The 57,289-nt window shown below is 63.4% G+C and carries 52 protein-coding genes and 2 tRNA genes (2 of these 54 only partly in view); 29 read left to right on the top strand and 25 right to left on the bottom strand.

Annotation, left to right across the window (positions count from 1 at the left end):
• On the top strand, positions 1-124 hold the final stretch of the coding sequence (locus MA07_RS16695; RefSeq protein WP_036353300.1) for an Nramp family divalent metal transporter. It extends 1,223 nt beyond the left edge of the window; the window shows 124 of its 1,347 coding nt (coding positions 1,224-1,347); the start codon falls outside the window, past its left edge; the stop codon is at positions 122-124.
• Positions 125-139: 15 nt separating this feature from the next.
• Here MA07_RS16695 and MA07_RS16690 read toward each other — a convergent pair whose 3' ends face one another.
• The 6 genes from MA07_RS16690 to MA07_RS16665 form a co-directional block, all read right to left on the bottom strand.
• Positions 140-859, bottom strand: coding sequence for a DUF2459 domain-containing protein (locus tag MA07_RS16690; protein ID WP_036353297.1), 720 nt, complete (start codon positions 857-859; stop codon positions 140-142).
• Entirely contained in the window at positions 856-3,567 is a 2,712-nt protein-coding gene (locus tag MA07_RS16685; RefSeq protein WP_036353294.1) for a valine--tRNA ligase, read from the bottom strand. The genes MA07_RS16690 and MA07_RS16685 overlap by 4 nt, the downstream gene beginning before the upstream one ends.
• A gap of 91 nt (positions 3,568-3,658) precedes the next feature.
• Positions 3,659-4,207, bottom strand: coding sequence for a DUF2497 domain-containing protein (locus MA07_RS16680; protein WP_036353291.1), 549 nt, complete (start codon positions 4,205-4,207; stop codon positions 3,659-3,661).
• Positions 4,208-4,363: 156 nt separating this feature from the next.
• Positions 4,364-5,728, bottom strand: coding sequence for a TolC family outer membrane protein (locus tag MA07_RS16675; protein ID WP_052003260.1), 1,365 nt, complete (start codon positions 5,726-5,728; stop codon positions 4,364-4,366).
• 239 nt (positions 5,729-5,967) lie between these two features.
• A complete protein-coding gene (locus tag MA07_RS16670; RefSeq protein ID WP_036353288.1) occupies positions 5,968-6,630 on the bottom strand; it encodes a protein-L-isoaspartate O-methyltransferase in 663 nt (220 codons plus the stop codon).
• A gap of 22 nt (positions 6,631-6,652) precedes the next feature.
• Positions 6,653-6,726, bottom strand: a tRNA-Cys gene (locus MA07_RS16665).
• A gap of 210 nt (positions 6,727-6,936) precedes the next feature.
• Between MA07_RS16665 and MA07_RS16660 the strand changes: the two genes are divergently transcribed.
• The 4 genes from MA07_RS16660 to sseA all read left to right on the top strand — a co-directional run bounded on the left by MA07_RS16660 (position 6,937) and on the right by sseA (position 10,267).
• Positions 6,937-7,011: transfer RNA gene (locus tag MA07_RS16660), tRNA-Asn, on the top strand.
• Positions 7,012-7,092: 81 nt separating this feature from the next.
• Positions 7,093-8,598, top strand: coding sequence for a deoxyribodipyrimidine photo-lyase (locus MA07_RS16655; RefSeq protein WP_052003240.1), 1,506 nt, complete (start codon positions 7,093-7,095; stop codon positions 8,596-8,598).
• Positions 8,599-8,656: 58 nt separating this feature from the next.
• Complete coding sequence (locus tag MA07_RS16650; protein ID WP_036353285.1) at positions 8,657-9,379, top strand: alanyl-tRNA editing protein; 723 nt, start codon at positions 8,657-8,659, stop codon at positions 9,377-9,379.
• A 30-nt stretch (positions 9,380-9,409) separates the two neighbouring features.
• Positions 9,410-10,267: a 3-mercaptopyruvate sulfurtransferase gene (gene sseA, locus MA07_RS16645; RefSeq protein ID WP_036353282.1), complete on the top strand. Its 858-nt coding sequence runs from the start codon at positions 9,410-9,412 to the stop codon at positions 10,265-10,267.
• 187 nt (positions 10,268-10,454) lie between these two features.
• On the opposite strand, the gene MA07_RS16640 is transcribed toward sseA, so the two are convergent.
• The 4 genes from MA07_RS16640 to MA07_RS16625 form a co-directional block, all read right to left on the bottom strand.
• Positions 10,455-11,231 carry an amino acid ABC transporter ATP-binding protein gene (locus MA07_RS16640; protein ID WP_152568895.1) on the bottom strand — a complete coding sequence of 259 codons (777 nt, stop codon included), beginning with the start codon at positions 11,229-11,231 and terminating at the stop codon, positions 10,455-10,457.
• Positions 11,232-11,249: 18 nt separating this feature from the next.
• Complete coding sequence (locus tag MA07_RS16635) at positions 11,250-12,569, bottom strand: amino acid ABC transporter permease (protein ID WP_036353277.1); 1,320 nt, start codon at positions 12,567-12,569, stop codon at positions 11,250-11,252.
• 8 nt (positions 12,570-12,577) lie between these two features.
• The gene (locus MA07_RS16630; RefSeq protein ID WP_036353273.1) at positions 12,578-13,789 is read right to left on the bottom strand and encodes an amino acid ABC transporter permease; all 1,212 of its coding nucleotides are present in this window, start codon (positions 13,787-13,789) and stop codon (positions 12,578-12,580) included.
• Between the two features lie 127 nt (positions 13,790-13,916).
• Positions 13,917-14,936: an amino acid ABC transporter substrate-binding protein gene (locus tag MA07_RS16625; RefSeq protein WP_036353270.1), complete on the bottom strand. Its 1,020-nt coding sequence runs from the start codon at positions 14,934-14,936 to the stop codon at positions 13,917-13,919.
• 228 nt (positions 14,937-15,164) lie between these two features.
• On the opposite strand from MA07_RS16625, the gene metC reads away from it, so the two are divergent.
• Complete coding sequence (metC, locus tag MA07_RS16620; protein ID WP_036353266.1) at positions 15,165-16,349, top strand: cystathionine beta-lyase; 1,185 nt, start codon at positions 15,165-15,167, stop codon at positions 16,347-16,349.
• Between the two features lie 44 nt (positions 16,350-16,393).
• Here metC and MA07_RS16615 read toward each other — a convergent pair whose 3' ends face one another.
• The 3 genes from MA07_RS16615 to MA07_RS16605 are packed head-to-tail and all read right to left on the bottom strand — an operon-like array spanning position 16,394 to position 19,240.
• A complete protein-coding gene (locus MA07_RS16615; protein WP_036353263.1) occupies positions 16,394-16,735 on the bottom strand; it encodes a lipid-A-disaccharide synthase N-terminal domain-containing protein in 342 nt (113 codons plus the stop codon).
• A gap of 13 nt (positions 16,736-16,748) precedes the next feature.
• On the bottom strand, positions 16,749-17,483 hold the full coding sequence (locus MA07_RS16610) for a glycosyltransferase family 2 protein (protein WP_036353633.1): 735 nt from the start codon (positions 17,481-17,483) through the stop codon (positions 16,749-16,751).
• Positions 17,484-17,530: 47 nt separating this feature from the next.
• Positions 17,531-19,240: a glycosyltransferase family 39 protein gene (locus tag MA07_RS16605; protein WP_036353260.1), complete on the bottom strand. Its 1,710-nt coding sequence runs from the start codon at positions 19,238-19,240 to the stop codon at positions 17,531-17,533.
• 192 nt (positions 19,241-19,432) lie between these two features.
• Here MA07_RS16605 and MA07_RS16600 point away from each other — a divergent pair, with 192 nt between their 5' ends.
• Both MA07_RS16600 and MA07_RS16595 read left to right on the top strand, forming a co-directional pair.
• Positions 19,433-19,726, top strand: coding sequence for a hypothetical protein (locus MA07_RS16600; protein WP_036353257.1), 294 nt, complete (start codon positions 19,433-19,435; stop codon positions 19,724-19,726).
• A gap of 16 nt (positions 19,727-19,742) precedes the next feature.
• Positions 19,743-20,912, top strand: a complete 1,170-nt coding sequence (locus MA07_RS16595; RefSeq protein WP_244445271.1) for an RtcB family protein — start codon at positions 19,743-19,745, stop codon at positions 20,910-20,912.
• 157 nt (positions 20,913-21,069) lie between these two features.
• Here MA07_RS16595 and MA07_RS16590 read toward each other — a convergent pair whose 3' ends face one another.
• Entirely contained in the window at positions 21,070-21,501 is a 432-nt protein-coding gene (locus MA07_RS16590; protein ID WP_036353255.1) for a hypothetical protein, read from the bottom strand.
• A 217-nt stretch (positions 21,502-21,718) separates the two neighbouring features.
• Entirely contained in the window at positions 21,719-22,435 is a 717-nt protein-coding gene (locus MA07_RS16585) for a sigma-70 family RNA polymerase sigma factor (protein ID WP_081929008.1), read from the bottom strand.
• A 179-nt stretch (positions 22,436-22,614) separates the two neighbouring features.
• Between MA07_RS16585 and xylB the strand changes: the two genes are divergently transcribed.
• The 8 genes from xylB (at position 22,615) to MA07_RS16545 (ending at position 32,644) form a co-directional block, all read left to right on the top strand.
• A complete protein-coding gene (xylB, locus tag MA07_RS16580) occupies positions 22,615-24,084 on the top strand; it encodes a xylulokinase (protein ID WP_036353251.1) in 1,470 nt (489 codons plus the stop codon).
• Between the two features lie 264 nt (positions 24,085-24,348).
• Complete coding sequence (locus MA07_RS16575; protein ID WP_036353248.1) at positions 24,349-25,878, top strand: sugar ABC transporter ATP-binding protein; 1,530 nt, start codon at positions 24,349-24,351, stop codon at positions 25,876-25,878.
• Complete coding sequence (locus tag MA07_RS16570; protein ID WP_036353243.1) at positions 25,875-26,906, top strand: ribose ABC transporter permease; 1,032 nt, start codon at positions 25,875-25,877, stop codon at positions 26,904-26,906. Before MA07_RS16575 ends, MA07_RS16570 begins: the two co-directional genes overlap by 4 nt.
• A gap of 100 nt (positions 26,907-27,006) precedes the next feature.
• Positions 27,007-27,942: an ABC transporter substrate-binding protein gene (locus MA07_RS16565; protein ID WP_036353240.1), complete on the top strand. Its 936-nt coding sequence runs from the start codon at positions 27,007-27,009 to the stop codon at positions 27,940-27,942.
• 79 nt (positions 27,943-28,021) lie between these two features.
• Positions 28,022-28,717: an L-ribulose-5-phosphate 4-epimerase gene (locus MA07_RS16560; protein ID WP_036353236.1), complete on the top strand. Its 696-nt coding sequence runs from the start codon at positions 28,022-28,024 to the stop codon at positions 28,715-28,717.
• A gap of 45 nt (positions 28,718-28,762) precedes the next feature.
• Positions 28,763-30,373 carry a ribulokinase gene (locus MA07_RS16555; protein WP_036353233.1) on the top strand — a complete coding sequence of 537 codons (1,611 nt, stop codon included), beginning with the start codon at positions 28,763-28,765 and terminating at the stop codon, positions 30,371-30,373.
• Positions 30,374-30,413: 40 nt separating this feature from the next.
• Positions 30,414-31,364, top strand: coding sequence for a carbohydrate kinase (locus MA07_RS16550; protein ID WP_036353230.1), 951 nt, complete (start codon positions 30,414-30,416; stop codon positions 31,362-31,364).
• A 17-nt stretch (positions 31,365-31,381) separates the two neighbouring features.
• The gene (locus tag MA07_RS16545; RefSeq protein WP_036353227.1) at positions 31,382-32,644 is read left to right on the top strand and encodes an AGE family epimerase/isomerase; all 1,263 of its coding nucleotides are present in this window, start codon (positions 31,382-31,384) and stop codon (positions 32,642-32,644) included.
• On the opposite strand, the gene MA07_RS16540 is transcribed toward MA07_RS16545, so the two are convergent.
• Complete coding sequence (locus tag MA07_RS16540; protein ID WP_036353225.1) at positions 32,626-33,561, bottom strand: ribokinase; 936 nt, start codon at positions 33,559-33,561, stop codon at positions 32,626-32,628. The two genes, MA07_RS16545 and MA07_RS16540, sit on opposite strands and share 19 nt — an antisense overlap.
• A 522-nt stretch (positions 33,562-34,083) precedes the next feature.
• On the opposite strand from MA07_RS16540, the gene MA07_RS16535 reads away from it, so the two are divergent.
• A complete protein-coding gene (locus MA07_RS16535) occupies positions 34,084-34,707 on the top strand; it encodes a PhoH family protein (protein WP_052003257.1) in 624 nt (207 codons plus the stop codon).
• 49 nt (positions 34,708-34,756) lie between these two features.
• On the opposite strand, the gene MA07_RS31215 is transcribed toward MA07_RS16535, so the two are convergent.
• On the bottom strand, positions 34,757-35,344 hold the full coding sequence (locus MA07_RS31215; RefSeq protein WP_081929007.1) for a cold-shock protein: 588 nt from the start codon (positions 35,342-35,344) through the stop codon (positions 34,757-34,759).
• An 841-nt stretch (positions 35,345-36,185) separates the two neighbouring features.
• Between MA07_RS31215 and MA07_RS16525 the strand changes: the two genes are divergently transcribed.
• A complete protein-coding gene (locus tag MA07_RS16525) occupies positions 36,186-36,569 on the top strand; it encodes a response regulator (RefSeq protein ID WP_036353215.1) in 384 nt (127 codons plus the stop codon).
• Between the two features lie 93 nt (positions 36,570-36,662).
• Here the strand turns inward: MA07_RS16525 and MA07_RS16520 are convergent, their stop codons facing one another.
• A complete protein-coding gene (locus MA07_RS16520; protein ID WP_036353211.1) occupies positions 36,663-38,039 on the bottom strand; it encodes a cytochrome P450 in 1,377 nt (458 codons plus the stop codon).
• Positions 38,040-38,247: 208 nt separating this feature from the next.
• Between MA07_RS16520 and MA07_RS16515 the strand changes: the two genes are divergently transcribed.
• Positions 38,248-38,670 carry an SET domain-containing protein gene (locus MA07_RS16515; protein ID WP_052003239.1) on the top strand — a complete coding sequence of 141 codons (423 nt, stop codon included), beginning with the start codon at positions 38,248-38,250 and terminating at the stop codon, positions 38,668-38,670.
• 12 nt (positions 38,671-38,682) lie between these two features.
• Here the strand turns inward: MA07_RS16515 and MA07_RS16510 are convergent, their stop codons facing one another.
• The 6 genes from MA07_RS16510 to uxaC are packed head-to-tail and all read right to left on the bottom strand — an operon-like array spanning position 38,683 to position 45,673.
• A complete protein-coding gene (locus MA07_RS16510) occupies positions 38,683-40,161 on the bottom strand; it encodes a mannitol dehydrogenase family protein (protein WP_036353208.1) in 1,479 nt (492 codons plus the stop codon).
• A gap of 7 nt (positions 40,162-40,168) precedes the next feature.
• Positions 40,169-41,011, bottom strand: coding sequence for an ABC transporter permease subunit (locus MA07_RS16505; protein WP_036353204.1), 843 nt, complete (start codon positions 41,009-41,011; stop codon positions 40,169-40,171).
• A gap of 4 nt (positions 41,012-41,015) precedes the next feature.
• The gene (locus MA07_RS16500; RefSeq protein ID WP_052003238.1) at positions 41,016-41,927 is read right to left on the bottom strand and encodes an ABC transporter permease; all 912 of its coding nucleotides are present in this window, start codon (positions 41,925-41,927) and stop codon (positions 41,016-41,018) included.
• Positions 41,927-43,012 carry an ABC transporter ATP-binding protein gene (locus MA07_RS16495; protein ID WP_036353201.1) on the bottom strand — a complete coding sequence of 362 codons (1,086 nt, stop codon included), beginning with the start codon at positions 43,010-43,012 and terminating at the stop codon, positions 41,927-41,929. Before MA07_RS16495 ends, MA07_RS16500 begins: the two co-directional genes overlap by 1 nt.
• 20 nt (positions 43,013-43,032) lie before the next feature.
• The gene (locus MA07_RS16490) at positions 43,033-44,220 is read right to left on the bottom strand and encodes an extracellular solute-binding protein (RefSeq protein WP_036353198.1); all 1,188 of its coding nucleotides are present in this window, start codon (positions 44,218-44,220) and stop codon (positions 43,033-43,035) included.
• Positions 44,221-44,269: 49 nt separating this feature from the next.
• Entirely contained in the window at positions 44,270-45,673 is a 1,404-nt protein-coding gene (gene uxaC, locus MA07_RS16485; RefSeq protein ID WP_036353196.1) for a glucuronate isomerase, read from the bottom strand.
• A gap of 123 nt (positions 45,674-45,796) precedes the next feature.
• On the opposite strand from uxaC, the gene MA07_RS16480 reads away from it, so the two are divergent.
• Both MA07_RS16480 and uxuA read left to right on the top strand, forming a co-directional pair.
• Positions 45,797-46,525 (top strand): GntR family transcriptional regulator, encoded by a 729-nt coding sequence (locus MA07_RS16480; protein WP_036353194.1) that lies wholly within the window; start codon positions 45,797-45,799, stop codon positions 46,523-46,525.
• A gap of 44 nt (positions 46,526-46,569) precedes the next feature.
• Positions 46,570-47,766, top strand: coding sequence for a mannonate dehydratase (gene uxuA, locus MA07_RS16475; RefSeq protein WP_036353191.1), 1,197 nt, complete (start codon positions 46,570-46,572; stop codon positions 47,764-47,766).
• A gap of 15 nt (positions 47,767-47,781) precedes the next feature.
• On the opposite strand, the gene MA07_RS16470 is transcribed toward uxuA, so the two are convergent.
• Positions 47,782-48,930 carry an amidohydrolase gene (locus tag MA07_RS16470; protein ID WP_036353188.1) on the bottom strand — a complete coding sequence of 383 codons (1,149 nt, stop codon included), beginning with the start codon at positions 48,928-48,930 and terminating at the stop codon, positions 47,782-47,784.
• A 209-nt stretch (positions 48,931-49,139) separates the two neighbouring features.
• Here MA07_RS16470 and MA07_RS16465 point away from each other — a divergent pair, with 209 nt between their 5' ends.
• The 8 genes from MA07_RS16465 to MA07_RS16430 form a co-directional block, all read left to right on the top strand.
• The gene (locus MA07_RS16465) at positions 49,140-50,027 is read left to right on the top strand and encodes an SDR family oxidoreductase (protein WP_036353612.1); all 888 of its coding nucleotides are present in this window, start codon (positions 49,140-49,142) and stop codon (positions 50,025-50,027) included.
• A gap of 213 nt (positions 50,028-50,240) precedes the next feature.
• Positions 50,241-51,017, top strand: coding sequence for an FCD domain-containing protein (locus MA07_RS16460; protein WP_036353185.1), 777 nt, complete (start codon positions 50,241-50,243; stop codon positions 51,015-51,017).
• Positions 51,007-52,068: an ABC transporter ATP-binding protein gene (locus MA07_RS16455; RefSeq protein ID WP_081929006.1), complete on the top strand. Its 1,062-nt coding sequence runs from the start codon at positions 51,007-51,009 to the stop codon at positions 52,066-52,068. The genes MA07_RS16460 and MA07_RS16455 overlap by 11 nt, the downstream gene beginning before the upstream one ends.
• The gene (locus tag MA07_RS16450; protein ID WP_052003237.1) at positions 52,065-53,168 is read left to right on the top strand and encodes a dipeptide ABC transporter ATP-binding protein; all 1,104 of its coding nucleotides are present in this window, start codon (positions 52,065-52,067) and stop codon (positions 53,166-53,168) included. The genes MA07_RS16455 and MA07_RS16450 overlap by 4 nt, the downstream gene beginning before the upstream one ends.
• A gap of 39 nt (positions 53,169-53,207) precedes the next feature.
• Positions 53,208-54,707 (top strand): ABC transporter substrate-binding protein, encoded by a 1,500-nt coding sequence (locus MA07_RS16445; RefSeq protein WP_036353182.1) that lies wholly within the window; start codon positions 53,208-53,210, stop codon positions 54,705-54,707.
• 73 nt (positions 54,708-54,780) lie between these two features.
• Positions 54,781-55,728: an ABC transporter permease gene (locus MA07_RS16440; RefSeq protein ID WP_036353179.1), complete on the top strand. Its 948-nt coding sequence runs from the start codon at positions 54,781-54,783 to the stop codon at positions 55,726-55,728.
• Positions 55,725-56,600, top strand: coding sequence for an ABC transporter permease (locus MA07_RS16435; protein WP_036353176.1), 876 nt, complete (start codon positions 55,725-55,727; stop codon positions 56,598-56,600). The genes MA07_RS16440 and MA07_RS16435 overlap by 4 nt, the downstream gene beginning before the upstream one ends.
• A gap of 26 nt (positions 56,601-56,626) precedes the next feature.
• Positions 56,627-57,289, top strand: the 5' end (the start) of a protein-coding gene (locus tag MA07_RS16430) for a gamma-glutamyltransferase family protein (RefSeq protein ID WP_036353173.1). Its footprint extends 1,131 nt past the window's final position; 663 of the gene's 1,794 nt are visible here — the first part of the coding sequence; its start codon is at positions 56,627-56,629; the stop codon falls past the right edge of the window.

Below are 57,289 nucleotides of genomic sequence, written 5' to 3'. Positions count from 1 at the left end.
CGCCTCGAAGGCCAAGATGGGCGCCCTCGTGACCCCACGATGGCTCACAGCCCTTGCCGGCTTCATCGCGGTGGTGATCGTGGTGCTGAACGTGAAGCTGCTTGTGGATTTCGTGTTGGGGTGAGCCAGGCTGAGAGGCCTATTGCGTCCGTGCCAGTTTCAGACCAGAGCGCCATGTCAGATCCGCAAGCAGTCCTGCGGGAAGAATCGAGAGCGCAGGCGTTGTCGGAACACCGGCAGCATCCAACAGGTCGGCGACCCAATGGTTGCACACATGAAACAGGTTGAAATGACCTGACGCTTTGTAGAACAGGCTTGGTCCATAGAGACCGGGACCCAGTTCCTGAGGCCGCCGATCACCGTCCGTCGCGAAGGACTCTTCGATCTTCTGCGCGAGACGAGAGAAACCCTCCGGGGAGAGCCTGATTCTTACGACATCGGCTGCGGCAAAAATCCGTTCCGGTTCTTCGTCCAAGCCGACAACATGCAGAACGCTTCCTTGGCCCTGCCCCGTGAGGGCGAGCCAAGCGAGACGCCAATTGAAGTCATGGGGCGTGGGTGTGGCCCGATAGAATTCGGCATCGCCCCACCCGAACTCGACCCAATCGTAATGCTGGAAACGTGAGGCAATTGAAATCAGAGCCGGCAGCCCCTTGGCACTTCCCAGATTGGCTACCTGTCTGCGGGGAAGCGCCAATCCAGAGTGATAGCCGTTGCTGACGAACACCACCTCAAGACCATCTCGTCCGGCAGGAAACAGCTTGGGATCACCATGCCGGGCAGTCAGGACGATGAAGCCGACCAAAACGAAAAGAAGGGCGATGACGCCCTTCAGTCCTGTTCTCCATGCAAACCTCAACCGGCATCCTTGAGGCGGCCCAGCGCCTCTTCCATCTTCGCCTTGCGGGTCAGAGACTCCTCGCGACGCTCGCGCTGCTCCTCGACGACCTCTTCCGGCGCGCGCTTGATGAAGTCCGCGTTCCCGAGCTTGGCGTCGATCTTGCCGACCTCCACATCGAGCTTCTGGATCTCCTTGGCGAGGCGAGCGCGCTCGGCGTCGAGGTCGATCACGCCCTCCAGCGGCAGGGCTGCCGCCTCGCCGCGGATGAGGAGCTGGATCGAGCTCTTCGGAGCGGCCTCCGCGAAGGAGATGTCGGAGATGCGCGCCAGGCGCTTCACGATATCGCCCCAGCGTCCGGCTCGGGCCTGCACGTCGGCGGAGGACGCCACGAGCACGAGCGGGATCTGAGCGCCCGCCGGCACGTTCGTTTCCGAGCGGGCGGAGCGGATCTCGTTGACGAGGTCCACCACCCAGCCGATCTCGGCCTCGGCCTGCTGGTCGATGAGGTGGTCGAGATTCGACCAGGCGCTCAGCGCCAGGATCGCCTCACGGCGCGGACCATCCTCGCCCTTGATCGCCCAGAGCTCTTCCGTGAGGAAGGGCATGAACGGGTGCAGGAGCTTGCAGATCTCGTCGAAGATGAACGCGATCGTCGCGCGGGTCTCGGTCTTCGCCGCGGAATCGGCGCCCTGCAGCACAGGCTTGGACAGTTCAAGTGTCCAGTCGCAGAACACGTTCCAGACGAAGCGATAGGCTGAGAGCGCCGCCTCGTTGAACTTGTAGGCCTGGATGCCAGCGGACACCTCGTTGATCGCCTTGGCACACTCGCTGAGCGCCCACTTGTTGAGCGTCTCCGTCACGGCCTTTGGATCGAAGCCCTCGACGCGTCGGCACTCGTTCATCTCGGCGAAGCGCGCCGCATTCCAGATCTTGGTGGCGAAGTTGCGGTAGTTCTCCACGCGCTGAACGGAGAGCTTGATGTCGCGCCCCTGAGCGGCCATCGACGCCAGCGTCATGCGCAGGGCATCGGCGCCGTACTGCTCCACCACGTCGAGCGGATCGATGACGTTGCCCTTGGACTTCGACATCTTGGCGCCCTTCTCGTCGCGGACGAGGGCGTGGATGTAGACGGTGTCGAAGGGTACTTCGTCCATGAAATGCAGGCCCATCATCATCATGCGGGCGACCCAGAAGAAGATGATGTCGAAGCCCGTAACCAGGGTGTTGGTGGGGTAGTAGCGCTTCAGCTCCGGCGCATCGTCTGGCCAGCCGAGGGTCGAGAACGGCCAGAGCGCCGAGGAGAACCATGTGTCGAGGACGTCCTCGTCGCGTTTGAGCACCACGTCTTTTCCGTGCTTCGCGCGCGCCTCGGCCAGAGCCTCATCCTCGCTCATAGCCACATAGGCGTTGCCCTGATCATCGTACCAGGCCGGGATCTGGTGGCCCCACCAGAGCTGGCGTGAGACGCACCAGGGCTCGATGTTCTCCAGCCACTGGAAATAAGTCTTCTCCCAGTTCTCAGGCACGAACTTGGTCTGGCCCTTGCGCACCACGTCGAGGGCGCGGTCGGCGAGCGGCTTGACGTTCACGTACCACTGATCCGTCAGGTAAGGCTCGATCACCACGTTCGAGCGATCACCGTGCGGGACCACATGGGTGTTCGGCTCGATCTGCACGAGGATCTCGCGCTCTTCGAGCATCGCGATGATGCGCTTGCGCGCCTCGAAGCGATCCAGGCCATCGAGGGCGAGAACGGCCTTGAGATCGTCGGTCTGCGCGAGCCCATCGAGGAAGTCTTCATTGCCGGAAAGCACCAGCTGCGCCTCGGTGCCGAAGATGTTGATGAGCGGCAGCTTGTGGCGCTTTCCGACTTCGAAATCGTTGAAATCGTGAGCGGGAGTGATCTTCACCGCGCCGGTGCCCTTCTCCGGGTCGGAGTATTCATCGGCCACGATGGGAATGCGGCGGCCGACCAGCGGCAGGATCGCAAATTGGCCGATCAGGTCCTTGTAGCGCTCGTCCTCGGGATGAACCGCCACGGCCACGTCGCCCAGCATGGTCTCGGGACGGGTGGTGGCGACTGTGATCGAGCGATCCGGCTGACCATCGATGGCGTAGCGGATGTGCCAGAGGTTGCCCTTCACCTCGACCTGCATGACCTCCAGGTCGGAGATTGCCGTCTGGAACTTGGGGTCCCAGTTCACGAGGCGCTTGTCCTTGTAGATCAGGCCCTGCTTGTAGAGGTCGACGAAGACCTTCAGCACGGCCTGGGACAGGCCCTCGTCCATGGTAAAGCGCTCGCGCGACCAGTCGCAGGAGGCGCCGAGGCGCTTGAGCTGGCGCACGATGGTGCCGCCGGACTCTTCCTTCCACTCCCAGACGCGCTTGACGAACTCCTCACGGCCCAGGTCACGGCGCTGGATCTGGCGCTCGGCGAGCTTGCGCTCCACGACCATCTGGGTGGCGATGCCGGCATGGTCCATCCCCGGCTGCCAGAGCACGTCCTTGCCGCGCATCCGCTCGAAGCGGCAGAGAATATCCTGGATCGTGTTGTTGAGGGCATGCCCCATATGGAGCGAGCCGGTCACGTTCGGCGGCGGAATGACGATCGTGTAGGGTACAGCGTTCTTGCGATCCTCGCGCCCGGCCTTGAAGGCCTCGGCCTCCTCCCAGCGGGTGGAAATGCGTGCTTCGACAGAGGAAGGATCGAACGTCTTGTCCATCATGATAGATACCGGCCCGTTGGCGCGAATAACGCGCAAGCAAGACGGCTACAAACCGGACCGACCGGCCGAAGTCAACAGACGCGAGGCAATCTCAGCCCCGGCTGCGGGTCACCCGCTCGATTTCGGCCCGGACGAGGCGCTCCACCAGGGAAGGAAGATTGTCGTCGAGCCATGCCTTGAGCATCGGCCGCAGCATCTCCTTCATCAGGTCCTCCACGGTCTGCGGCTGAGCGGGCTTGACTGTCTCGCTCAGGCGGTTGAAGGCGCCGGACACCGAGGCGCTGGTCTCGCTGGAGAGGAGACTATCAGCGGCAGTTGGGGTAGGCTTGGCCGCGGCCTTGAGGATAGGCTCAGGCACGATGATGGGCGCGGGCGCCGGCTCCTCCGATGCGTCAAAGGCTTTCCAGTCGGAACTCGTTTCCACATCCGACCGATGATCGACGAAGGCAGCATCCCCTCGGCTCCAGGGGCCCAGAAGCGGCTCATTGGGACTCGTGCCGATGAGGGGCGACACATGAAGCTCCGCAATGTCCAGCACGTTCTTCAGGGGTGAGGAACTCGGCTCTTGGTGTTCGGAGGGCGGTGACACCTCCTGATCGTCGGAGATGATCCGCCGGATGGAAGCCAAAATATCTTCCATCGATGGCTCGTTAACTTTCAGGCTCGATGAACCCATAGCCGCATCCAAATCAAAAACTTCAAGAATCACATTCTCATGAATGTTCGTTAAGTATTTTACGCAAGCTTTTAGAAAACAAGCAGGGCCAGAACTAAAAAGTTCTGGCCCCGAAACTTATCAACGACCGTCCGGCGTCGACGTGCCGATCCAAAGATCCTTGACCTGATCGTAGTGAATCTTCGGGCTGTAGTGATTCACCTTCAGAGCGAGGGCGCGGGAGTTGAGCCGCCCCATGGCATTGACGAGGCTGTAGGAGGCAACCACCCGGTCGCGCTGGGCCTGGATGAGGTTCACACGCGCGGTGAGGAGTTCCTGCTGGGCGTTCAGCACGTCGAGGGTCGTGCGCTGGCCGACGCGGGCCTCCTCGCGCACGCCGCTCAGCGCGGTTTCAGCGGCATCGATCTGCGCCTGCGCGGCCTGGATCTGCGCGCGGGCCGCCTCCAGGCGTCCCCAGGACGACTGCACGGCGGCGCGGACCTGGTCGCGGACCGAGTCGGCCTCAAGACGACGTTGTCCTGCCTCTTCCTTAGCCTGGCGGGTGGCGGCGTAAACCTGACCGCCCTCGTAGATCGGGACCGTCAGACGCGCGACCACGGAAGCGGACAGGGCGCTGTCTCCCACCGCCTGGCGGTCATAGCGCTGGTCGACCGATCCAGCCACACCCAGTTGCGGCGCAAGCGCGCCCTGGGCAACCTTCACCTGCAGCTCGGCCACATCCACCGCGTGCTGACGCGCCTTGATCGCCGGATGCTCGTTCAGGGCGATCTTCACGGCCGCATCGACCGAGCGCGGCGTCAGGGCGTCCAGGGGACGCCCCGGCGCAAGCTGCTGAGGTTCGACGCCGACAACTTGGCGATAAGTGGCGATGCTGTTGCGCAGGTTGGCCTCGGCCAAGCTCGCCTCGGACCGGGACGCAGCCAGACGGGCCTCCGCTTGAGCAACGTCGGTCCGGGTCACCTCGCCGACATTGAAGCGGTCTCTCGTCTGCCGCAGCTGCTCGTCGATCACCTCGACGTTATTGCGCTGCAGGTCGAGGATGGCCGTATCCCGCAGGACATCCATATAGGCGGTCGCGGCATCGAGCAGCACGCTCTGCTCGCTCGTATTGAGCTGTTCCCGAGAACCGAGCACGCCGGACTCCGCCGCGCGAACGCGGTTGCTGGTCTGAAACCCGTCGAAGATGGGCTGGTTGATCTCGACGCCGAATCCGCGGGGCGTCGAGCGGCTGATGCTGCTTCCGCCGCCGAAAGGCGTTCTCGGCCTGCCGGTGTCGGCTTCCACAAAGGTTCGGCCGATGTCAGCCGTTGCATTGATCCGGGGGCGATAGCCCGATTTCGCCTGCGCGACGTCCTCGTCGCGAACGCGGACGCCGGCCCGCTGGGCATTCAACTCGGGATTGTTGCCATAGGCGCGCGCCAAGGCGCTCTCCAAGGTCTCCGCTGACACCCCGCTGGCGCTCATCAGAACGAGCACCGAGGTCATGGCCCCAAAGAGCAAGCGATACGTCTTCTTGGAATTCTTCTCGTACACGCGCACCTGCCTAGCGATTCAAGGCCATCGACCGCCATCGACGCCATTTTAGAAATCGTTCCGACTCAAAGCGCAACAATACCCAAGGGAACCGAGTCGGCAACAACGCGCTGCACTCAATTCCATTTTTGCGCCCGGGTGGCGCAAAAAAGCGACACCGCCAAACCGAGAAATAAAGGATTTGGAAAGGATTAGAACGTGAAGCCAGGGACCTGAACAAACGGAGCCAGCAGGGGAGCGGCCGCCTCGAACAGGGCGCGCTCGCCGACAGCATCGCCGGTGCGCACATAAAGGGTCGCCCGGGCTGCGCGCCCGCGGCCCTTCACACAGGCCAGTCGCCCGCCTTCGGCAAGCTGCTGGAGCAGCGCTTCCGGGCGAACCTCGACGGCACCGTTGATGAGAATGGCATCGTAGGGAGCATTGCCCGCGTGGCCTTGCTCCAGAGGTCCCGTCACGACTGTGACGTTTCCTGCGCCGGCTGCGCTCAGGCTTTGCCGCGCCGCGCCGGCAAGAGTATCGTCGGCTTCGAGCGCCGTGACCTGAGCCCCGAGCTCGCTGAACACCGCCGAGGCGTAGCCACGGCCGCAGGCCACGTCGAGCACGCGGTCGCCTGCATCGATCCCGAGAGCCTGAACCAGGCGCCCCAGGATCATCGGCGAGAGCATGTAGCGCCGTTCGGGGCCGTCGCTGACGAGAACGTCTTGGTCGATATAGGCAAGCTCTTCACGGCCCGGCAGCACGAAAAGCTCGCGCGGCACGCTGTCGATGGCGTCGAGAAGGGGAATGTCGTTCACATCGAAAGTGCGCAGCTGGCCATCAACCATGATACGGCGCGCTTGAGCGAAATCGACCATCGACAGTGCCTTTAGAAATTGTTGGAGGCCTCGCCCGGAATCGAACCGGGGTGCAAGGATTTGCAGTCCTCTGCGTAACCACTCCGCCACGAGGCCATCCGGGGCGTGCCGCGAACGCGACGGCTGCTCCATAGCAAGCGTCCCCCCAAAGAGCAACAGCCCCTTTTGAACTCTCGCGCGCCAACAAGGGGGTTGCAACGCTCAAAACCCGTGCTATATGCCTCCCACCTCGCCGGGGAACGGTCTTTGAAGACACCGCGGCGCTCGAGAAGCTCATATATCGGCTTCTTTGGAGGTTAGGCTTATTCCGGCGTGGCGCAGCGGTAGCGCAGCGGACTGTTAATCCGTTGGTCGTAGGTTCGAATCCTACCGCCGGAGCCAACCTTCACCTCTCCATCACAAGCTGTCGATCTTCGCCATCTGCGGTGTCGCGCACGGTAAGCGTGGCTGTATGGTGTCGGCATGAACAGCGATTCACCTGCCCCCGTCCTCGTCTGGTTTCGCGACGATCATCGCCTGAGCGACAACCCTGCCCTGTCCGCAGCGGCGGTAACCGGATCGCAGGTTCTATGCTTCTACGTGCTCGACGACGGGTCCGAGGGCATCCGTCGGCTTGGAGGCGCAGCCCGCTGGTGGCTGCATGGATCGCTGAAGGCGCTCGGCGACGCCTTGGAGCGCGCCGGCTCCAGCCTACTCCTCCTGAGAGGCTCCCCTCTGTCCGTCGTCGAAAATGTGGTGCGGGAAAGCGGCGCTGCGGCCATCTACTGGAACCGCCGCTATGACGCGGCCGAAATTGCCATCGACAGCGCCATCAAGGCGCGGTTGGCTGATCGCGGCATCAGGGCTCACAGCTTCAACGGTCGTCTCCTGCACGAGCCCTGGGAGATCACGAACCAGGCCGGCAAGCCATTCCAGGTCTTCACCCCCTACCTTCGGGCCGTGAACGCCCGGTCGATCAAACCTCCAATATCAGCTCCTCGAGGGCTAAGCGGCGGCGTCTGGGCGCCATCGATTCTCGATCAGGCCGTCTCGCTGGCGGATCTCGGCCTCGAACCCTCATCCCCGGACTGGGCGGCCGGAATGAGGCAGGAATGGCAGCGGGGCGAGCACGTCGCTCAAGCCAAGCTCTCCCGGTTCGTCGAAACAGGCCTGAAGGGCTACGCCCAGGGGCGGGATCGGCCTTCGCAGGCGGGCACCTCGCGCCTGTCGCCGCACCTGCGCTTCGGGGAGATCAGCCCGCGGCAGATTTGGCATTCGGTTAGGAATGCGGTCGAGGCCGAGCCCGGACTGGAGCGGGATGCGGAGAAGTTCCTGAGCGAGATCGCCTGGCGCGACTTCACCCACCAGCTGCTTCATTTCTACCCGCATCTGCCGGACAGGCCACACAGCAGCCGGTTTGAGAACTTCCCCTGGAGCGAAGATCGCCAGGCATTGCGGGCCTGGCAGAGAGGCCTCACCGGCTACCCTATCGTCGATGCCGGCATGCGCCAGCTCTGGCGGACAGGCTGGATGCATAACCGGGTGCGCATGATCACCGCCTCCTTCCTGGTGAAGCACCTGCTGACCGACTGGCGCCGGGGCGAGGCCTGGTTCTGGGACACTCTCGTCGATGCGGACCCGGCCAACAACGCCTTCAGCTGGCAATGGATCGCAGGCTCCGGCCCCGACTCGGCTCCCTTCCACCGGATTTTCAACCCGGTGACCCAGGGCGAGAAGTTCGATCCGGACGGGGACTACATTCGAGCCTATGTTCCCGAACTCGCGCGGCTCCCATCGGCCTTCATCCACAAGCCGTGGGAAGCTACGCCCGGCGTGCTTCGTGAAGCGGGTGTCGTTTTGGGCGACACCTATCCGGAACCCATCGTCCCTCACGGCCCGGCCCGCGAGCGCGCCCTTGAGGCCTTTCGCAGCCTGCGGGACTTGGCATCCGAACCCGCTCCCTGCCATCCGACGGCGGGAATGGCTTGACCCGCCGCGCCCGTTGCCGTCAGCATCGCCCCTCGCCTTTCCATATGTTGAGACGCTCATGACCGCCACGACACTGCTTTTCCGCGACGATGCCTATGCCACCTCCTGCGACGCGCGGGTTCTCGGGATCACGCCGGAGGGCGGCGTCATTCTCGACCGCACGGTGTTCTACGCCCAGGGCGGCGGGCAGCCGGGCGACGTGGGCGCGCTCGTGAAGGCCGATGGCGACAGGATCGAGATCACCAACACCGTCTACGCCGCTGACCGCTCGCAGGTGGCGCATCTGGTCGGGACGGAAGCAGCCTCCCGGCTGGCGGAAGGCGACACCGTGACCCTGCAGCTCGACTGGCCGCGGCGCCTCAAGCGCATGCGCGTCCACACGGCGCTTCATCTGCTCAGCGTGGTGCTGCCCTACCCGGTTACCGGCGGTTCCATCGGCGATGGCGACGGGAGGCTCGATTTCGACATCCAGGATGCGGGCCTCGACAAGGCAGCGATCACGGACCAACTGAACGCGCTGGTGGCCCGTGACGCTCCCGTCACGGAGCGCTGGATCACCGATGAGGAACTCGATGCCAATCCCGGCCTCGTCAAAACCATGTCGGTGAAGCCCCCGCGTGGGTCAGGACGAGTGCGTCTTGTGGAGATCGAGGGAATCGATCTTCAGCCCTGCGGCGGCACCCATGTGCGGCGCACGGCTGAGATTGGCACGGTCGTGATCACCGACATCGAGAAGAAGGGCAAGCAGAACCGGCGCGTTCGCCTGTCCCTTGCCGACTGAACCCTATCTCCCATCCGAAAGGAGTGGCCCATGTCCCAACCGTTCGTGTCGACCGTTTGGCTGCAGGAACACCTGAACGACCCGAACCTCGTGGTCGTGGACGGTTCCTGGTATCTGCCCACGCAGAACCGCGATTCGCAGGCCGAGTATCTCGCGGGTCACATTCCCGGCGCGGTGCGCTTCGACATCGACACCGTGAAGGACACCTCGTCGTCCCTGCCCCACATGCTGCCCTCGCCCGAGGAGTTCGCGAAGGCCGCCGGCGCGATGGGGATCAGCGAGAGCATGACCATCGTCGTCTACGATGGCGCCGGCCTGTTCTCGGCCCCACGGGTCCGCTGGACCTTCCAGGCCTTCGGTGCGCGCAATGTCTCGATCCTCGACGGCGGCTTTCCCGCCTGGAAGGCCGAAGGACGGCCGGTCGAGACCGGTCCGGAAAAGCCCCGCGCGTCCCGCACCTTCACCCCCAGTTTCAACCCCTCCGTCGTGGCGGATGCCACGGCCGTGCAGCAATCCCTGCAATCGAATGCCGCCCAGGTGGTCGATGCCCGACCGGCCGACCGCTTCCAGGGCGAAGCCCCCGAACCACGGCCCGGCCTTCGCATGGGTCACATCCCGGGCAGCCTCAATCTGCCCTTCGACCGGATCATTGAGAACGGCCGCCTGAAGGACAAAGAGGGTCTCGAGAAGGCCATCGCCGAGGCCGGCGTCGATCCTGGCCAGCCCGTGATCACCAGCTGCGGCTCCGGGGTCTCGGCGGCCATTCTCGGCGTTGCATTCGAGGTTGCCGGCCGCCCGATCAAGGCGATCTATGACGGCGCCTGGGCCGAATGGGGCGCGCGGGAGGATCTGCCGGTAGCCACAGGGCCGGCGAAGAAGAGTTCGTAACCCTCACTGACCATTCGCCCGAGGTCGTCACCGTCCTTGTGCCGGTGATCCCGATCGGTGAAGCACAGCGCCTTTCGAGATCGGGATGGCCGGGACAGGCCCGGCCATGACGCGGGAATGGACAATCAGGCAAAAGAAAAAAGGCCCCGAGCGATCTCGGGGCCTTTTGCGTCTCGCGGGATCCGCCTCAGTGCAGGATCTGGGACAGAAAGAGCCGGGTGCGCTCGTGCTGCGGGTTGCGGAAGAACTCGTCCGGCGTGTTCATCTCCACGATCTGCCCGTAATCCATGAAGATCACCCGGTCGGCCACCTGGCGGGCGAAGCCCATCTCGTGGGTCACGCACAGCATGGTCATGCCCTCGTCGGCCAAGCCCACCATGGTGTCGAGCACTTCCTTCACCATCTCGGGATCCAGCGCCGAGGTCGGCTCGTCGAACAGCATGATCTTGGGGCTCATGCACAGGGAGCGGGCGATCGCCACGCGCTGCTGCTGGCCGCCGGAGAGCTGGCCCGGGTACTTGTTGGCCTGCTCCGGGATCTTGACCCGGGTCAGGTAGTGCATGGCGACCTCCTCGGCCTCCTTGCGGGGCATCTTCTTCACCCAGATCGGCGCGAGCGTGCAGTTCTCGAGGATCGTCAGGTGCGGGAAGAGGTTGAAGTGCTGGAACACCATGCCGACATCGCGGCGCACCTCGTCGATGCGCTTGAGGTCGTCCAGCAGCTCGACGCCGTCGACGATGATGCGGCCCTTCTGGTGCTCCTCAAGGCGGTTGATGCAGCGGATCATCGTGGACTTGCCGGAGCCCGAGGGGCCGCAGATCACGATGCGCTCGCCGCGCTTCACGTTCAGGTTGATGTCCCGCAGAACGTGGAACTCGCCGAACCACTTATGGACATCGATCATCTCGATCGCCGGCTGGGCGTTCGGGTCGATCGTGGCGGAAGGAATATGCTGAGCAGACATTGTCGTTGCCATGATTGTTTACCGTTTCTGACCAGCCGCAAGGCGCCGCTCGACCCCGAGGGAGTATCGCGACATGCCAAAGCAGAAGACGAAGTAGAACAGGGCTGCAAAGGCATAGCCCGTGATGCCGATGGTGGGCGCCGCCCAGGCGGGATCGATGCGCGACGCCTCGATGGTTTTGACCAGATCGAAGATGCCCACGATGGCCACCAGGGAGGTATCCTTGAACAGGCCGATGAAGGTGTTCACGATGCCGGGGATCACGATGCGCAGGGCCTGCGGCAGGATGATGAGGGACATCATCTGCGGGTAGTTGAGGCCGAGCGACATCGCACCCTCATACTGCCCCTTCGGCATGGCCTGAAGGCCGCCGCGCACCACCTCGGCCATATAGGCGGAGGCGAAGAGCGCCGTGCCGATGAGCGGCCGCAGCAGGCGATCCACCGTCATGTCGCCCGGCAGGAAGAGCGGCAGCATGGTGTTGGCCATGATCAGGACCGTGATCAGCGGCACGCCGCGCACGAACTCGATGAAGATCACCGAGGCCATCCTGACGATCGGCAGCTTCGAGCGCCGCCCGAGGGCCAGCACGATGCCGAACGGCAGCGACACCACGATGCCGACCGTCGCCACCAGCAGGGTGACGAGAACGCCGCCCCACAGGGACGTGGGCACATGGGCGAGGCCGAAATCGAGATCGACCAGAGCGAGGGTCACGCCGATCACGCCCACGATGCCGCCACCCAGGATGAAGGCTGGGCGCAGGGAGGCCTTGAGCAACGCGGCCACGAAGGCGAAGAGGGCGATCACCAATGCGCCGAAGATGGCGAACCCGATCCAGAAGCGGCCGCTGAAGCTCTCGTTGCCGCCCGTCAGTAGGATGTAGGAGACGACCGGGAACACCCAGAAGAAATAGACCGCTCCCAGGTCCCGCCGCGGCGCCTTCAGCCACAGGAGCCACACGACGCCGATGGCCAGGAGGGCGAAGAAGATGTTCACCCGCCAGCGCTCCGATATCGTGTAGGAGCCGTAGATGAAGTAGTTGAGCTTGTCCCAGATGAAGGCCCAGCAGGCGCCGCTCTCGCTGCCGCCCGTGTCGGCGCGGCAGGCGGCCCGGTCGGTGCCGGTCCAGACCGCATCAATGATAAGGAACTTCATGAGCGGCGGAACGCTGACATACAGGAGGTAGAACACCACCAGGGTCAGGATCGTGTTGAAGGGGCCGGAAAAGAGATTCTCCCGGATCCAGGCGATGGGTCCTCGGGCCAGATTGGGCGGGGGCAGAGCCTCCACCTCCCTGGCGCGGACGAAATTGGGCATGTCGACGGCGGTGCTCATGGGATCTCCTACCGTTCGACGATCGCCACACGGCGGTTGTAGACGTTCATGAAGGCCGAGGTCAGCAGGCTGATGGTCAGGTACACGCCCATGGTGATCACCACCACCTCGATGGCCTGGCCTGTCTGGTTGAGCACGGTTCCCATGAAGACCTGCACGAGATCCGGATACCCGATGGCGACAGCCAGCGACGAGTTCTTCGTCAGGTTCAGGTACTGGCTCGTCAGCGGCGGGATGATGACGCGCATGGCCTGGGGGATCACCACCAGGCGAAGGATCTTGCCCGGCGGAAGACCAAGGGATCCCGCGGCTTCCGTCTGTCCTTTCGAGACTGCGAGGATACCGGCGCGGACGACTTCGGCGATGAAGGCCGCCGTATAGGTGACGAGGCCGAGAAGCAGCGCCACGAATTCCGGCAGGATCTGCATGCCGCCGGTGAGGTTGAACGTGCCCTTGCGCGGCATCTCGAAGCTGATGGGATTGGCACCGAACAGCGCCAGCACGATCCAGGTCAGGATCGGCAGGACGAAGACCAGGGTGAGCGTCACCTTGATGACAGGGGATTGCCGGCCGGTCTGCTCCTGCTGAATCCTCGCCCAGCGGCGATAGAAGAAGCTGCCGACCAAGCCGAGAACGAGAACGGTGACGAGCACCCCAATGTTGGGCGCCCAGAGGGGCTTGGCCATGAACAGGCCGCGGGAATTCAGGTAGAATCCAGCGCCCATCTCGAGGGAGTTGCGCGGCTGCGGCAGAGCGCCGAGCACCGCGATGTACCAGAACAGCAGCTGGACCAGCAGCGGGACGTTGCGCAGAACCTCCACGTAGACCATGGCGACCTTCGCCACCATCCAGTTCTTGGACAGGCGCGCGATGCCAACCAGGAAGCCCAGGAAGGTCGTGAAAAAGATGCCGATGGCCGAGACGATCAGCGTGTTCAGGAGGCCGACGATGAAGGCATCGCCATAGGTGCTGCCTGCCGCGCTGAACTGGATCAGGGTCTGGCTGATGTCGAAGCCGGCCGTGTTGTTGAGGAAGCCGAAGCCTGAGGCAATCCTGGCGCGCTGCAGGTTCTCGATGGCGTTCGTTGCGGCCACATAGAACAGGAAGATGACCGCGGCGACGAGGACGACCTGATAAAAAATTCCACGAACCTTCGGATCGTAGAGAAACGATTTCTTGGGGGGCGATGTCTGACTGACAGCGGTCTGCACTGAGTTCATCCTCTGGCGGCTCTCGATACCCGGCCGTCATCCCCTGTTCGTGCCCGGGTCAAGCGGCTTTTTGTTATTGTCGAGGTGTATTCTTGAAGGGCGCCCGGGAGACCCGGGCGCCCTGTTTTCGGATCGCTTAGCGAACCGGGATGCCGTATTGCAGGCCGCCCTTGGTCCAGAGCGCGTTCTGGCCGCGCTTGATCTTCAGGCGCGAGCCTTCGCCGACGTTCTTCTCGAACGACTCGCCGTAGTTGCCCACGTGCTTGATGACGCGCACGGCCCAGTCGTTGGTCAGGCCGACGGTCTCGCCGAACTTGCCTTCCGTGCCGAGCAGACGCTTGATCTCCGGGTTGTCGGAGGTCTTCATCTGGTCGACATTGGCCTTGGTGACGCCGAGCTCTTCAGCGTTCAGCATGGCCATGTGGGTCCAGCGGACGATGTCGCCCCACTGGTTGTCGCCGTGGCGGACTGCCGGGCCAAGCGGCTCCTTCGAGATGATCTCGGGCAGGACGATATGATCGTCCGGAGCCGAGGCGCGCAGACGCTCGGCATAGAGGCCGGAGGCGTCCGTGGTGAAGGCGTCGCAGCGGCCGGCGTCATAGGCCTTGAAGGTTTCGTCGGAGGTCGCGAACGCCACCACTTCGTACTTCATGTTGTTGGCACGGAAGTAGTCGGCGAGGTTCAGCTCGGTCGTGGTGCCCTGCTGGGTGCAGATCGAGGCGCCGTTCAGCTCTTTGGCGGAGGAGACGCCGAGCTTCTTGCGGACCATGAAGCCCTGGCCGTCGAAGTAGTTGATGGCCGGGAAGTCGAGGCCGAGCTGCGTGTCGCGCGACATGGTCGCGGTCGAGTTGCGGGACAGCACGTCCACCTCGCCCGACTGGAGCGCCGTGAAGCGGTCCTTGGCGGCGAGCGGGATATAGCGAACCTTGGTCGGATCGTCGAAGATCGCGGCTGCGATGGCGCGGCAGAGGTCCACGTCGAGGCCGGTCCAGTTGCCCTGGGCGTCAGGCTGGCCGAAGCCGGCGAGACCCGTGTTCGAGCCGCAGGTCAGAAAGCCCTTCTGCTTCACGCTGTTGAGCGTAGCCTGGGCCGAAGCGGCCGTGGCGAACAGGCTGGCCGTCAGACCGAAGGCAATCGTTACGAGAGCCTTTTTCATGTTGGTATGTTCTCCCAATAGTTCCACATGACTCGACGGATCCTGGATACCCCCCAGCCGAGCCTCGGTTAGTCCGTTCCGCGCCGCCTCGGTCGAGACGGCATCGAAATCCATCAAATTCAATGATTGATCACTGGTCAAGTCTTGATGGGAGGCAATTCGTGGCTGACTTGACGTCAAAGGCCGCGCGGTTTCAGATCGAGGCCTCCTCAGCAAGCCCTTGAGCCGATGTCAAAACTCCCCCCTAAGCCTGAAAACGTCTCGGAACGCACCCGCCTCGTCCATGCCGGACGGGAGCCCTTCGAGCAGCACGGATTCGTGAACACGCCGATCTATCGCGGCTCCACGGTCCTCTACCCCACGACCGACGACCTGCTGCACCGGCGCGGGCGCTATTCCTATGGGACTAAGGGGACTCCGACCACAAATTCCCTCGAAATCGCCTGGACCGAACTGGCCGGTGCCGCGGGTACGGTGCTCGCGCCGTCGGGCCTCGCGGCGGTCACCGTCGCCCTCATGTCGTGCCTCAAGGCCGGCGACCATCTGCTGATGACGGATTCGGTCTATCTGCCGACCCGGCACTTCTGCAACGGGATGCTCAAGAAATTTGGTGTGGAAACCACCTATTACGATCCGCAGATCGGCGCCGGGATCGAGGCCCTGCTCCGTCCAAACACTACGGCCGTGTTCACGGAGGCTCCGGGATCGCAGTCCTTCGAGATGCAGGACATCCCGACTATTGCCGAGGTGGCGCACCGGCATGGGGCCGTGGTCCTCATGGACAACACTTGGGCGACCCCCCTGCTCTTCCCGCCACATGAGCGCGGGGTCGACATCGCCATCGAGGCCGGCACCAAGTATCTCAGCGGCGGTTCGGACCTTCTGCTCGGCATGGTCTCGGCCAACGAGCGCTGCTTCAAGGCCCTTCGCGACACCTACGATGCCTTCGCCATGTGCCCGGGGCCTGAGGACGTATTCCTGGGGTTGAGGGGCCTGCGCACCATGGCGCTGCGTCTGCGCGAGCACGAGAAGCAGGCCCTGGAGATGGCCCGCTGGTTCGAGGCCCGGCCGGAGGTGGCACGGGTGCTCCATCCGGCGATCGAGAGCTATCCCGGCCACGAGATCTGGAAACGGGACTTCAAGGGCTCTTCGGGCCTGTTCTCGATCGTCCTCAAGCCCTGCTCGGACCGGGCGCTCGCCGCCATGCTCGACGGCCTTGCCCTCTTCGGCATGGGCTATTCCTGGGGCGGGTTCGAGAGCCTCGTAATTCCGTTCAATTGCGCCAGCTACCGCACCGCGACCCGCTGGGAACCCGGCGGGCACTCACTTCGCTTCCATATCGGGTTCGAAGACCTGGACGACCTGAAGCGTGATCTCGATGCGGGCTTCACCCGTCTCCGCGAGGCGGACTGATGGTCTAAGATCGAGGATTGCCGGTGCCGGCGACGTGAAGCCTCTCACGTCGGCAAGTCGGCCTCGGCCTTCCGCCGCTTGTCCTTGGCGATGAGCATCAGATTTCGAATGTAGATGAAGATCGACAGCATCTGGGGCAGGATGATGACGATGTCGCGCCGGGCAAAGCCATAGACCATCGTCATCAGCCCGCCGGCGATGGACAGGAACCAGAATCCCATCGGGATCACGCTCTTTTCCGCCTTTTCGCTCGCGATCCACTGGACGATGAAACGTGCGCCGAAGACGAGCTGGGCCAGAACCCCGAACGCGGCCCAGAGATCGAAACGGGCGACGAGGACGTCGTAGAAGTAGAGCCCCAGGTCGTGGGACAGGCGCATCAGCATCAGACGATTTCCATCAGACGATTTCTTGGGCAGCGGGAACGCGGCGGCGGCGGCGGATCAACCACCAGACCCCGGCCAAGTCAAGGATGCCCACCCACAGCCGGTCGAACATCCCGTAATTCGAGTGCCCCGCATGGCGGGGCCGGTCGACCACGTCCACATGGGCGATCTGATACCCTTCGCGTTTGATGAGAGCCGGCATGAAACGGTGCAGGGCGTCGAAGTACGGCAGGCGCAGATAGACGTCACGTCGGAAGGCCTTGAGCCCGCAGCCCGTATCCCGGGTACCGTCCTTCAGAATGCGGCCCCGGACGCCATTGGCGATGCGGGACTGCCACTTCTTGTATGCGCCGTCCTTGCGCCCGACCCTCTGCCCGGCCGCAAGGGCAACGGCCGGATCGTCGAGGGCGGCCACGAGTTGAGGGATGAAGGCGGGATCGTTCTGCCCATCCCCGTCCAGGGTGACGACGACAGGCGCGCGGGCCGCCTGAACCCCGGTCCGGACGGCCGCGCTCTGGCCGCAACTCGCCGCGTGGCGCATGAGGCGCAGCCACGGTCGCGTCGCGCGGGCGCTCAGGACCTGCTGCCCCGTCTCGTCGGTCGAGCCGTCATCCACATAGATCACCTCGAAGGCTGCAAGCGCGGCGCAGGCCTGCTCGATCTCCTCCACCAGCGGGAGGATGTTGAGCGCCTCGTTCTTGACGGGCACCACGACGCTGATGCGCGGGCTTGTGGAAAGGTCTGTCATCCGTCCAGGGCCATCTTCGGCCACCTCTTCGAAGGGCATGTCAGGCTCTAGAAACCTGTGCCGTAGGCCGCGATATCGACCTGCCGCCCGCTGTTGATGTTGAATCCCTGAACCCGGGCCGAGAGCACCGGCTTCTGCTGCGACCGCTCGTTCTCGGCCCGGAACTCGCCCTCGAAGCGCTTGTCCACGAAGACGACGCGACAGCCGCCCTGGCGCAGGAACCGGGAGGCCTCGGCCCCACTATCCAGCATGTCGAGATTCGTGCCCGTCAGGAAGACGAGGCTGGGCTCGCGATAGCCCAACGTCGCCACCAGCGGGTTCTCGCAGGGTACGTTGCGGGCCACCTCGGCGAGACGATCCGAAATCTTGAGGGACCGCAGGTCGAGCTGGGCGAAGCCGAACACGCCGACGGCGAGGAAAGCCGAGGACAGGAAGCCGGCCCAGAGGGTCGGCACCATCCGGTTCTTTACGAACAGCCACCAGGCCCAAAGGGCCAGGAGCGACGAGATGACGAGCGCCGGCAGCGCCCGGAAGGGCGGCAGGCCGTCGAAGGACCAGGCAACTGCCGACAGCCCGATGGCAAGGCCGACCGGGATGAACGGGATCAGCAAAGCTGCGGGCTTTGCGGCCGGCCGATGCGGGCCCACGAAGTGCCTGGCAATTGCCATCACGGTGATGATCGCCACTGCCGGAAACAGCGGCATCGTATAATGCGGCAGCTTCGTCGGAACCGCCTCGAAGACGATCCAGGACGGGACGATCCAGGCGAGCGCGAAGGCGACCGGTTCCTCCTGGCGGTGGATCCAGGCGAAGGGCACCGCAATGGCGGCCAGGATGGCGCCGGGCCAGAAGGTTGCGAAGAAGGACAGCAGATAGAAGCCGGGCGGCGCCCAGTGGTATTTCTGCGCGGTGCCGACCTTGCCGAGCATGTCCTTACCCACAGAGGCCGCGAAGAACTCACCGCCGCTCTTGATGGCGATGGCCACGAACCACGGCAGAACGATCGCAAGGGTGAAGAGAAGGCCGAGCCCCGGCCTCAATGTCAGCAACCAGCGGGCGGAGCGCTCCTTATAAGAGAGAACCGCCGCCGCGAGGCCTGCGAACATGAGGACGAGAGGACCCTTGATCAGAATCCCCAAGGCAAAGCCGGTCCAGAAGATCAGCAGCGACCGCCGGGGCAGGACGCCGGCGCCGCGGCTCAAATAGGCGCGGGCGAGGCCTCCCATCACGGCCACCGAGCAAGCGGTGAGCATGGCATCAGTCTTAGCAAGCCGCGCCTCGACCATGAGGATGACGCAAGTCGCCATCAGAGCGGCCGTCAGAAAGGCCCCTCGCCTGCCGAAGAAAGCCAGGGCCGCCCAATAGGTCAGCAGGATCGTGGCGATGGCCCCGAACAGGGACGGGATCCGGTAGAGCGCGATGGTGGTGTGTGCCTCCGGCACCCCCAGAGCCTCGCCCAGGGCGACGCTGGCGCTCTGCAGCCAATAGATACCCACAGGTTTCTTGTGCCGGGCCTCGTCCTGGAAGCGGATATCGACGAAGTCGCCGGTCTCCAGCATCTGCTTGGAGGCCTGGGCATAGCGCGGCTCGTCCCGATCCATGGGCTGGAGCGTGGTGAAGCCCGGCAGGAAGCAGACGAGCGAGAGCAGCACGAGCACGGCGCAGAGACGCGCATGGCTCCGCTCGACGATGCTCGTTACTTGGGCCACGGAGACGTGGCGCAAGGACATCCGCTGCTGGGGGACAGAACCGTCCATCAATCACTCCGGAGGCGGGAAAGCCGTCGTGCCGGTAGGGATTCCCATGGGCACGAGCCATCAAACCGCGTGATGTCCTCCAAACCCGCCGGGAAGTCAAATCGACGGAAGGCAGCGGCTTGCCGCTCAAGGAACACGCGCGCTCGGGCAGGCATTGCCTGACAGGTCAGGTTGAACCCTGGAGGTCCCGCCATGAACAGGTCCGCCCCCTGGTGCACCGCTGCCCTTCTGGTGCTGTTGGCCTATCCTGCCATGGCACTCGACCGGCCCGTCGTCTGGCGGGACGAGGATACCGGCTGCGCTTACCTGCTCACGCCCCAGGGCGGCATCACGCCCCGGCACCGCCGGGACGGGACCCTCGATTGCCCGGACGTGGCTGCCGGGACGGGGGTGGTCGAGAACATGGGCCGGGACATCGCGCGCGGCCTGGATGCCCTGCAACGTGAGGTCGAGCGCCTGCGCGAGCTCTACAACAACCGCCCTTGAGCTTGAGGAGATCAGTGTGCCGGCGAATACCCGCATCTATGGCGAGCACGACGAGAAGACGATCAGGCAGCTCGACCGCTGCATGGAGGCCGGGAGCGCCTTCAAGGGCGTGCTCTGCGCCGATGGGCATCTCGGCTATGCCCATCCCATCGGCGGGGTGGTGGCCTATGAGGAGCATATCTCCATCAGCGGCGTCGGCTTCGACATCGCCTGCGGCAACATGGCGGTCCGGCTGGATACCCGCTACGAGGACATCGCGGCTCAAGCCGGCCGGATCCTCTCGGATATCGTGCGCTCCATCAGCTTCGGGATCGGACAGAAGAACGCCGTGAAGGTCGACCATGAGTTGTTCGACTCAACCTTATGGGAGGAGGCTGGAGCCCGGGACCTCAAGACCATGGCCCGGCAGCAGCTGGGCACGGTCGGCTCGGGGAACCACTACGTGGACCTGTTCGAGGACGAGGAGGGCTTCGTCTGGATCGGGGTGCATTTCGGCTCCCGCGGCCTCGGCCACAGGATCACCACCAAGCATCTGGCTCTCGTGGGTGCCAAGGACGGCATGGAGGTCGAGCCGGCTCTCGTCCATCAGGACAGCGAGGTCGGGCAAAGCTATCTCGCCGGGGTGAAGCTCGGCGGCCTCTACGCCTATGCCGGCCGCGAGTGGGTGGTGGAGCGTGTGCGTCAGATCATCGGCGGACGGATCACCGATTCCGTCCACAACCACCACAACTTCGTCTGGCGCGAGAGCCATGACGGCAAGGATTACTGGGTGGTCCGCAAGGGCGCGACACCGGCCTTTCCGGGCCAGCGCGGCTTCGTCGGCGGCTCCATGGGGGACAACGCCGTGATCCTGCACGGGGTCGACAGCCCGGAGAGCGCCGACAGCCTCTACTCGACCGTCCATGGCGCCGGCCGCCTCTTCGGCCGTATGGAGGCCAAGGGCAAGAAGAATAAGGCAGGCCAATGGACGCGCCCTCCGCGCTTCACCCGCGACGAGATGGATGCGTGGCTGCGGGAGAAAGGCATTCTGCTGCGCGGCGGGGACGTGGACGAGAGCCCCATGGTCTACCGGCGCCTCGAGGAGGTGCTGGCTTTCCACGAGGGCACGATCGAGATCGAGCACACCCTCCGGCCGTTTGCCGTCGCCATGGCAGGCCCCGGCGAGCTCGATCCCTATAAGGATTGATCCTAAAGCATCGGACCCAAAAGTGGATTTGCACTTTTGGGGTCAATTCCGATGCTTAAGTTTTATGCTGGCGCATCGTGTGGACCGGAAAACCGGGTCCACTTTTCGCTAGCGCGGCCCGCTGGGTCCGCACGATGCTTTAGCCAGGGCCGCAGCCTTATCGGAACCAGCCGAAATAGAGCGCCCAGAGGCTCGGCGACCGGATCCCGCGCACCCGGCGAGCCGCCTCATCGGCATGCATCGATTCACCGCCGTGGCATGAGCACAGGACGATATGGGCGTCGTGCTCGGAGATCTGGAAGAAATCGACCGCATCCCCGAAGGTGTCGCTGCGCAGTCCGGCCTGCCGGAGAACTGGATCCGAATAGGCCACGGCGAGGGCGGACCCGTCGGCCCGCATGGCGAGGCGCTGGGCCTTAGGCTTCCACTCGATCTCGTCGAGGGTTTTGAGCTCCAGGTCCGGCTCCCGCTCCAAGAGCTCGATCCAGCGATCCAGACGTTCCCGTTTCGACAGAACAGGAACCTTGACGGTTTCAGGGATCTTCAGGTCGGCGACGCTACTGAGTTCGGACAGAGGCCTGTGTTCCATGCTCCCCTCCTTGGCGGAAGAGCGGTTTCGAGCCACCCAGCTACAAGCTCAACCTTGGAGCACATGGAAAAGTTCGAGGAACAGGCCGTGGATCGCGGCTGATATTTCGGGGAATGGCAGCGTCCGCTATGGCCTCCCGAGGTCGCAGGCCGATCAGGGGCAGGATGGCGGGAGCATAGAAATACCCGATGCCTGGGAGGCATCGGGCATATGTTCGTCAGGCCGTTGCCGAGTGGTCGTGATCGGCCCTGGGGGTGCCCATCAGTTCCGCAAGGCGATTGCGGGCGCGGTTCACGCGGCTCTTGATGGTGCCGACCTTCACGCCCAGCGCCTCTGCGGCATCTTCGTAGGACATGCCTTCGGCGCCGATGAGGATGATAGCCTCCCGCTGCTCCTGCGGCAGCTTCTCGAGCGCTGACGAGAGATCCTGGAGGGCGAGCTTGTCCTCCTGATCGGGGATCGCGATCATGCTTGCGGCATGGGTCCCGTCTCCGTCCTCGACCTCACGGCTGGTCTTGCGATGGGTCGAGTAGAAGCCGTTGCGCAGGATCGTGAAGAGCCAAGCCTGAAGGTTGGTGCCGGTCTCGAAGGTATCCTGCTTGGTCAGCGCCTTGAGCACCGTGTCCTGCACCAGATCCTCCGCCTGATCGACCTTTCCGGTCAATGACAGGGCGAAGGCGCGCAGGTTCGGCAGCGCGTCCATCACGCCGTTGACGAAATCCTGATCGACAGGCTCCGTGTGCGCACGGATGACCTGGGCGACGCGGTCAACGAGCCGCGCGAGGTCGCGCGGCAGCTTGTCTTCAGCGGGGTCGCCATACAGCGCCCGCAATTGCTTTCCGAGATGCAGCCGGACGTTTGCGCTCAGCGCAGCCGCCGGGGACGGCGCATCAGAATGGATCGGGTGAGACTGATTGTTCGATTTCTCGGGCATGCGACAATATTTGGGGCATGCCTCAGGCATTTAAATATCCTGGCGACAATTCGACCATGAGATTTTTTCATGGCCGAGCCTCTGGATTTCGCCGCGCTCGCGCCCAATGGAGGCGACTGAGCTATAGGCAGGGCATGACGGCCAAGCCATAATCCGGCAGCCATAAGGGAGAACGCGGCATGCCTCACTATCTTGGGATCGATGTCGGCACATCGGCAGTGAAGGCGATTCTCGTCGATGAGCGGCAGACGACGATTGCAGAGGCTGATGCGTCCCTGCAGGTCTCCCGTCCGCAAAACCTCTGGTCGGAACAGGACCCGGAAGCCTGGTGGCAGGCCGTGCAGGCGAGCCTCGATCAACTTCATGCAAAGGATGCAGCGGCTCTTGCGGACGTGCGCGCCGTCGGCCTGTCGGGGCAGATGCACGGGGCGGTGCTGCTCGATGCGGCCAACCGGCCGTTGCGCCCGGCCATCCTCTGGAACGACGGGCGCTCGTTCAAGGAAGCGCAGGAGCTTGCGACCGAGCATCCGAATCTCGCACGTGACATGGGCGTCCTTCCAATGCCTGGGTTTACGGCGCCGAAGCTCGTCTGGCTTGCAAGGCACGAGCCTGAGACATTCCGTACTGTCCGCAAGGTGATCCTGCCGAAGGACTACATCCGGTTGAAACTGACCGGCGCCATCGTCACGGAAATGTCGGACGCGGCAGGCACCTGGTGGCTGGATGAGGCCAAGCGGGATTGGTCCAACGAGGCGCTTGCGGCCACGGGCCTGACCCGCGATCACATGGCAGGTCTCGTGGAGGGCTCGCAGGCCTCCGGTACCGTCCGCCCTACGATTGCTCGGCAATGGAATATGCGGAGCGATGTCGTGGTGGCCGGCGGCGCGGGCGATGCGGCCGCCGGAGCCGTCGGCTTGGGCGCGATCCGGGATGGAGCGGCCTTTATCTCCCTGGGGACCTCAGGCCAGCTTCTCGTCACCACGGAGAACTACAGCCCGGCCCCCGAGGCCCTGGTGCATTCCTTCTGCCATGCGCTGCCCGGCCGCTGGTTCCAGATGGCCGCCATGCTGAACGGCGCAAGCTGCCTTGCCTGGGCGGCCACTCTTCTCAAGCGGGATATCGGCGACCTGTTGCGCGAAACGGAAGCCGCCTATCGCAGGCCGTCCGGCGTTCTCTTCCTGCCCTATCTCGCCGGCGAGCGGACGCCGCACAACGATCCTCATGCGCGCGGCGTGTTCTTCGGCCTTTCTCCCGACACGCAACAGACGGACGTGGCGCAGGCCGTCCTCGAAGGTGTCGCCTACAGTTTCGCCGATGCGAAGCAGGCACTCGAGCAGGCCGGCACGCCCCTGACACAGGCCGGCATCATCGGGGGAGGCTCGAAGAGCCAGTTCTGGACCAAGATCTTCGCCAGCGTGCTGAACATTCCCATCGTACGCTATCAGGGCAGCGACAAGGGGCCGGCGTTCGGCGCAGCGCGCCTGGCGCGTTTGGCCGTGACAGGGGAAGCACCGGAAGAGGTTTGCACCGCACCAGCCATTCTCGAGACCATCGGTCCGGACCCACGCCTTGTCGAACTCTACCAGCCGCGCATCCAGGCCTTCCGGAGCCTCTATCGTGCTCTGAAACCAGAATTCGCACGCTCCTGAAACGAAGCATGTAAGATTATTGCGACATTGATGAGAGCAACTGTTCGTTCAGACAGAACTCTACCTGAACGTCGATAATCAACTGCGCAGGAAAAGTTGTGGACTCCTTCCCGAGGGAGAAAGCAAGGGATTGAAAACCGATTGCCATGAAGCATTTACGGCAGTCATAACACCTGCTCATCCGGCCGCTCGACCAACATGACAGATTGGCTGAATGCGAGCAGATCAGTGCCGCTTCGATGAAGCACCTTTAGGGGAGCGCCCATGACAGGATCCACCCCGATCCTTGAGATGAAGGACATCTCCAAGACCTTTCCTGGGGTCAAAGCGCTCACGAATGTCACGCTCACCGTCTATCCCGGCGAGATTCATGCGCTGATGGGGGAGAACGGCGCCGGCAAGTCCACACTGATGAAGATTCTGTCCGGTGCCTACCAGGCGGATCCAGGTGGAGAGATCCGCATCAACGGCCAGCAAGTCACCATCGATGGACCTCTCGCGGCGCGACAACACGGTATTTCCATCATCTACCAGGAGCTTTCGCTCGCCCCTAACCTGACGGTGGCGGAGAACATGCTGCTCGGGCGCGAGCACAAATCCGGCCCGATGGTCGACCGCCGCTCCATGGAGAAGGCTTGTCAGGAAGTTCTAGAACGCCTCGGCGTGCGTTTCAGGGCAACGACGAAGGTCAGCGAACTCTCGATGGCCGAGCGGCAACTCGTGGAGATCGCCCGCGCCCTGATTGCGAATTCGCGCATTCTGGTCATGGATGAGCCCACGACCTCCCTCTCTTCCCGTGAAACAGAGGCGATGTTCGCGCTGGTGCGTCAGCTGAAATCGGAAGGTCTCGCCATCATCTATATCAGCCATCGCATGGCCGAGATCTATGAGCTCGCGGATCGGGTATCGGTGCTCCGCGACGGCTCCTATGTCGGCACTCTCGTGAGCAATGAAATCTCGGCCGAGCGTCTCGTCCAGATGATGGTGGGTCGGGATCTCTCATCATTCTATAAGAAGGAACATGACGCCCATCAGAGCCGCGGACAGGTCATGTTCGCGGTCCAAAACATGGGTGACGGCGTTCGTGTGCACGACTGCTCCTTCGATTTGCACGAGGGAGAGGTGCTCGGTATCGCAGGCCTTGTCGGCGCGGGTCGGACCGAACTAGCGCGCCTTATTTATGGTGCCGACCCGCGAACAAGCGGCGAGGTCTTTCTTCGGGGAAAGCATCTTTTGATCCACGCTCCCGAGGACGCGATCAATTCCGGCGTCGTCTATCTGACGGAGGACCGCAAGCACCTCGGGCTCTTCCTCGATCTCACCGTGCGCGAGAACGTGAATGTGAGCGTGCTGGGCCGGGATGCACGCGTGGGAGGCGTGCTTAACCTGAGGTCCGCCAAGGAACGAGCGGCAGCCGCCATCAAGGCACTCGCGATCCGGGTAGCTGGGGACGGCGTGCTTGTGGGCAGTCTCTCGGGCGGTAACCAGCAAAAGGTCCTTCTGTCGCGGCTTCTCGAGACGAAGCCGAAGGTCCTGATCCTCGACGAGCCGACCCGCGGCGTCGACATCGGGGCGAAATCCGAGATCTATCGCCTCATCGATGAGTTGGCGAAGCGGAGTGTCGGCATCATCGTGATCTCCAGCGAGCTGCCGGAGGTCGTGGGAATCTGCGACCGCGTGCTGGTGATGCGCGAAGGCCGAATCGAGGGCGAGGTCGGCGGTGCAGGCCACCCACCGGTGACACAGGAAAACATCATCAGCATTGCGACAGGCGTAAGGGAAGCGGCCGAATGACATCCCCGAATGACACCAGCGCATCTATCCAAGCGACCGGACCCGCAGGCGTCGATGCGACATCTGAGAGCAAGCAGCGCCGCCTCGCGTGGCGCTCGACCCTGCAGGCCATCGGCATGCTGCCAGTGCTCATCATCCTCGGCGTCGTGTTCGAGCTGATGTCCGGCCGGTTTATGAGTTTCCAGAACCTGTCGATCGTGATGCAGCAGGCCTCGATCAACACGGTGCTCGCCGCAGGCATGACTTTCGTCATCCTCACGGGCGGCATCGACCTTTCGGTTGGCTCGATCCTGGCGGCGGCCGCCATGGTGGCCATCCTGGGATCGCTTATTCCTGAATGGGGAATGCTCGGCATTCCGGCAGCTCTGCTGGCGGGTCTCGGCTTCGGGCTTCTGAACGGCGCGCTGATCGCCTTTGCGAAGCTGCCGCCCTTCATCGTGACCCTCGGATCACTCACCGCCGTGCGCGGCGTTGCGCGTCTGCTCGGCGGCGATACAACGCAGTTCAATCCGCAGCTTCCCTTCGCCTTCATCGGCAACGGTACCCTGTTCGGTCTGCCGTGGCTGGTGTGGATCGCCTTCGCAGTGGTGATCGTCTCGTGGTTCATCCTCAGGCGAACCGTCCTGGGCGTTCACATTTATGCGGTCGGCGGCAACCCGGACGCGGCGCGCCTCACAGGGATCAAGGTCTGGGCGGTCCTGCTCTTCGTCTATGCCTTCTCCGGCCTCGCCGCCGGCCTCGGCGGCGTCATGTCGGCGGCTCGCCTGTTCGCGGCGAACGGCCTGCAGCTCGGCCAGTCCTACGAACTCGACGCCATTGCGGCCGTCATTCTAGGCGGCACCAGCTTCGTTGGCGGAATCGGGTCCATCTGGGGCACGCTGATCGGCGCGCTTATCATCGCCATCCTGTCGAACGGCCTCATCCTCGTGGGCGTCTCCGACATCTGGCAGTTCATCATCAAGGGGCTCGTGATCATCGGGGCAGTGGCGCTCGACCGCTACCGCCTCAAGGGATCGGCGCGCACCTGAAGCGAGGTACCAGCGCTCTGAAACGGCGCTCGTATAAGCGACTTCCCGGAAGAGTGCACAAGCTCCGGGTATCGCATAGCATATTCACCTGGAGGAACCAATGGCACTTTCCCGTCTCTCTCTCAGCCTTGCCGTTCTCGCCGGCCTCGCGGCTCCGGCCTATGCCAAGGACGTGAAGAACGTCGGCATCTCGGTCGGCCTGCTCGGCAACCCGTTCTTCGTCGCGACCATCAAGGGCATCGAGGCCAAGGCGAAGGAGATCACGCCGGCCGCGAAGATCACCTCCGTGTCTGCGGATTACGATCTAAACAAGCAGTTCACGCAGATGGACAACTTCTCGGCCGCTGGCACCGACATCGTCATGATCAACGCGGTCGATCCCAAAGCTATCGAGCCTTCCGTGAAGCGCGCCCAGGCGGCCGGCATGGTGGTCGCGGCCTTCGACGTGGCCGCGGCCGGCGCCGACGTGACGGTGATGACCGATAATGTGAAGGCTGGCGAGCTCTCCTGCCAGTACATTGCCGATCACCTGAAGGGTAAGGGTGACGTCCTCATCATCAACGGCCCCCAGGTGTCGTCCATCGTGGACCGGGTCACAGGCTGCAAGAACGTGTTCTCTAAGTATCCGGACATCAAGGTGCTTTCGGACAACCAGGATGCCAAGGGCTCCCGTGAGGGCGGGTTCGCCGTCGGCCAGAGCCTGCTAACCCGTTTCCCGAAGATCGACGCCGTCTTCGCGATCAACGATCCGACAGCTATCGGCGTCAGCCTGGCCGCGAAGCAGCTCAACCGCAATGAGTTCATCATCACCGGCGTCGACGGTGCCCCGGATATCGAGACCGAGCTGAAGTCGGGCACCTCCCTGATCAAGGCCTCGGCCTCGCAGGACCCCTACATCATGGCGGCTCAGTCCTATGAGCTCGCCGTCGGCATCGTGAACGGCAAGAAGCCCGAGAAGAACGTGATCCTTCTCGAGCCGAAGCTGATCACCGCCGACAACGTCAAGGATTACAAGGGCTGGCAGGCCGTTCGCTGATCCTTGCCCCCACCTGCGGCGGCCATGGCGCGAGCTGTGGCCGCTGTTTTCCATTCACGGGCCATCAGGAGGCGACCCGATGTTGAAGCAGCTGCGCGAACAGGTTCTGGAGGCCAATCTGGAAGTGGTGCGCCGCGGCCTCGTGCTTTACACCTTCGGCAATGTGAGCGGCATCAGTCGGGAGGACAACCTCGTCGCCATCAAGCCGAGCGGCGTGCCTTACGAGCGCATGAAGGCGGACGATATCGTGATCACAGACCTCGATGGAAAGATCATCTGGGGCGAGTTACGCCCCTCATCCGATCTCGACACGCATCTTCACCTCTATAAGGCCTTTTCGGAGATCGGCGGCGTGGTGCACACGCATTCCGAGCACGCCACCGCCTGGGCGCAGGCCTGCCGCCCGATCCCGCCCCTGGGCACCACCCATGCCGACTATTTCTACGGTCCGGTTCCCGTCACTCGGGAGCTGACGCCAGACGAGATCAAGAACAACTATGTGCGTGCGACGGGCATCGCCATCACGGAAGCTTTCGGCAACCGTCACCCTATGGAGGTCCCTGCCGCCCTGGTCGCCGGTCACGGGCCGTTCGCCTGGGGCAGGACGCCGGATGACGCCGTGCACAATGCCGTCGTGCTGGAGGTCGTGGCCCGCATGGCCATGCACACGTTCTCGCTGCGGCCTGATGCGCTAGGTGTGTCGCAGGCCCTTCTGGACCGGCATTACTTCCGTAAGCATGGCGCAAGCGCGACCTATGGCCAGGCGGAAAACTAGGGCGGCGCCCATTCAATCGCCGATATCGTTGTTCGGGAGAGATCCATGGCCGTTGTAGCAGGTGTCGACTTTGGCACTCTGAGCGTAAGGGTTACCCTCGTCGATGACGGCAAGGGCCCGCTCGGGCTTGCCACGGCGGAGTATCCGCTTCACCGCAAGCGCGAGACTCCAGACTATGCGACCCAGGCCCATGCCGATCATATGGACGCCCTAGCGCGCGCCATGCGCGGGGCTCTAGAATCAGCTGGAGTGACGGCTGAGGACGTGGCAGCGCTCGCCATCGACACCACCGGCTCCAGCGTCGTCATGGTGGGCGAAGGCCTTGAGCCGCTCGACGAATATTACCTCTGGTGCGATCACCGGGCTAAATCGGAGGCCGAGGAGATCACCCGCCTTGCCCACCAGGAAGGCCTTGAGGCCATCCAGTGGTGCGGCGGCGTCTATTCGCATGAGTGGGGTTTCTCGAAGCTCCTGCACTGGCTGCGCCACAACCCGGAGAAGCGCGAGCGTTTGGTCACAGCCCTCGAGCATTGCGACATGATGGCGGCGACGCTCACAGGCGTCACCGACCCACGCCGGTTGAAGCGCAGCATCTGCGCCATGGGGCACAAGTGGATGTGGAATCCGCGCTGGGGCGGTCTGCCCCCGCAGGAGTTTCTCACGAAGGTCGATCTGCTTTTCGAGGGCATCTGCGACAAGCTCGCTGGCGAATACGCAACCTCCGACGTGATTGCAGGCCACCTCACGCCCTATTGGGCGGAGCGACTCGGCTTGAAGCCCGGCATTCCGATCCCAGTCGGAGCGTTTGACGCCCATTGGGATGCTATCGGGGCAGGCTGCCGGGTCGGGGACGTGGTGAACGTGGTCGGCACCTCCACCTGCATCATCGCCATGGCGCAGGACGCCAACCTGATCCAGGGCGTGTGCGGCGTCGTACCAGGCAGCGTTGATCCGAAACTCGTGGGTATTGAGGCCGGCCTCTCTGCCACAGGTGACATTTTCGAAGCGATTGCGCGTCGCGCCAACACCAACGTCAAGGAGCTCTCGAGAGGTCTGGAGCAGTATCGCCCCGGCCAGACGGGGCTCCTGCGGCTGACCTGGGACAACGGCGACCGTACTGTTCTTGTAAAGGCGGATCTCGGCGGCATCACCCTGGGCTGGAACCTGCTGCACACGGCGCAAGACGAACTGTTTGCCGCCATCGAAGGCACCGCCTTCCACACCCGCATCATCCTCGAACGCATGGCCAAGGGCGGGGTGCCGGTAGAACGCGTGATCAATGCCGGCGGCATCCCCCAGCACAATGCGGTGCTGAACCAGGTCTATGCCAACGTGCTCGGCCGACCCGTGCTCGTCCCCAACGGTATTCCGACCGGGCTCGGCTCCAGCATCTTTGCAAGCCTTGCGGCCGGATCGCACCCGGATCTCGACAGCGCTCAGGCCGCCATTTGCCTGCCTTTCCGCACCTTCGAGCCGGATCCGGCCGCGCACGCGGTCTATGAGCAGCTCTTCCAGCACTTCAATTCACTCTATTTCGGCTTCGGCGGCGTCTCTGGGCCAGTGGAGCTCGACCATGTATTGCGCGATCTCAAGCGGATCGCGGCTGTGTCCTCGGAACCCGCTCCGTCGGACGTTGCCGAGCGCGTGCCGGTCTGAACCCTTCAGATGACGTCATGATCTTGTCAGGAGCCCTTCTATGATCTTGGTTTCCGGCGAAGCGCTGATCGATCTGTTCATCGGCACCGCAACGGCCACAGGTTTTCCCGCCGAGGCGGTGGCCGGCGGCTCGCCCTTCAATGTGGCGATCGGGCTCGGGCGTCTCGGCCGTCCGGCAGCATTCCTGTCCACCCTGTCCGAGGATGTGTTCGGCACCTTCCTGGCCGAGAAGCTCGCCGAGTCCGGAGTAAGCTCGTCCTACATCCAGCGCCTTCCGAATGTCACGACGCTCAGCGTCGTGGCCACCAGCCCATCGGGGCAGCCGCAATACTCCTTCTATGCACCGAACAGCGCCGACCGCGCTCTCACGCCTGAGGCGCTGCCCGCCGAACTGCCGGCCGACGTGAACGCCATCGCGGCCGGCTCCTATGCGCTGGGTGTCGAGCCTATCGCCAGCGCCATCGAGACCCTGCTGCGCCGGGAAGCCGGAGCGCGGGTGATCTCGCTCGACCCCAATGTCAGGCCGCGTGTCGTGGGCGATCTCAGCGCTTATCGGGAGCGGTTCAATAACCTGCTCGCCTATGCCGACATCGTGAAGGCGAGCGACGAGGATATCGAACTGCTCTACGAGACGCACGACCTTGCAGCCACCGCACGAACCTGGCTTCGGCGCGGTCCCAAGCTCGTGATCGTCACCCGCGGCGAGAAAGGTCCTCTTGCGGCCTTCGGTGACACAATCCTGGAGCGCCCTGTCCCGAAGATCGCGGTGGTCGACACCGTTGGCGCCGGCGACACGTTCCATGCCGGGCTGCTGGCTTGGCTCGATGCCAACGGCCTGCTGACGCCTCAGGGTGTTGCGGGATTGGGCAAAGCGCAGGTCACCACGGCCCTCGACTTCGCCGCCGCGGCAGCCGCCATCGTCTGCACCCGGCGCGGGGCCAATCCGCCGTCCTGGGACGAGGTCGAGCGGTTCATAGCTGAGCGCAGCTGAATCATAGAGAGGGTGTCATGACGAACCAGCCTGTTCTTCCGCCGCTCGGCACGCCGTGGCGCTCCAACCACTTTCACCGGCATTGGCTGTTCGAGCAGGCCAGCAACCTGTTCGAGTTCTTTCAGCGCGGCGTCGTCAATCCAGCCGGTGGCTTCTTCGATCTCGACGATGCGGGCCGCCCCATCGCGACCGTCAATCCTGTCCGGCAGATCCACAACACTAGCCGCATGGTGCATTGCTTTGCCATCGGCACGCTCCTAGGACGGCCCGGCTGCGATGCTATCGTCGATCACGGCATGGATTACCTTTGGAAAGCCCATCGGGATGCGCAGAACTGCGGCTATGTCTGGTCGCTCGACGATGACGGACCGAAGGACGACACCAAGCAGGCCTATGGCCATGCCTTCGTGCTGCTGGCAGCCTCCAGCGCGAAGGTCGTTGGGCATCCGCTCGCGGACCGGCTGCTGGACGACATCACGCAGATCCTCGACGAGCGTTTCTGGGAGGAGCAGCACGGGGCCGTGGCCGAGGAATTCACGCGCGACTGGCAGCCGTTAAGCCAATATCGCGGCCAGAATTCCAACATGCATCTCACTGAGGCCCTGATGGCCGCCTTCGAGGCTACGGGCAACCGCGCCTACCTCGACCGGGCGGAGCGGATCGCGGGCCTCATCATCGGCCGGCATGCGGCCTCTCTCGGCTACAGAGTCGCCGAGCACTTCCATGCGGACTGGAGCCTCGACAGGGAGTACCGCGGCGACGACATGTTCCGCCCCTACGGCACCACGCCCGGCCACTGGCTGGAATGGGCGAGGCTTCTTCTTCAGCTCTGGTCGCTGGGCGGGCAGCGCCATGCCTGGATGCCGGAGGCGGCCTGTGAGCTGTTCCGGCAGTCCATCGAGCTGGGATGGGATAAAAACCGGGGTGGCTTCTTCTACGCCCTCGACTGGGACGACACGCCGAGGCTGCCGCTGAAGCTCTGGTGGCCCTGCGCGGAGGCCATCGGCGCGGCGGCGTTTCTTGCTGAGCACAGCCCAGGCGACTTCCACGAGCAATGGTACCGCACCCTCTGGGGCTTCGCCGATCGCCACCTGATTGATCATCGACACGGCGGGTGGCGGCCAGAACTCACCGAGGATCTGACGCCGAGCACGTCTGTGTTCACCGGAAAGCCTGATCTCTACCACGCTCTCCAGGCCTGCCTGATCCCCCTCTTCCCAGCCACCGGCAGCCTGACCAAGGTCATCCCGGAGGGGAGCGCTCAGGCCTGGGAGAGATAATGCTCCAGGGCCTCACCCCTGGGCATACCGGCCTGTGCTCCCGGCGTCAGGCAGGACAGGGAGGCTGCAGCACAGGCCCGTTCCATGGCAGGGCCGATCTCCAAACCTTCTGCGAAGCCGTTTGCCAGCACCCCGACAAAGGTGTCGCCCGCACCTGTGGTATCGACCGGGGTGATCGGCCGGGCCGCAGCATGAATCCGTGTGCCGTCTCGCGAAACCGCATAGGCCCCTTGAGCGCCGGCCGTGACGATGCAGGTTGGGCCGAAATCGCCGCCCAGGGCAGTGGCGGCTTTCAGATAATCGTTGCCTGCTGGCACACCCACGATCCCGGCGATGGCGAGCGCCTCGTGTTCGTTGACGACCAGCACGTCCGTCGCCTCCAGCAGTTCGGCCATGCCTGAACGCTCTTTGACGGGCGGGACGGGAGCGAAATTCCAGACCACCCTTGCTCCCGCCCGACGGGCGCTTGCAGCGGCATCGAGACTATCGGCCAGGGACACCTCCATCTGGAGCACCAGCACGGAAGCCTTCGACAGCAGGCTGTCCGGGAGATCCACAGAGCGCAGGACCATGTTGGCGCCGCTCGCCACCGTGATGGCGTTTTCGCCGGTCTCGTCCACCGTGATGAAGGCGCAGCCCGTCGGCTCGTCGGCAACCCGAACGGCCCGAACATCGATTCCGTTGTCTTCCAGGTTCTTCAGACAAGCCATTCCGAAGGGATCGTTTCCGACCGCGCCCACCATGGCGACCTGTCCTAGTCGGCCCTGCCCGATCCGCGCAGCCGCAACCGCCTGATTGGCTCCCTTGCCGCCAAAGAAGCTGTCGGCCCGGCGTGAAAGGACGGTTTCGCCCGGCCGGGCGATGCGCGGCACCCGCGCGACGAGATCCATGTTGATCGAACCAAAGACCACGATCATGCCGCTCTCATCCTTGTGAGGTTCTTTTCTTACCATCGGCGGTTAGAGCCTGGCGAGGGATGGCAGGACGATCCCATTGCGGAGGACCGCGGCCGCCATCCACAGCTAATTCCCCCCTCCGTATCGCAGAGGGATTATGCCCTGGAACCAAGCAGCCCGCCTCAACATTTGACTCGCAGGTAGGCGTAGCAGCGGTAAACTGTCATCAGAATCAAAGATAGTTTGCCACTGGCAGATAAAGATAGGCTTTGATGGGCAGGCAGGCTGATCCTCTCATTCTGGATCGCGGACATACACCGCCCGCAACGACACGCTCTCGTATTCCCACTTCGCTCGCAAGTTTTTCTCCAGACGCCTCTGCGCGGCGCCTGGATGATCGGTGTGCGCAGTTTCAAACCCCGGAGTTGGTCATTGAGCAAGCATCATGAGAAGCAGAGACGCAAGACCCGCCGCTCCCATGAAACAGCGCAGGTCTTCGACCTCACCGGATCCAAGTTTCAGGGAGAGCGCAGCCTTCCGCCCATCAAACCGCTCAATGCCACACAGGATGATTATCTCGACGCTTTGAAGACCAACTCCCAGGTCGTTGTTCTCGGGCCGGCAGGCACCGGCAAAACCTGGATCGCGGCAACATATGCGGCGGACTTGTTCCGCCAGCGGCGCATCCGCAAGATCATTCTCACGCGCCCCAACGTACCGAGCGGCCGCTCCCTAGGCTTCTTCCCTGGAACTCTCGAAGAGAAATTCGGTCCCTGGGCAGCACCTGTCATCGAGGCCATCAAGGAGCGCATCGGCACAGCGGCCTTCGACATTGCGATCAAGAACGGCGACATCGAAATGGTGCCGTTCGAGGTGATGCGCGGCCGCTCATGGCGTGACGCCTTCATCCTTCTCGACGAGGCGCAGAATGCGACTCCGGCCGAGATGAAGACGTTCCTCACCCGGATCGGGGAGGAATGCAAAGTGGTGATCAACGGGGATGTGAGCCAGTGCGACCTGCGCGAGACGTCCGGTCTTCGCACGGTCATTCACCTGATCAAGTCGCAGATGCTGCCGGTGCCGATCGTCGAGTTCACCCTCAACGACATTGTGCGGTCCGGGGTCTGCGAGATGTGGGTGCGCGCATTTGAAGAGGTCCACTGCTGACGCAGTGGACCCGGATCTTTTTCACGGAAAGTAAAGGAGGCAGAGCCTCTTAGGCGAGTTCGATAGCGCCGACTTCGGGGCCCTTGCGGCCCTCGACGATGGCGACGCGAACCGCCTGGCCCTGGTCGAGCTGGCCGAGGCCGGCCCGCTCGACGACGGAGATGTGCAGGAACAGGTCCTTGCTCTCTCCCTCGACCGACACGAAGCCGTAGCCCTTCACGGAGTCGAACCACTTCACGGTGGCCGGGACCTCCGGCGGACCGCTCACAGGGCGTGCGCTGGGGCCGCCGCTCGGGCGGGAGAACCCGCCGGACTGGCCGCCGGGGCCGCCCGCACGCGGCGGACGGGGCGGACGCGCACCGCGCGGGGGCTCCGGCTCGGCCGTGCTGGTGTCGACGCTGACGATTTCCTGGACCTGCGGGCCCTTCTGGCCCGTGCCGACCTTGATGACCAGGGTCGTGCCGGATTCCAGAGCGGAGTGACCCGCAGCTTCGACCTGACGGACGTGCAGGAACGCCTCGCCCGAGCCATCGGTCATCTCGACGAAGCCGAAGCCCTTGTCAGGGTTGAACCATTTCACCCGCGCCTCAGTCTCCGGTCCTGCGGCTGAGGAGCCGTAGGATGTCTGCTGCCGCATGGGCCGTTCAAAAGATGTTGGCGGAGCGAAATCGCCCCAGTGATCTTCGGGTTGACCGCCAAATTGACGTCGGCGATCACGGTGATCATTTCCCCGGCCCATCAGGACTGCCTTCTAAAGTCTCATGTTTCCTAAACGCCCATAGGCGTACAGCCCCCAACCATTGAGAGCAAGAAGATAACTACTCATACCTAAACGTTTCACGCAAGGTCTCAAAATGGTGGTTCGGCCGAATTCCCGGGTTTCGCATCGGGAATTCCAGCCTCCCTTCAAGCTTTTAGGACCTATGTCCAGCTGAACCTGGGAAATGGCAGAAACAGCAGCCTCCGAGGCTTGGTGAGAGGTGAGCGACGGCAAAGTCGTCACCCCCCGGCTCAACTCAATTGCCAAGAAGCGATCAAGGCGACCGGGCTGCCAAGTTTTCGCTGCTCCTATTATGCCCCCCAGGACATCTCCAGCTTGGCCGGGAGCGTGGATGTGATCCGACCGACCACCTGATCGGCAAGCCTCTGTTCTGGTATGACTTTTCCCGCCATGACTGCCACCCGGCTCAGTTCGGGGTCGGCACCCTGCCGCAGGGTCAGATCATCCCCTCCAAGAGTTCATGGGAAGCAAGGTTGCGCCGGTCATTCGCACAGAAATCGCCCCAGAAAGGCTCCATGAGAAGCATGGAACCTAGGTATTTACTTTAGCTTGTCGGCGGGGTTACCATACCTTTCGGAAGTCTTAATAACATAAGATAGCGAACGGAACCGACGTACAGACTAGAGTGGTTGCAACTGATTCGAATAACGACGCCAAATAGGTGCAGCATCAGGTGGAATCCGGCCAGGAGGGGCTTATGCTTGAAGATCGCAGAAAGCGGGTCCTAATCGTCGAAGACGAGGCCATGATCTCGATGCTGATCGAGGATATGGTTCTGGATTTCGGTTGCCAAGTCGTGGGACCTGCGGCTCGTCTGGACCACGCCCTCACCCTGGCCCTTCAGGCTGAAATCGACATCGGCCTTCTCGACATCAACGTGGATGGATCTGTCGTGTTCCCGGTCGCGGACGTTCTGCGCTTCCGCAAAATTCCGTTCATTTTCTCGACAGGCTACGACTTCCGCTCGCTCCCGGAGCGTTTCCGGGACTGCGCAACCTTGTCGAAGCCGTTTTCGTATCAGAACTTCGCCGATACGCTGCAAAGTGTTCTGGCAGTTCCGGAGATCAGGGCAGCCGTCTGATTGCGTTGGTGCGAGGTACGCACCATGCTTCTGATATTCGCCGCTTATGAAGGCGAACGCCCTTGAGGCGTACAATCCTGAACGGCTGTTCATTCAGGAGCGTGGTTCAACCAGCATCTCGGCATCCACCCTCGGCCTCAGCGTCACCTTCATGATGGGTGCCGGCATGGAGCCCGTTTCCGGCCGGAGGCGGACGGCCTTCAGTAAGACGGCGAGAATGGCGAGTGCCTCCATCTGGGCGAAAGCGCTGCCGATGCAGATCCGCGGGCCCGCGCCGAAGGGCATGTAGGCGTAACGATGCCGTCCCTTCGCCTGCTCCGGTGCGAAGCGCTCCGGATCGAACCGCTCAGGCTGCTCCCAGATAGCGGCGTGATGGTGCACGGCATGAATGGGAACGACGATGACGGCACCCTCGGGAACCATGAACCCGCCGAGCGGAAAAGCACGCGTTGCCGTTCTGGTGATGATCGGAGCCGGCGGATAGAGCCTCATGGCTTCCGAGAAGACCTGCCGCGTATAGGCAAGCTCGGAAACATGCTCCGTGTGAACCGGGCCACCTCCGGTCACCGTATCAATCTCCGCGAGCACCCTCGCCTCGTGCTCCGGATGATGCGCCAGCAGGAGAAGCGTCCAGGCAAGCCCGAGGGCGGTGGTCTCGTGTCCGGCCGTGATGAAGGTCAGAAGGTTGTCGGCGATTTCGTCATCGGTCATCGTGCGGCCGGTCTCGGGATCGGCTGCACCGAGGAGCAATGCGACCAGATCCTCACGCGCCTCCCCGCCCCGGCGACGTTCGGCGATCATGCCGGTGATCGCGGAGCGAAGGTAGGTTGTCGCCGCCCTTGCCCGTCCCCGCCCTGGGTACGGAACCCAATCGGGCGCGTTGAGGATGCTCAGGGCGAAGATCCAGCCTGTCGGCTTCAGATAGTCCGTGATGCCCCGCTCCACCCGGACCACGTCGATCCCGCCCGGACCCGACATCATGGTCTCGACTATGATGTCGAAGGTCGTGCGCATCATCTCATGGCCGATCCTGACCGTTGCGCCGGAGTCCATGCCGAGCCAACGGTCACGGGTCCGCTCCGCCGCCGAGATCATCGCAGGAAGCAACCCGACGAGTTTCTCATGCCGGAAGGCGGGCGCCACCGATTGGCGCTGCCAGCGCCAATGGGGGCCGTCCGCCGTCAACAGCCCCTGACCGAGAGCCGGGCCGAGGGCCCGCCGCACATCCTCTCCCTTCGACAGGGCATCGGCGTTGCGAACCAGGGCCTCCTGAATGAGTGCCGGATCGAGAAGGAAAATCCTTTCTCGGTTGGCGACCCGCGAATAGACGAGCGGCTCCCGGTAGACCTCCGGCGGCAGCGCCTGAAGCGGATCCCGAACAAGCGCAGGCAGAACAGAGAGAGGAGAGCGGCGGCTGACCGCGATGCCGGGGCTCTGCTCCGACAGGAGGGGAAGGGCATCGATGCTCATGCGGTTCCTCTTCGAGACGACTCACGCACACCTTGATATGCCGATGCCGAACACGAATTGTCCGGCATCGGCAAGGCGCCAAGAGACAGAACGCAGAAACGCGGCTTTGGATCTGGAGAACATCGCCTGCTGACCCATTTGATCAATCGATGATTCCCGGGCATGGACCCTGCAACGTCTCTCAGGTATCGCGGAGCTCTTGGTGAATATGAGTACCAAACGGCCGGAAGGCCTCTTTCGCATCGGGCGCTCGGAGACCGGCCTCGGGCTCTTCGCGACGGATGTCATCGAGAAGGGGACCTTCATCATCGAATATGTCGGGTCCCGGATCACCAGCGAAGAGGTCGAGAGACGCCGGAATACGCGCTACCTGTTCGAGATCAACAGCCGCTGGACCATCGACGGCGCGCCGCGCTGGAACACCGCGCGGTACATCAATCATTCATGCCGCCCGAACGCACAGGCGACGATCTCGCGCGGCAAGATCCGCATCAAGGCCATCAAGCGCATCAAGCCAGGCGACGAGATCACGTATAATTACGGAAAGAACTATTTCGAAACCTTCATCAAGCCGCATGGCTGCAGGTGCCGCTCGTGCCAGAAGAAGCGTGAAAAAGAAGCTGCCGGATAGGGTTTACCGGCTTCAGCCGATTTTGAGCTCGGAGACCGTGCGCTTGGCTCCAAGGTCATAAAGCCGTGCCAGGTGTGCCGTGACCTCGCCTGTGAAGCGGGGGTCAGCCGGCAGATCATCTCCGAAGATCTCGCGGATGGCGAACAGGCCAGGAGCCAAATTTTCGGCTGCCGGCCCTGCCCCATCCGCCACCTCCCGCAACCGCGCCGCCATAGGATCGCGAACGTCGATTGCCGCGCCCTTCTCATCGGTGCCGGTCACATAGCGCATCCAGGCCGCGACCCCGAGTGACAGCCGCCCGATCGGCGCGCCGCTGCTCAGGCGGTCGCGGATCGTGCCGAGAAGGCGCTGAGGGAGCTTCTGCGAGCCATCCATGGCGATCTGCCACGTGCGGTGCTTCAGAGCGGGGTTCTTGAACCGCTCGATGAGGGCGCTCTTGTAGGATTCCAGATCGGCACCCGGCGGCATATGCAGCGTCGGCGTGACCTCCTCGTCCATGAGGCCCCGGATCAGCCGAACGAAGGCCTCGTCGGCCATGGTGTCGGCAACGGTCTCATAGCCGGCGAGATACCCGAGATAGGCAAGCGTCGAGTGGCTGCCGTTGAGCAGCCTGAGCTTCATATGCTCGTAGGGCTCGACATCGCTCACGAACTCGGCGCCTGCCCTTTCCCAGGCCGGGCGCCCCTGCGGAAAGCGGTCCTCGATCACCCATTGCGTGAAGGGCTCGGTGACGACCGGCCATGCATCCGCAACGCCGAGCGTCTCACCGATCCGCTCACGGTCCTGATCGCTCGTGGCGGGCACGATCCGGTCGACCATAGTCGACGGGCAGGAGACCTCGTCTGCGACGAACCGGCCGAGGTCCGGATCGACCAGTTCGGCAAAGCGGGTGAGAACGCGCTTCACGGTGCGCCCGTTGGACGGAAGGTTGTCGCACGTCAGCACGGTGAAGGGCGGCACGCCGTTGATACGGCGACGGCGCAGGGCCTCGACGATGAAGCCAGGGGCGGATTTCGGGTTCATCGAATAAGCGAGATCATGCACGATATCTGGATGCGACTCGTTCAGGGCACCCGTCGCCGGATCGTGGCAATAGCCCTTTTCGGTAACGGTCAAGGTCACGATCCGCGTCTGAGGATCCGCCATCGTATCGAGTAGGTCTTCCGTCTCGCGGGGGGCTACGATGACGCGGCGGACCGAGCCGATGACCCGAAGCGCTTCACACTCCTGTGACCGCACCGAAAGGGTGTAGAGCCCATCCTGCGGCTGTAGGGCATCGTAGGTGTCAGGGCTGCGCAGGCTTGCGGCCACGATGCCCCAGCTCAGATCCGTTGCCAGGACGTCATCGGTATAGACGGCCTGATGCGCCCGGTGAAAGGCGCCCACGCCGAGGTGGACGATGCCTGTCCTGACATCCTTCCGGTGATAGGCGGGGCGTCGAACCTCCCCAGGCAGATCCGTGAGGTTATCGTCGTTCAGGCGATCTGACATCGGAACCTCAATGCGCCGGCTGCTGCTTCGCGCGGGTGACGATCTGCGTCGGGTTGACGAAGCGCAGGGCAATGATGAGCCATATCAGGGTCGTGACCATGTAGATCACCGCCATGGCGTCGATGGACTGCACGGCGCGAACGCCGGCCGCGAAGACGGCGTAGTAGAGCGCCACCACAAGGGTCTGGCTGGTTGGGCCGGCCACGAGGAAGGTCAGCTCGAACATGGCAATGGTGCGCACCAGGACCAGCAGCAGCGCCGCCAGGATGCCCGGCAGGAGCAGCGGCAGAAGCACGTAGATGAACAGCTTGAAGGTGTTGGCTCCGAACACGCGGGCCGCGGCCTCGACCTTCGGGTCGATCTGCTCGATGAACGGAACCATGACGAGGATCACGAAAGGCACGGTCGGCACGAGATTAGCCGCCACGACGCCCCAGAAGGTGCCCGCAAGTCCAGTCTGATAGAGCACGGTCGCCAGCGGAATGCCGAAGGTCATCGGCGGGATCAGAAGCGGCAGCAGGAAGAGCAGCACGAGAAGCCGCTTGCCTGGAAAGTCACGGCGGGCCAGCGCATAGGCGGCGGTAACGCCCAGCGCACCCGAGATGAAGACCACGGCGCCGATCACCTGAAAGGTCACGATCAACACGTCCCAGAGCTGAAACTCGTTCCAGGCGGAGGTGTACCAGCGCGTCGTCCAGCCGGCGGGCAGCCATGTGCCGAGCCAGCGGGTGGCAAACGAGCTCGTCACCACGGTGGCGATCATGGCAAGGAGGTTGAGGACGAAGAAGCCCACCGTGGCCCACACGGCTGCGGCCCAGAGCTTGGCTCCGATGGTAGTATCGCGGATCATCGGTTTACCCTTTCGCCCCGGAGGCAGGACCACGGTAGAACAGCCCGCGCGAGGCAAGCACCGCAACGACGATGCCGAGCTGGACGAAGCCCATGATCATCGCAATCGCAGAACCCATGGAATAATCGTACTCCTCGAAGGCCGCCTGAGCGGCTGCAATCGAGATGACGCGGGTCGGCCCCGCCGGCTCGCCGAGCAGCACTGCGGAGGGGAACACCGAAAAGGCCTGCACGAAGGAGAGGCAGAAGGTGATGGCAAGACCTGGCATCAGCAGCGGCAGATAGATGTGCCGGAACCGCTGCCACGCGCTCGCCCCGAGGGTGGCGGCCGCCTGCTCAAGCGCCGGATCGATGCCGGTCACGTAGGACAGGGTGAGCAGGAAGGTGAACGGGAAGCCCGTGATCACCAGTGAGGCAAAGACGCCCCAGTAATTGTGAACGAGTTTCAGTGGCTGGGAGATCAGGCCGAAGGTCAACAGGGTTCTGTTGAACCAGCCCTGAGGGCCGAGATAGTTCAACAAGCCTTCTGCCACCAGAACCGTGCCGAGAGTAATCGGCAGAACGAGAAGCGTCGTCAGAAGACGCTGGCGGCGCATGAGACGGACCCGGAATGCGATGGGAACGGCCAGCAGAAGATTCACGAGGGTGACCGGAATTGCGAGCCAGAGCGTCTTCGCAATCGTCTCGTAGAGAAATGGATCCGAGAAAAAGCGCCTGTAATTGGCAAGCCAGTCCCCTCCGGCTTTCGGTTCGAAGGAAAGAATGAAGCCGAAGGCAAAAGGATAGACGAACAGCAGCAGGCTGAAGATGGCGGCGGGAATGACGAGGAGTGTTACAGCGTCGAAGCCACGAGCCTCCAGCCGCTGGCGCAAGCTGGGTCCGTGTTCGACGGCAGGCGCGTGAGCAACGGCGTCCATCACTGCCTCCCTTGAACGGGCTCCGCGAACACGAGAATGCGTTCGTCCTCCGTCCGCAGATGAATCCTGGATCCCGGCTCCACCGACACATGAGAGCGGAACACGAAATCCAGACCACCGGCTGAATGAGCGGTCCCGACAAATTCGCGACCGCGATACTCGATGGTGTCGACCGTTGCGGCGATCGCATTCGGCCCGGCCTCGCCCACCTCGAGATCATCAGATCGGATGGCGGCATATGCCGTCGAACCGACGGAAACCCGCTCACGGGCGACGCCGCTGATCCGCGCGCCTTCCACGTCGAGGATGGTACGGTCGCCCTCGACGGCGACGACCTTCCCTCTCAGCTTGTTGCGGAAGCCCATGAAGTCAGCCACGTCGAAATGGGCCGGCGCCTCATAGAGTTCCTTCGGCGCGCCGACCTGCCGGACGACACCGTCGCGCAGCACGACGATCCGGTCGGCGAGCGACAGGGCCTCGTCCTGATCGTGGGTCACGTAGATGGTCGTGGCCCCAAGCTCGTTGTGAATGCGCCGGATTTCCGCCCGCATTTCCAGACGCAGCTTGGCATCGAGGTTGGAGAGCGGCTCGTCCATCAGCACCAGAGGCGGCTCGATGACGATGGCGCGGGCAATCGCCACGCGCTGCTGCTGGCCGCCGGAGAGCTGGCCCGGCAGCTTGTTCTCCTGACCCTGGAGGCGGACGAGGCTCAGGGCCTCGTCAACCTTGCGGTCGATCTCAGCCTTCGGCCGCCCACGCATCTTCAGGCCGAAGCCGATGTTCTGGCGGACGTTGAGATGGGGAAAGAGCGCGTAGTTCTGGAACACCATGCCGAAGCCGCGCTCCTCGGGACGCAGCGTGTCGACCCGGTTCTTGTCGAGCCAGATCGCTCCACCGGTCACAGGAAGAAGACCCGCGATGCAGTTCAATGTCGTTGACTTCCCGCAACCCGAAGGCCCGAGCAGGGCGATGAACTCGCCCCGTCGGATGGTGAGGGAGACGTCGCGCAAGGCATTGAGCGCCCCGAAATCGCGGCTCACACGGTCGAGCCGGACTTCGTCGAATTGGGATAGGGCTATGGTCATCGCGGGTCCTTGGTTTCGATTTACTTGCGCTTGCCGCCGGCGACCTGCTCGTCCCACATGCGGAAGGCAACGACCATCTGCTCGGGCTGAAGCGGCAACTCGATCGGGTTCTCGGCGATCCACTTCTCGTATTCGGGACGGCCGAATTCCTTGATGGCGGCCTGGCTCTCAGGCGGTGCCATGTCGAGGGTCACGTCCTTCACGGCCGGGCCCGGATAGAAATAGCCTTCATCGTAGGTATAGGCCTGCTGCTCCTTGGTGAGCAGGAAGTTCATGAGATCAAGGAGCACCGCGAGCTTCTCGTTGGAGAGACCCTTGGGCACGCACATGTAGTGGGCGTCCGCCACCCAGTGGAAGCCCTTGAGCGCCGCCACCTTGGCCTCCTTCGGCACGACGCCGAGGACGCGCGGATTGATGTCCCAGCCGGTGGTCGAAACGGTCATGTCGCGGGAGCCTTCACCCAGCTCCTTCATCACCGCACCGGTGCCGGACGGGTAGTACTCGATGTTCTGCCCGAGCTCCTTCAGGTAGGCCCAGGTCTTGTCCCAGCCCTTGGCGGGATCCTGCGGGTTGCTGTCGCCCAGGATGTAGGGCAGGCCCATGATGAAGGTACGGCCAGGGCCGGAATTGGCAGGGCGCGCATAGATGAAGCGTCCAGGATTGGCCTTGGTGTAGGCGAGCAGCTCCTCGGCGGTGGTCGGAACAGTCTTGACCTTGTCCGGCATGTACTCGAGCAGCGGACCGGACGGGTAGTAGGTCACGACCACACCCTGCCCCTTGGCCAATCCCTGCATCTTGGCCGCGGCCGGCAGGTAGATGTCGTCGAGCTTCGGCAGCGCATTGGCATGGCCGGGGATCAGCTCGACCCAGAGCTTCTGCTCGATGCCGGCGGAGAGCGCATCGGTGCCGGTGAGCACGAGATCGATATCGACGCGACCCGCATCCTGCTGGGCCTTGATCTTGCCGGCCAATTCAGGCGCGGTCGCTTTGGTGAAGGAGATGCGCGAGACGAGATTCGGCTTGGCCTTGCGGTAGTTCTCGATGGCCTTCTGCGTCAGCGCGAGATTACCCGCGACATCGATGATGCTGAGCGTGACCGGGCTCGTCGGCAGATTGGCCTGGGCAAAGCCCGAACCGCCGAAAGCGGCAACGCCTGCGGCGCCGGCGACACCGCCGACGAAGGTCCGCCTGGTGATCAGGTTTGTCATGTTCTTCCTCCCGTTCTGTGCGACATGGCTCTTTTCTCCATGTCCCGTGTCACAGCTTGTAGGCCTCTTTGGCGAGGCGATAGGCGAGATCGTAAGCCACCTCGTGGGCTTCATCCTCATCGAGGCGGTGCGTCACCACGAGGTTGGCGAGGTAGGCGCAATCGACCCGACGGGCCACATCGTGCCGGGCCGGAATAGACAGGTAGGCGCGCGTGTCGTCGTTGAACCCGACCGTGTTGTAGAAGCCTGCGGTCTCTGTCGTGAGCTCGCGGAAGCGGCGCATCCCCTCGGGCGCATCGAAGAACCACCAGGCCGGCCCCAACTTCAAGGCCGGATAATGTCCGGCGAGCGGAGCCAGCTCGCGGGAATAGCTCGTCTCGTCTAGGGTGAAGACAATGATCGTCAGGTTCGGCTCGTTGCCGAAGCGGTCAAGAAGCGGTTTGAGTGCGCGAACGTAGTCTGTCTGCGAAGGAATGTCGGCGCCCATGTCGCGACCGAAGCAACGGAAGAGCGCCTCGTTGTGATTGCGGAAGGAGCCAGGATGGATCTGCAGGACCATGCCGTCTTCCACGCTCATGGCCGCCATCTCGGTCAGCATCTGCGCACGGAACAGATCCGCATCCTCAGGGCTTGGGCTCTCCGTCGAAACGCGTCGGAACAGGGCCTCCGCATCCGCTTGCGAGAGATTGGCTGTTCGGGCGGTTGGGTGACCATGATCGGTGGAGGTCGCTCCGTACTCCCGGAAGAACGCCCGCCGCTTGCGATGCGCTTCGAGATAGCCACGCCACGTGGACGTGTCGCACCCTGTGATCTCACCGAAGCGGGCAAGGTTCTGTCGGAAACCCTCGAACTCCGGATCCACGACCGGATCGGGTCGATAGGCGGTGATCACCCTGCCCTTCCAGCCTGATTGCCGAATGGTCTCATGATGCTTCAGAGGGTCTAGGGGGCTTTCCGTCGTGGCGATGGCTTCGATCCGAAAACGCTCGAAGAGCGCCCGAGGACGAAACTCAGGTTTGCGCAGAGCGTCGTCGATCCGGTCATAGTAAGCATCCGCGTTCGCGGGCGAGAGACGCTCCGTGAAGCCGAACAGCGTCGAAAAAGTGTGATCGAGCCACGCACGCGTCGGCGTACCGCGAAAGAGATGATAGTGCGCAGCGAAGCGGCGCCAGATCGCGCGCGGATCGCGCTCGACCTCGCTTCCGTCCTTCACCGGAATGCCAAGATCTTCAAGGCGCAAGCCCTGGCTGTAGAGCATGCGGAAAATGTAATGGTCGGGAACCACGAACAGCGCCGCAGGATCGGGGAACGGCTCGTTCTCCGCATACCAGCGCGGATCCGTATGCCCGTGCGGGGAGATGATGGGCAGATCCCGGATCTCCGCATAAAGCCTGCGCGCCACCTCGCGGGCAGCGGGCTCTGCCGGAAAAAGCCGGTCCGGATGGATCAGCATGGCGTTCTCCCTTGGCGCGTCAGGCAAGCCATTTGCGGTGACTTTCAAGCGCCTCATTGCCGGAGACCATAAGACGATCCAAGCCCGTTTGCAATGGTCTACTAGTATGGTAGTGTGCCACTTATGAATGAGAGAGACCCCCTTGCGAAGCTCGATGTCAGCCGCGAACCCATGGCCCGGCAGGTCACGCGCGCCTTGCGGCAAGCCATTGTCAGCATGCGGATTTCGCCCGGCGAGATGCTGTCGGAACAGGACCTCGCGCAGCGATTCGGCGTCAGTCGCTCACCTGTGCGCGAAGCCCTGATCAAGCTGAGCGAGGCAGGGCTGGTGCGGGTTCTGCCCCAGCGCGGCACCCAGGTGGTCAAGATATCAAGAGCCGCGGTGGAAGACGCCCGCTTCATTCGCCAGGCTGTCGAATGTGCCGTTGTCCGTGAGGCCGCCGTCAAGGCTACACCCATACTCCTCACCGAACTGAATGCCAGTCTGACTCGACAACGGCGAGCCCAGCGCGCCACCTCGTCGGATGATTTCATGGCTCTCGACGAAGAGTTTCATCGCCTTCTGGCGGAAGCTGCCGGCAGACCGGCAGCCTGGCGCATGATCGAGGATGTGAAGCCTCAGATGGACCGGGTGAGATACCTGGACGTGAAGCAGGCTACACCGCGCCACACCATCGTGGCGCAGCACGCGTTGATCGTCGAGGCTATCAAGTCGTCCGATCCTGTCGCGGCGGAGAAGGCCATGCATCAGCACTTGAGCGAGATTCTTCGCACCCTGCCGGAACTTGCCATGCAATATCCCGAACTTTTCGAACCGGAACACGATGCTGTGGCACAGGCGCTCAGCGCGTAGGACGGGCAAAGATACAATCCGCTCAATCCTGAAGAGGCAACATCATGGAACAAGCGTGGCGCTGGTTCGGCCCTGAAGACGTCATCAAGCTGTCCCATGTCTGCCAGACCGGCGCGACCGGGATCGTGACGGCGTTGCACCATATTCCATACGGCGTCGTCTGGAGCATCGAGGAGATCGAGAAGCGCAAGGCGCTCATCGCCGCGGACCCCTCGCTCGGCCTGCGCTGGAGCGTGGTCGAGAGCCTGCCCGTTCATGAGCGCATCAAGATCGGCGAAGGCGACCTGACGCCCCTGTTCGACAACTACCGGCAATCGCTGCGTAATCTGGCTCAGTGCGGCGTCACCACGATCTGCTACAACTTCATGCCGGTTGTGGACTGGACACGCACCGAACTCGCCTACCCTCTTCCCGGCGGCGGCACGGCCTTACGCTTCAACGCGCATGAATTCGCCGCCTTCGATTGCTTCATGCTGCAGCGTCCTGGTGCCGAAGCGGATCATTTGCCTGACGTCTTAGCGAGGGCGAAAGAGTGGTATGACCGCTCGTCGGAAATGGACCGGCGCCAGCTTCTGTCGAACATCATGGCCGGCCTGCCCGGCGCTTATGATCGCTATGACATCCCTGGCCTGCGTGTCATGCTCGACCGCTACCGGGACGTCGACGCCGATGCGCTCCGTGAGAACCTTGCCCGATTCCTTCGCGAGGTGATCCCGACGGCGGAAGAAGTCGGCGTGCGGATGTGCATCCATCCCGACGATCCGCCGCGCCCCCTCATGGGCCTGCCGCGCATCGTGTCGAATGCGGACGACATCGCCTTCATTCTCGAAGCCGTGGACTCGCCTGCGAACGGGCTGACCCTCTGCAGCGGCTCCCTCGGGGCGAACCCGATCAATGACGTTCCGGCGATCGCCAGGCGCTTCGCGAACCGGATCTGGTTCGCCCACCTGCGCAACGTGGCAAAGGAGCCGGACGGTTCCTTCATGGAGGCGGATCACCTTGGCGGCGATACCGACATGGTGGCTCTGGTGACAGTGCTGCTGGAGGAGCAGAAGCGCCGCAAAGACGCCGGAGACGCGCATTGGCGCATCCCCATGCGTCCCGACCATGGCCACGAGCTTCTGGACGATGTGGGCAAGCCCACCCATCCAGGCTATCCCGCCATCGGCCGCTTGCGGGGCCTTGCCGAGCTTCGCGGCGTGATGACAGCCGTGTCGGCTCTGCGCGACCTGCCGCTCTGAGAATCGAGGGAAGTCCTACCCCAGCAGGTTGCGTATCGTCCGCATGAACACGCGGGCGCCGATCGGGATCAGGTCATCGGGAAAGTCGTAATCCGGATTGTGCAGGCTGGGGTGCTTCTCGCCGGCCCCAAGAAAGAACATGGCCGCGGGCGCTTTCTGTCCGAAGCGGCCGAAATCCTCCGAGGCCCTTATCGGCAGGTCGCCCCGGTCATAGGGCACGCCCTCGGCTTCGAGCGCCTGGCGCAGATGTGCGACCGCCTCCGGTGCATTCTCGCAATGGTGGAAAATATCGTCGTAGGACACTTCCACGCTCAGCCCCTGTTCACGGGCGGCGCTCAGCACCAGCTGCTCGGCGCTTGCGCAGAGCTCCTCCATTCCAGCATCGGTGAGCGTCCGCAGTGTTGCCCAGATCTCCCCATGTGCCGGCGCCACGCCGAAAGCCGGCTCTCCGATCCTGGCATGCGTCACTGTCACCATGGAGAAGCCCTCCTCCAAAGGTCCACCCCGGCCCAGGGCCGTGAGCTGTGGCATCAGCTGGGCAACGACGTTCACAGGCGAGAGGCCAGTCTCGGGCATGGAGGCATGGGCGGTCTTGCCTGTGAGCACGATTCGCATGCCGCGCGAGGCGCAGTTGACCGGACCCTCCGTGAGCGCCACCTGGCCGAAGGGCAGACCCGGCACATTGTGCAGGGCGAAGGCAAAATCGGGTGCGATCTGGCGGAAGCGCGGGTCCGACACCACGGCTGCCGCGCCGGAACCATCCTCTTCCGCCGGCTGGAACATCAGGATGGCACGGCCGCGCTGCGGACGGTTCCGGCCGAGTTCCCGGGCTAATGCTGCGAGAATGGCCATGTGGCCGTCATGCCCGCACAGATGACCTTTGCCGGGCGTGGCAGAGCGATGAGGCGCTTCGGAAATTTCCTGGATCGGCAGCCCGTCGAGTTCGGCGCGCACCATCACGGTCGGCCCCGGCTCACGGCCTTCGTAAACGGCCGCAATGCCATGGCCCCCGAGGTCCGTCAGGGTCCAGTCCGGATGGGTCTCCTTGAGAAAGGCCTGAACCTCGCGGGCGGTCTGCTCCTCCTGCCTGGAGAGCTCCGGCATGCGGTGCAGCTTGCGCCGAAAGGCAACCAGCTCGACCATGTCTTGGTTGGTCAGGACCATCGCTCACCTCCAGGGCCCGCAATTTAAGAGCCAAGCTGCGGGACTCACGATATCAAGCTTGCTTCGGCACAGGTTTATGGCGGGAGTCCGGAGCGTGATCAACCAAAACGACAGCACCCCTGAAGGATGAGAGTTCGCGTCCCCATTCATTGCTGCGCCGCCCCCATGCCGCTAAGTTGCCAGTCATTGCCTCAACGCTCCGCGATCTCATGAACCTGTTCGTCTTCGGCTTAGGGTACACCGCCCTCCAGTTTATCCACCATTACGGCCATCGCTTCACGAGTGTCGGCGGGACCGTCCGCTCCGTGGAGAAAGCAAAGGCGCTCGAAGCAGCGGGCATTCGGGCCTGCCGCTTCGATGGGAAGGATTTCAATCCCGCCATTCTCCAGCATCTCGAACAGGCGGAGGCTCTCCTGATCTCCGCAGCGCCGGCGGAAGGGCAAGATCCGACCCTGGAGCAGTTTTCCGAAGCGATTGCCAAGGCCCCTCGCCTGCGCTGGATTGGGTACCTGTCCACAGTCGGGGTCTACGGTGATGCAGGCGGCGCATGGGTCGATGAGGGGACGCCCCCCAATCCGGCAACAACCCGGGCGCGCCAGCGGATTGCCGCTGAGCAACGATGGCTCGAACTCGGCGCGAGCGCTCCGTTTGCGGTGCAGATCTTTCGCCTCGCAGGCATCTATGGCCCCGGCCGGAACGCTCTGGTGAAGGTCGCGGACGGGACCGCCAAGCGCATCGTGAAGCCTGGACAGGTCTTCAACAGGATTCACACCGAGGATATTGCGCAGGTCTTGATGGCTTCCATCGAGCAGCCGAGCCGGAATGCCATCTACAACGTGGCAGACGATGAGCCCGGGCCGCCTCAGGACGTCATTGCCTATGCCGCAGAGCTACTCGGTCGCGAACCGCCACCCGAGATCCCCTTCGAAGAAGCCGATCAGACCCCCATGGCACGCGCCTTCTACGAAGATAACAAGCGCGTCCGCAATACGCGGATCAAGTCGGAACTTGCCGTAAAGCTCCGGTACCCGACGTATCGGGACGGGCTGCTGGGTCTGCTCCAAGCGGGTGAAGCCGGTTCGCTGCGGAAACCTTAAGCACAGCGCGACGGCTCTCCCGGAGCGTAGCCTTAGTGCCGAATGATCCATTGATCATCAAATCAGCAGTATCGACTAACGAACCATCATCGAACCACTTGCAAATTGGTTCGGGATCGGACTAGCCTTGTTGCGTTAATGCTCCCAGGAGCGCAACAAGACATCGCGGCTGCTGATCCAGCAGCAAGATTGGTTCACAGGGAGCTGGATTTCATGTCCAACCCGGATCCTTCAGCAGACAGCTCCAACTTCGCTCTCGTGCGGTTGCGGGCTCTTCTGGACGACAGCTCCTTTGAAGGGGAGCAGCGGCTCCCGGCTGAGCGGGTGCTGGCGGCCCAGATAGGGATCGGACGCCGGGCCCTGCGGCGGGCGCTCGAGGTGCTGGAGGCCGAAGGCCGGATCTGGCGGCATCAGGGCAAGGGAACCTTCGCAGGTCCGCGCCCGGCCCATACGCCGGCCAACCTTGAGGAACTGTCGAAGCGCACGCATCCGCTCGAGGTCATGGACGTGCGCCTGGAGATCGAGCCTGCCCTCGCCCGACTGGCGGCCATGCGCGCCACGAACGGCGACATCGAGCGCCTTCTCCGCCTGGCCGAGAAGACGGCCTCCTCCTCGGATGCCGACGGCCGGGAACTCTGGGACAGCGCCTTGCATCGCACCATCGCAGAGGCGGCGGGCAATTCCCTGCTTCTTGCGATCTTCGACATGGTTGACCGCATTCGCCAGGACACCGCATGGCGGCTCCTACGGGAGCGGGCCCGCTCCGGTGAACGCCAGCAGGCTTATGTCGAGCAGCACCGCCGCGTCATTGCCGCCATCGCTCAGCGTGAGGCTCATGCGGCCGAACACGCTATGCGCGAACATCTCGATCATGTACGCGAAGGCCTTCTCAAGGTCATGACCAGCCCCCTGCCCGCCCGCATGGATGGACAGATTCCGGAAAAACCCGTGACAGCAGACACTAAAAAAGAGATACGCCATGGGACATGAGGCCGTCAGACAGCCGAGTGCAGAGGTTCACCGTGCCGGCAATGCCGCCGTGGCCTCGGAACCGCCGCTTCTCAACGTTCAAGGGCTGTCCATCCGCTTCGATGGTGCCCCGAAGGGCGTAAACGTTGTCGATGACGTCAGCTTCTCGGTGCGCAAGGGCAAGACCCTCTGCATCGTCGGCGAGTCTGGCTGCGGCAAGAGCGTGACGTCGCTGGCCCTCATGGGGCTTCTGCCGACCCCTCCAGCGAGGATCGTGGCGGGCTCAGCCACCTTCGACGGGCAGGAATTGCTGACGCTGACCGAGCGTGAGCGGTCGGATCTACGCGGCGACCGGATGGCAATGATTTTTCAGGAGCCGATGACCTCCCTGAACCCTGCCTTCACCATTGGCGACCAGATCGCCGAGGGCATCGTCCGGCACCGCAAGGTCTCCAAGGCCGAAGCCATGGAGCGGGCGCTCGACATGCTCAGGAAGGTGCGCATCCCCGCACCGGAAAAGCGTTTGCGCGCCTATCCACACGAGATGTCCGGCGGTATGCGCCAGCGCGTGATGATCGCGATGGCACTCGCAAACGATCCGGAGCTCCTGATTGCTGACGAGCCGACCACCGCGCTCGATGTGACGATCCAGGCGCAGATCCTCGCCCTCATCCAGCGCCTGCAGGAGGAGACCGGCACGGCGATGATCCTCATCACGCACGATCTCGGTGTCGTGGCTGAGGTCGCCGATGAGGTGGCCGTGATGTATGCCGGGCATGTGGTCGAAAGCGGACCGGTCGAGGCCATTTTCGAGGATCCACAGCACCCCTACACCATTGGCCTCATGGGCTCAGTTCCGTCGCTCGGCCGCCGTCAGGGGCGCCTCGCGACGATACGCGGCACCGTTCCTCCGGCGGAACTGATGCCTAAGGGCTGCCGCTTCACGCCGCGCTGTCCCTTCTCGGATGCCCGCTGCGGCAATGAGCTCCCGCCCCTCGGCGAGATTCGACCCGGCCACCTTGCCCGGTGCTGGTATGCACCTCTCGAACAAAAGCGTGGAGCAGCCGCATGAGCCTGATGGCACCCACCAACGACGTCATCCTTGAAGGCGTGGACCTCAAGAAGCATTTCGGCAGCGGCGGCCTGCTGTCCTCCCCGGCTGTCGTGCGCGCCGTCGATGGCGTGTCTCTCGACATACGGCGCGGTGAGACATTCGCGATCGTCGGCGAATCCGGCTGCGGCAAGTCCACCCTGGGTCGTCTCCTCCTCCGGCTGATCGAGCCGACCGCCGGGGACGTGCGCTATGAGGGCCGCTCGATCCTGAAGCTCAGCAAGAGCGAGTTGCGCAAGCTGCGTCGCGAACTCCAGATCATCTTCCAGGATCCCTACGCCTCGCTCAATCCGCGCATGAATGTCGGCGACATCATCGCGGAGCCGATCTGGCTGCATGACCTGGCGAGCGGCTCTGCGAAGCGCGACCGCGTTGCGGACCTCATGCGCACGGTCGGCCTCCTCCCCACCCACTCGGATCGCTACCCGCACGAGTTTTCCGGCGGCCAGCGCCAACGTATCGGCATAGCCCGGGCGCTCGCGGGAGATCCGAAGCTGATCGTGGGCGACGAGCCGGTTTCGGCCCTCGACGTTTCGATCCAGGCGCAGATCATCAACCTGCTCGAGGATCTTAAGGATCGCTTCGGTCTCACGCTTGTCATCGTGGCGCATGACCTTGCCGTGATCCGGCACATGAGTGATCGGGTGGCGGTCATGTATCTCGGTGAGATCATGGAGCTGTCGGAGACGGATGCGCTCTTCGACAATCCCCTGCACCCCTACACCCAGGCATTGCTGGCCGCGATCCCGATCCCAAGCCCGGTAAGCCGGCAGCCGAAGGTCCTGCTTCAAGGCGACGTGCCGAGCCCCGCCGCCCCGCCGTCGGGATGCCGCTTTCATACCCGCTGCCCACACGCACAAGCCGTCTGCAAGGAGCAGCACCCTGCTCTTGAGGCTGCTCCTGACGGACGGCGCGTGGCCTGCCATTTCTGGCGCGAAATCCAGGGAGCGGGCGCTGGTTCCATCAGCGCGCCGCCCCCGAGCGCAGCGCTCTCCAAGCGCCTGGCGCTGTACCAAACTTGGCGTGAACGGCAGGATAAGCCCGTCGCGACGAGCCCCTGAAGGAAGACTGATCCAGAGGATCATTGGAGGACGAAGCATATGAAGAAACGACTGCTCCTGGCCATCGCCGCCGGGCTCCTTGTGAGCACCGCGGCCTCCGCTCAGACCCTGCGCATCGGCCTGAACGAAGATCCGGACGTGCTCGATCCCCATCGCGCGCGTACCTTCGTCGGTCGCATCGTGTTCACGTCCCTGTGCAACAAGCTCGTCGACATCACCCCGGACCTGAAGTTCACCCCGGAACTCGCCACCGAGTGGCAGTGGAGCGATGACGGCAAGTCGCTGACCTTCAAGCTGCGTCCCGGCGTGAAGTTCCATGACGGAGAGCCTCTGAATGCCGCCGCCGTGAAGGCCAACATTGACCGCGCCCGCACGCTGCCGGACTCGCTTCGCAAGAGCGAGCTGACGTCCGTCGACAATGTCGAGGCCGTCGACGACCTGACCGTGAAGGTCAATCTCTCCCGCGCCGACGCGACCCTGCTGTCGCAACTCTCCGATCGTGCCGGCATGATCATGTCGCCGAAGGCGCTGGCTTCCGCCGATTTCGGTCAGAAGCCCGTCTGCTCGGGTCCTTACAAGTTCGTCGAGCGCGTGCAGAACGATCGGATCGTCCTCGAGAAGTTCGCCGACCATTGGGACGCCAAGAACTTCAACTTCGAGCGCATCGTGTTCCAGCCTATCCCGGATACGACCGTCCGCTTGGCAAACCTGCGCTCCGGCAATCTCGACCTGCTCGAGCGCCTGGCTCCGAGCGACGTTCCGGCCGTCAAGAGCGACTCGAACCTGGTCTTCGCGCCTGTCTCGGGCATCGGCTACCAGGGCCTCACCATCAACACGAACAACGGCGAGCGCGCCAAGTCCCCGCTCGGCCAGGACAAACGCGTCCGTCAGGCACTTGAGCTCTCCATCGACCGCAACGTGATCAACGAGGTGGTGGGTCAGGGCATCTTCCCGCCGGCAGGACAGCCGTTCCCGCAGGCAAGCCCTTATAATAATCCCAAGTTCGGCCCCACCACCCGCGATGTCGCCAAGGCAAAGCAGCTACTGAAGGAAGCAGGCGTCGACCGGGTGAAGCTTGAACTCACCTTCGGCACCAGCACCACCACACAGCAGATCGCTGAAATCATCCAGGCCATGGCGGCTGAGACCGGCTTCGACATCTCGCTGCGCCCGACCGAGTTCGCGGCGATGCAGAAGGAAGCGCAGGCCGGCAACTTCGATGTCAACGTGATCGGCTGGTCCGGCCGCGTCGACCCCGATGGCAACATCCACCCGTTCGTCTCCTGCAAGGGCGCCCTGAACGACGGGAAGTACTGCAACGAGCAGGTCGACAAGCTCCTGAACGAGGCCCGTATTATCAACGACGAGGCCAAGCGCAAGCAGCTTTACGATCAGGCTCAGGAGATCCTGAAGCAGGATCTGCCGATCATCTACACCTACTACCAGCCCTGGCCCTTCGTTCACACGAAGAAGGTGCAGAATTTCAAGCCTTACCCGGACGGAATGATCCGTCTGAAGGGCGTCAAGTTCGCCTCCTGATCTAACGAACACCGCGTGCCCGGCCTCAGAACCGGGCACGCTCCCTCTACTCTGATGCAGGTTCCTTAGGCTGATGCTGCGCTACATCGGACGACGAATACTCATTGCCATCCCGACGCTCATCATCGTGTCGCTGCTGGTCTTTGCCCTGCAGAAGCTCCTGCCTGGCGATCCGGTTCTCACCATGGCAGGCGAGGAGCGCGATCCGCAGGTGCTGGAGTATCTGCGCCAGAAGTACCGCCTGGATGATCCGATCCCGGTTCAGTACTTCGCCTGGATCGGCTCGGCCCTGACGGGCAATCTGGGGATATCGCTGCGCACGGATATCCCGGTTCTCGACCTGATCATGAGCAAGCTCCCGGTCACCCTCGAGCTCGCCATCATGGCCATGATCGTGGCGCTGGCCATCGGCATCCCCACCGGCATCATCTCGGCGGTCAAGAAGGGAACGGCTGTCGATTACACGGCCAACGTGATCGCATTGTCGGGCCTCTCGATTCCCAATTTCTGGCTCGGCATCATGCTCATCATGCTGATCTCCGTGCGCTGGCAGCTCCTGCCCGCTTCCGGATACGTGCCTCCGACCGAAGATCTCTGGCTCAACATCAAGACCATGATCATGCCCGCCTTCGTGCTCGGCACGGGTCTGGCCGCGAGCCTCATGCGCCATACCCGCAGCGCCATGCTCGGCGTCATGCGCTCCGATTACATCCGCACCGCCCGGGCCAAGGGCTTGCTGTCTCGCAAGGTCATTCTGAAGCATGCCCTGCGCAATGCTCTCGTGCCCATCGTAACCCTGTCGACTCTTCTCTTCGGCGAGTTGCTCGCCGGGGCTGTTCTGACCGAGCAGATCTTCACCATTCCGGGCTTCGGCAAGCTCATCGTCGACGCCGTGTTCAATCGAGATTACGCCGTCGTGCAGGGCGTGGTCCTCTGCACGGCTGTCGGGTTCATCTTCATGAACCTCCTGGCCGACGTCCTCTATGTCCTCGTCAATCCTCGCCTGAGGCATTCATCATGACCGCTACAGCCGTTGTCGCCGACGAGGTCGCCCTGCCGAAGAAACGCAGCCGTGTACTCTCCAAGTTCCTGAAGAACAAGAGCGCTGTGGTTGGCGGCGCCATCGTGTTGTTCTTCATTCTGGCTGCCGTCATCGGACCCTATCTGGCGCCCTATGATCCTATCAAGCCGAGCTTCACGAGCATCCGCAAGCCGCCCTCGGATTTGTTCTGGTTCGGCACCGACGAACTGGGGCGCGACATGTTCTCCCGCATGCTCTGGGGTGCACGTGCCTCCATCATGGCCGGTGTCGTGTCGGTTTTCATCGCCATCGCACTCGGCGTGCCTTTCGGTCTTGTCGCAGGCTACTTCGGCGGCTGGATCGATGCGGCCATTTCCCGCGCGACGGATGCCATGCTGGCCATCCCGTTCCTCATCTTCGCCATCGCGCTCGCGGCGTTCCTGGGCCCGAGCCTCACGAATGCGATGATCGCCATCGGTCTGTCCGCCATGCCGATCTTCATCCGCCTCACCCGCGGGCAGGTGCTGACGGTGAAAGCCGAGGATTATGTGGAGGGTGCGCGAGCCATCGGCCTCCCGGATTTCTGGATCATGGTCCGCTACGTTCTTCCCAACGTGCTGCCGCCGATCCTCGTCCAGGGCACGCTCACCATTGCCACAGCCATCATCGCGGAGGCGAGCCTGTCGTTCCTGGGCTTGGGCCAGCAGCCGCCGAACCCCTCCTGGGGCTCCATGCTCAACACGGCCAAGAACTTCATGGAGCAGGCTCCCTGGATGTCGGTATTCCCGGGCTCCGCAATCTTCCTGATCGTGCTCGGCTTCAACCTTCTCGGCGACGGACTGCGCGACGCGCTCGACCCCCGCGAACAGTAGAAACTCGAAATATCGGATAGAACCTCATGTTTACGACACGGCCCGAAATCCTCGGCACCTTCGGCATCGTCACATCGACCCACTGGCTCGCTTCGGCTGCCGGCATGGCGATGCTGGAGAAAGGCGGCAACGCCTTTGATGCCTGCGTCGCCTCCGCCTTCGTTCTCCAGGTGGTCGAGCCGCATCTGGTTGGTCCGTCCGGCGAAGTTCCGGCCGTGTTCTACTCGGCCAAAACGAAGAAGGTCGAGGTGCTCTGCGGCCAGGGCACGGCTCCAGGCGGCGCTTCCATCGAGCACTACAAGCGTGAGGGCCTCAAGCTCATCCCCGGCAACGGCATGCTCGCCACCGTCGTGCCTGGCGCATTCGATGCCTGGATGCTCCTGCTGCGCGATCACGGACTTCTCTCGCTCCGGGAAGTGCTGGAGCCAGCCATCTACTATGCCGAGCAGGGACATCCGCTGTTGCCCCGCGTGGCTGATACCATCAAGGGTCTGAAGGAGTTCTTCGAGACGGAGTGGCCAACCTCCGCCGCGGTCTATCTGCCTGGTGGCGAGGTCCCTAAAGCTCGTCAGCTCTTCCGCAACCCGCAACTCGCCGATACCTGGAAACGCATTATCCGCGAGGCGGAAGCCAAGGGGAGTGACCGTGAGGCGCAGATCGAGGGGGCACGCAATGCCTTCTACAAAGGT

This window comes from Microvirga sp. BSC39, assembly GCF_000739015.1.
In the GTDB taxonomy this organism is placed as follows: Bacteria; Pseudomonadota; Alphaproteobacteria; order Rhizobiales; family Beijerinckiaceae; genus Microvirga.
This window is presented reverse-complemented; position numbering and strand designations above follow the sequence as displayed.

Coding starts and splice junctions, on each gene's coding strand:
- MA07_RS16685 (WP_036353294.1), bottom strand. CDS start 3,567: ATGATGGACAAGACGTTCGATCCTTCCTCTGTCGAAGCACGCATTTCC.
- MA07_RS16680 (WP_036353291.1), bottom strand. CDS start 4,207: ATGGAAGATATTTTGGCTTCCATCCGGCGGATCATCTCCGACGATCAG.
- MA07_RS16675 (WP_052003260.1), bottom strand. CDS start 5,728: ATGACCTCGGTGCTCGTTCTGATGAGCGCCAGCGGGGTGTCAGCGGAG.
- MA07_RS16670 (WP_036353288.1), bottom strand. CDS start 6,630: ATGGTCGATTTCGCTCAAGCGCGCCGTATCATGGTTGATGGCCAGCTG.
- MA07_RS16655 (WP_052003240.1), top strand. CDS start 7,093: ATGAACAGCGATTCACCTGCCCCCGTCCTCGTCTGGTTTCGCGACGAT.
- MA07_RS16650 (WP_036353285.1), top strand. CDS start 8,657: ATGACCGCCACGACACTGCTTTTCCGCGACGATGCCTATGCCACCTCC.
- sseA (WP_036353282.1), top strand. CDS start 9,410: ATGTCCCAACCGTTCGTGTCGACCGTTTGGCTGCAGGAACACCTGAAC.
- MA07_RS16640 (WP_152568895.1), bottom strand. CDS start 11,231: ATGTCTGCTCAGCATATTCCTTCCGCCACGATCGACCCGAACGCCCAG.
- MA07_RS16635 (WP_036353277.1), bottom strand. CDS start 12,569: ATGAGCACCGCCGTCGACATGCCCAATTTCGTCCGCGCCAGGGAGGTG.
- MA07_RS16630 (WP_036353273.1), bottom strand. CDS start 13,789: ATGAACTCAGTGCAGACCGCTGTCAGTCAGACATCGCCCCCCAAGAAA.
- MA07_RS16625 (WP_036353270.1), bottom strand. CDS start 14,936: ATGAAAAAGGCTCTCGTAACGATTGCCTTCGGTCTGACGGCCAGCCTG.
- metC (WP_036353266.1), top strand. CDS start 15,165: ATGTCAAAACTCCCCCCTAAGCCTGAAAACGTCTCGGAACGCACCCGC.
- MA07_RS16615 (WP_036353263.1), bottom strand. CDS start 16,735: ATGCTGATGCGCCTGTCCCACGACCTGGGGCTCTACTTCTACGACGTC.
- MA07_RS16610 (WP_036353633.1), bottom strand. CDS start 17,483: ATGACAGACCTTTCCACAAGCCCGCGCATCAGCGTCGTGGTGCCCGTC.
- MA07_RS16605 (WP_036353260.1), bottom strand. CDS start 19,240: ATGGACGGTTCTGTCCCCCAGCAGCGGATGTCCTTGCGCCACGTCTCC.
- MA07_RS16600 (WP_036353257.1), top strand. CDS start 19,433: ATGAACAGGTCCGCCCCCTGGTGCACCGCTGCCCTTCTGGTGCTGTTG.
- MA07_RS16590 (WP_036353255.1), bottom strand. CDS start 21,501: ATGGAACACAGGCCTCTGTCCGAACTCAGTAGCGTCGCCGACCTGAAG.
- MA07_RS16585 (WP_081929008.1), bottom strand. CDS start 22,435: ATGCCCGAGAAATCGAACAATCAGTCTCACCCGATCCATTCTGATGCG.
- xylB (WP_036353251.1), top strand. CDS start 22,615: ATGCCTCACTATCTTGGGATCGATGTCGGCACATCGGCAGTGAAGGCG.
- MA07_RS16575 (WP_036353248.1), top strand. CDS start 24,349: ATGACAGGATCCACCCCGATCCTTGAGATGAAGGACATCTCCAAGACC.
- MA07_RS16570 (WP_036353243.1), top strand. CDS start 25,875: ATGACATCCCCGAATGACACCAGCGCATCTATCCAAGCGACCGGACCC.
- MA07_RS16565 (WP_036353240.1), top strand. CDS start 27,007: ATGGCACTTTCCCGTCTCTCTCTCAGCCTTGCCGTTCTCGCCGGCCTC.
- MA07_RS16560 (WP_036353236.1), top strand. CDS start 28,022: ATGTTGAAGCAGCTGCGCGAACAGGTTCTGGAGGCCAATCTGGAAGTG.
- MA07_RS16555 (WP_036353233.1), top strand. CDS start 28,763: ATGGCCGTTGTAGCAGGTGTCGACTTTGGCACTCTGAGCGTAAGGGTT.
- MA07_RS16550 (WP_036353230.1), top strand. CDS start 30,414: ATGATCTTGGTTTCCGGCGAAGCGCTGATCGATCTGTTCATCGGCACC.
- MA07_RS16545 (WP_036353227.1), top strand. CDS start 31,382: ATGACGAACCAGCCTGTTCTTCCGCCGCTCGGCACGCCGTGGCGCTCC.
- MA07_RS16540 (WP_036353225.1), bottom strand. CDS start 33,561: ATGATCGTGGTCTTTGGTTCGATCAACATGGATCTCGTCGCGCGGGTG.
- MA07_RS31215 (WP_081929007.1), bottom strand. CDS start 35,344: ATGCGGCAGCAGACATCCTACGGCTCCTCAGCCGCAGGACCGGAGACT.
- MA07_RS16525 (WP_036353215.1), top strand. CDS start 36,186: ATGCTTGAAGATCGCAGAAAGCGGGTCCTAATCGTCGAAGACGAGGCC.
- MA07_RS16520 (WP_036353211.1), bottom strand. CDS start 38,039: ATGAGCATCGATGCCCTTCCCCTCCTGTCGGAGCAGAGCCCCGGCATC.
- MA07_RS16515 (WP_052003239.1), top strand. CDS start 38,248: ATGAGTACCAAACGGCCGGAAGGCCTCTTTCGCATCGGGCGCTCGGAG.
- MA07_RS16510 (WP_036353208.1), bottom strand. CDS start 40,161: ATGTCAGATCGCCTGAACGACGATAACCTCACGGATCTGCCTGGGGAG.
- MA07_RS16505 (WP_036353204.1), bottom strand. CDS start 41,011: ATGATCCGCGATACTACCATCGGAGCCAAGCTCTGGGCCGCAGCCGTG.
- MA07_RS16500 (WP_052003238.1), bottom strand. CDS start 41,927: ATGGACGCCGTTGCTCACGCGCCTGCCGTCGAACACGGACCCAGCTTG.
- MA07_RS16495 (WP_036353201.1), bottom strand. CDS start 43,012: ATGACCATAGCCCTATCCCAATTCGACGAAGTCCGGCTCGACCGTGTG.
- MA07_RS16490 (WP_036353198.1), bottom strand. CDS start 44,220: ATGACAAACCTGATCACCAGGCGGACCTTCGTCGGCGGTGTCGCCGGC.
- uxaC (WP_036353196.1), bottom strand. CDS start 45,673: ATGCTGATCCATCCGGACCGGCTTTTTCCGGCAGAGCCCGCTGCCCGC.
- MA07_RS16480 (WP_036353194.1), top strand. CDS start 45,797: ATGAATGAGAGAGACCCCCTTGCGAAGCTCGATGTCAGCCGCGAACCC.
- uxuA (WP_036353191.1), top strand. CDS start 46,570: ATGGAACAAGCGTGGCGCTGGTTCGGCCCTGAAGACGTCATCAAGCTG.
- MA07_RS16470 (WP_036353188.1), bottom strand. CDS start 48,930: ATGGTCCTGACCAACCAAGACATGGTCGAGCTGGTTGCCTTTCGGCGC.
- MA07_RS16465 (WP_036353612.1), top strand. CDS start 49,140: ATGAACCTGTTCGTCTTCGGCTTAGGGTACACCGCCCTCCAGTTTATC.
- MA07_RS16460 (WP_036353185.1), top strand. CDS start 50,241: ATGTCCAACCCGGATCCTTCAGCAGACAGCTCCAACTTCGCTCTCGTG.
- MA07_RS16455 (WP_081929006.1), top strand. CDS start 51,007: ATGGGACATGAGGCCGTCAGACAGCCGAGTGCAGAGGTTCACCGTGCC.
- MA07_RS16450 (WP_052003237.1), top strand. CDS start 52,065: ATGAGCCTGATGGCACCCACCAACGACGTCATCCTTGAAGGCGTGGAC.
- MA07_RS16445 (WP_036353182.1), top strand. CDS start 53,208: ATGAAGAAACGACTGCTCCTGGCCATCGCCGCCGGGCTCCTTGTGAGC.
- MA07_RS16440 (WP_036353179.1), top strand. CDS start 54,781: ATGCTGCGCTACATCGGACGACGAATACTCATTGCCATCCCGACGCTC.
- MA07_RS16435 (WP_036353176.1), top strand. CDS start 55,725: ATGACCGCTACAGCCGTTGTCGCCGACGAGGTCGCCCTGCCGAAGAAA.